Raw genomic sequence first — 55,547 nt, 5'->3', positions numbered from 1 at the left:
TCCGCGCTGATCATCTCGCGGGACAGCCGCCGGTAGGTGTCGTCCACCGTCTCGCCGGTCACGGGGTTGACCGAGCCCAGCCGCTCCCAGACGGCGTTCTGCCGGCGCTCCAGCACCATGCGCAGCCGGTCGGCCAGTGGAGGCGGCAGGGCGTTGCTCTCGTCCTCCAGCAGGCCCTCCAGGCGCCGCTGTGCCGCCCTGGACGCCTGCGCCTGGGCGTTCGCCTCAGCGAGCGTCTCGGCCTGCGTGTCGCGCCCAGGGAGCTTCAGCAGCCGGATCAGGGGCGGGAGTGTCAGACCCTGGACGACCAGCGTGCCGATGACCGTCGTGAAGGTCAGGAAGAGGACCAGGTTCCGTTCCGGGAACGCCTCGCCGCCCTCCATCGTGAGCGGGATCGAGAAGGCGATGGCCAGCGAGACGACCCCCCGCATCCCGGCCCAGGAGATGACGAACGCGCCCTTCCAGGTCGGGTTCGGCTCCCGTTCCCGGATCCGCGCCGACAGCAGCCGGGGCACGAACGTCCCGGGATACACCCAGGCGAACCGGGTGACGACGACCACGAGGAAGAGGGCGATCGCGTACCAGGCGGCGTCGACACCCTCGTACTCCCCAAGGCCCTCCAGGACGACCGGCAGTTGCAGTCCGATCAGGGCGAAGACCGCCGATTCGAGAACGAAGGCGACCATTTTCCAGACCGCCTCCTCCTGGAGACGGGTCGCGAAATCGACCTCCCACGCGCGGTGTCCCAGATAGAGCGCCACGACCACCACCGCGAGGACCCCGGAGGCGTGCACGGCTTCGGCGACCGCGTAGGCCGCGAACGGGATCAACAGGGACAGCGTGTTCTGGAGCAGCGCTTCCCTCAGGTGCGTGCGCAGCCAGTGGATCGGCATCATCAGGATCATCCCGATCCCGATGCCGCCGACCGCCGCGAGCAGGAACTCGCCGATCCCGCCCGCCCAGGTCGCGCCCTCCCCGACGGCCGCCGCGAGAGCGACGCGGTACGCGGTGATCGCGGTGGCGTCGTTCACCAGGGACTCGCCCTGGAGGATGGTGGTGACCCGCGACGGCAGCCCGACCCGGCGCGCGATGGCCGTGGCCGCGACGGCATCCGGCGGCGCCACGACCGCGCCGAGCACCAGCGCGGCGGTCAGCGGCAGCCCGGGCACGATCAGATAGGCCGCCCAGCCGACGACGAGGGTCGCGAAGAGCACGTACCCCACCGACAGCAGTGCCACGGGCCGCAGTTGCGCACGCAGATCGAGGTACGAACTGTCGACGGCCGCCGTGTACAGCAGCGGTGGCAGCATCAGCGGCAGGACGACATGCGGGTCGAGCGCGTAGTCGGGCACCCCGGGGACGTACGCGAACACCAGGCCGGCGGCGACCAGCAGCAACGGGGGCGGGACAGGGGTGCGGCGGCCCGCGGCGGCAATGGCGGCGCTGCCCGCGACCAGCAGGAGCAGTGGCATCACATGCATCGGTTTCGGCCCACTCTCGTTTCCACCCACCCTGGCATCCGCGCACTCCGGCTTTCCGCGCGGCCCACCGCACAGCCGTCGTAACCTGGCAATCATGAAACAGTGCACGCATGCCGACGCGCTGCCGCTCCCGGAACCCCAGCCGAAGAACGAGACCTGTCCGGAGTGCCTGGCGGCCGGAACCCACCCGGTGCAGTTGCGCCTGTGCCTGGAATGCGGCCACGTCGGCTGCTGCGACTCCTCGCCCATGCGCCACGCGACGGAACACCACAAGGAGACCGGTCACCCGGTGATGAGGACCTTCGAACCCGGCGAGAGCTGGCGCTGGTGCTTCGTCGACCATGTTCTCGTATGACCGCACGCCCGTGTGAGCAGGGGCATTGGTGACCGAGGGCGTACTCGTGTGACTCTGGATCCGGACGGTTCGACCGTCTGACGTCTGGGTACGTCAACCCGGCGCGCGCTCTTCCCAATTGGGCCCGCAGACCCCTAGCCACTGTGCGTATACACAGGTTTACTATGAGTGACGGCAAGGGGCTGGGGTCCTGGGGACAGGAAAGTCGAGAGCGCGGTAGCGTCACCGCAGAACACCCATCGCGTTACCCGGGGGGCGACCCTCGGCCCCCGAAAGAGCTTGTACCACCTTGGAGGTGAGGGTGTCCCAGTTCGCAGGCGAGCCCGCGACCCAGGACTTCGTGGAAGTCCGGCTGCCGGCCGCGGGTGCCTACCTGTCGGTGCTGCGTACGGCCACGGCCGGTCTCGCGGCCCGTTTGGACTTCACCCTCGACGAGATCGAGGACCTGCGCATCGCAGTGGACGAGGCCTGCGCGATCCTGCTTCAGCAGGCCGTGCCCGGCTCCGTACTCAGCTGTGTGTTCCGACTGATCGACGACTCCCTGGAGGTCACGGTCTCGGCCCCGACCACGGACGGTCACGCCCCCGCGCGCGACACCTTCGCCTGGACCGTCCTGTCCGCCCTCGCGGGCCAGGTCGACTCGACCGTCGCCGAGGACAAGACCGTGTCGATCAGTCTCCACAAGAAGCGCGGCGCGGGACCCGGGCCGGCGTGAGGAACGGGGACGGGCCGGTGCGTGACGAAGAGCGAGGCACGGCGGACGCCATTTCTGGCATCGCCGGTATCTCCGGCATCCCCGAGCAGGCCCGGCCGCATCCGGAGGACAACCCCCCGGAGGCCGGCTTCGTGGACGACGGGCAGCTGGATCGGGAAGGTGCCGTGCAGAGTGCGCCCCTGGAAGGGCCAAGTGAGCTCTCCCCTGTCCGAGCCGACGCTCGGACTCCGGGAGGGTCGACGGGCGGGACGATGAGCGAGCACGAACGAGACGACGCGCAGGGCGCACAGCAGACGGCACAACAGACGGCACAACAGACGGCGCAGCCGCCGGCTCAGGCCACACAGCACTCCGCGACGGACCGCAGCGGAGCGCGCGCCCTGTTCTACGAGCTGCGCGCGCTGCCGGACGGCAGCGCCGAGTACGCGGAGCTGCGCAACCGGCTGGTCCGTATGCATCTTCCGCTCGTCGAGCACCTCGCGCGCCGCTTCCGCAACCGCGGTGAGCCGTTGGACGACCTGACCCAGGTCGCGACGATCGGCCTGATCAAGTCGGTCGACCGTTTCGACCCGGACCGTGGCGTCGAGTTCTCGACGTACGCGACCCCGACGGTCGTCGGCGAGATCAAGCGGCACTTCCGTGACAAGGGGTGGGCGGTCCGCGTCCCGCGCAGGCTCCAGGAGCTGCGCCTCTCGCTCACCACGGCGACGGCGGAGCTCTCGCAACGGCACGGCCGTTCCCCCACGGTCCACGAGCTCGCCGAGAAACTGGGCATCTCGGAGGAGGAGGTCCTGGAGGGCCTGGAGTCGGCCAACGCCTACTCCACGCTGTCCCTGGACGTTCCCGACACGGACGACGAGTCCCCGGCGGTCGCGGACACACTGGGCTCGTACGACGAGGCCCTGGAGGGCGTCGAGTACCGCGAGTCGCTCAAGCCGCTCCTCGAGGATCTCCCGCCCCGCGAGAAGCGCATCCTGCTGCTGCGCTTCTTCGGCAACATGACGCAGTCGCAGATCGCGCAGGAGGTCGGCATCTCCCAGATGCACGTCTCCCGCCTGCTGGCCCGGACCCTGGCCCAGCTGCGCGAGAAGCTGCTGGTGGAGGAGTGAACCCCCCGACGAGTAACCGTGTGACCGAGTAACCCTTCGGGTTATTCGGTTTCGCTGCCGGGCCCCCGGATCCCGAGGGCCCGGGTCGTCTCCTGGTTCACCAGCAGCACCAGCGCGGCGACCGCCACGACACCCAGCACGATCCCGCCCGGAACGGCCATGCTGTCGGCCCGGAGCAGGTTGTAGGCGACGGGCAGCGCCATGATCTGCGTGATGACGGCCGGCCCCCGGCTCCAGCTCCGCCGCCCCAGCAGCCCGCGAGCGGCGAGCAGCGGCAGCAGTGCGAGCACGATGAGCGTGACACCGCCGGTGACGGCCTGCTGCCGGTCGTCCGGATCGCCGGTCAGCCCCAGGACGAGGATGTAGGCCCCGCCGGCCATCAGGGCGAGCCCCTCCAGGGCGGCGAGCACGGCCGCGAGGGTCAGCCGCAGGGGTCGCGGCTCCGTGGATCCAGGGGTTTCCGGGGCAGGGTTCTGCTGAGCGCTCACCGAAGAAGGGTAGCCCTGGACATCAGGGTGCTCGGCCCGCGCCCTTCAGGGGCGCGGGGCTGTGACATATTGCGGCTCCGCCGTGGGGCGCGACCAGCCACAACGCACCCGCAGCTTCATACGGCGCCCCGGCTCACGCCCCCTGCTTCTTACTGATCCCATACCTGCCCTGGGCCGAGTACCACCGGGTAGGTACCCTGCTTCGCATGCGTGCACTTCTCGTGGTCAATCCGGCGGCTACCACCACAAGCGCACGTACGCGCGATGTGCTGACCCATGCTCTCGCTAGCGAGATGAAGCTCGAGGCGGTCACCACCGAGTACCGGGGCCACGCGCGTGACCTCGCCCGGCAGGCGGCGGAGAGCAAGGACATCGAGCTGGTCGTCGCCCTCGGTGGCGACGGAACGGTCAACGAGGTCGTGAACGGCCTGCTGCACAACGGGCCCGACCCGGACCGGCTGCCCCGTCTCGCCGTGGTCCCCGGCGGCTCCACCAACGTCTTCGCCCGCGCCCTCGGCCTGCCCAACGACGCCGTGGAGGCCACCGGCGTCCTCCTGGACGCCCTGCGCGAGGACCGGGAGCGCACGGTGGGCCTCGGTGTCGCGAGAGGCACACCGGGCACCGAGGACGAGTCGGTGCCGGAGCGCTGGTTCACTTTCTGTGCCGGACTGGGGTTCGACGCCGGTGTGGTCGGCCGAGTGGAACAGCAGCGGGAACGCGGCCGTAAATCCACACATTCCCTTTACCTGCGGCAGGTCGCGCGTCAATTCCTGGGAGAGGCCAACCGCCGGCACGGCACGATCACCCTGGAACAGCCGGGCGTCGACCCGGTGACAGATCTGGTGCTGTCCATAGTCTGCAACACGTCCCCCTGGACGTATCTGGGTAATCGTCCGGTGTACGCGTCACCTAAGGCTTCGTTCGATACCGGGCTCGACGTACTCGGTCTCAGTCGCATGTCGACGGGCTCGGTCGCCCGGTATGGCACGCAGTTGCTCACTTCGTCCCCCGAGCGGGGACCCCATGGGAGGCATGTCACCTCCCTGCATGACCTGACGGACTTCACCTTGCATTCGAAGGTCCCCCTACCCCTCCAGATGGACGGCGACCACCTGGGACTGCGAACGAGCGTGGCGTTCACAGGCGTACGCCGTGCACTGCGTGTGATTGTGTGAGCGGAACGGGCTAAAGTCCTTCCACTCGAACGTTTAGGCCAGGGTCCACCCCATGGAAGTACGGCTGTGACCGAGCCGACACCGAGGAATCAAAAAAAACTTTCCGGTAGGGGTTGTATCCGTCGCTGAGGTTTGCGAGTCTCTACGTGGCGCTCGGGACGGCCCGCAACACCGGCCACCACAGAGAGCCAGAACCCCTCCTCACTACAAAGGCCCACATCAGTTCGTCTGATGGTGGACCCTTCACTTGTTGAGGGATTCGTGAAAGCGTTCACATTCACAAGCAACGTGCATGTAATACCAAGGAGAGGTAGCAGCCATGGACTGGCGTCACAACGCCGTTTGCCGCGAGGAAGACCCGGAACTCTTCTTCCCCATCGGCAACACCGGTCCTGCGCTGCTGCAGATCGAGGAAGCCAAGGCCGTCTGCCGCCGCTGCCCCGTAATGGAGCAGTGCTTGCAGTGGGCGCTTGAGTCCGGCCAGGACTCCGGCGTCTGGGGTGGTCTCAGCGAGGACGAGCGCCGTGCCATGAAGCGTCGCGCCGCCCGCAACCGGGCCCGCCAGGCAACCGCCTGACAACCCACCCCGTAACAGCCTGAGCTTGGCGGCGCGTACAGCGAGTACGCATCTCCCGCCCCCGAGCCGCAGCGCGCAGTGCCCCCGATGCGCATCACCATACAAGCATCTGAGCCCCGGACCATCCCATGGTCCGGGGCTCATCGCTGCGCTCGGGCCTCTTACCGCACTCGGGCTCATCCGCCGTGCGCGCGCTACTTGTTGGCGCGCACCGGGATGTCGAGGATCACCTGCGTACCGCGCTCGGGTGCCGCCACCATGTCGAACGTGCCGCCCAACTCCCCCTCCACCAGCGTCCGTACGATCTGCAGGCCCAGGTTGCCGGAGCGGTGCGGGTCGAATCCCTCGGGGAGACCGACGCCGTCGTCCTGGACGGTGACGAGGAGGCGGGACTCCTTGGTAGTGCCGCCGCGGACCGCCGAGACCTCGACCGAGCCGGTGTCGCCCGGTCCGAAGCCGTGCTCCAGAGCGTTCTGCAGGATCTCGGTCAGCACCATGGAGAGCGGGGTCGCGACCTCCGCGTCCAGAATGCCGAAGCGCCCGGTGCGCCGGCCGGTGACCGTGCCCGGTGAGATCTCGGAGACCATCGCGAGCACACGGTCGGCGATCTCGTCGAACTCCACACGCTCGTCCAGGTTCTGGGAGAGCGTCTCGTGCACGATCGCGATGGACCCGACCCGCCGTACGGCCTCCTCCAGGGCCTCGCGCCCGCGTTCCGAGTCGATGCGCCGGGCCTGGAGGCGCAACAGGGCGGCCACCGTCTGGAGGTTGTTCTTGACCCGGTGGTGGATCTCCCGGATGGTCGCGTCCTTGGTGATCAACTCGCGCTCGCGGCGGCGCAGTTCGGTGACGTCCCGGAGCAGGACGAGTGAACCGATGCGCGTCCCCTTGGGTTTGAGGGGAATGGCGCGGAACTGGATGACCCCGTCGACGGACTCGATCTCGAACTCGCGCGGCGCCCAGCCGCTGGCGACCTTGGAGAGCGCCTCGTCCACCGGGCCCCGGGACGGCGCAAGTTCGGAGGTGGTCACGCCCAGGTGGTGGCCGACGAGGTCGGAGGCGAGGCCGAGACGGTGGTACGCGGACAGCGCGTTGGGCGAGGCGTACTGGACGATGCCGTCGGCGTCGAGCCGGATCAGTCCGTCGCCGACCCGCGGCGAGGCGTCCATGTCGACCACCTGGTTCGAGAAGGGAAACGATCCGGCGGCGATCATCTGGGCCAGATCGGAGGCGCTCTGGAGATACGTCAGCTCCAGGCGGCTCGGGGTCCGGACGGTGAGGAGGTTGGTGTTGCGCGCGATGACCCCGAGGACGCGACCCTCCCGGCGCACGGGGATCGACTCGACGCGGACCGGGACCTCCTCGCGCCATTCCGGGTCGCCCTCGCGCACGATCCGGCCCTCGTCCAGGGCGGCGTCCAGCATGGGACGGCGACCACGGGGGACGAGGTGGCCGACCATGTCGTCCTGGTACGAGGTCGGGCCGGTGTTGGGCCGCATCTGGGCGACCGAGACATAGCGGGTGCCGTCGCTCGTGGGGACCCACAGGACGAGGTCGGCGAAGGAGAGGTCGGAGAGCAGCTGCCACTCCGACACCAGCAGGTGCAGCCACTCCAGGTCGGAGTCGCTCAGGGCGGTGTGCTGGCGTACGAGTTCGTTCATGGAGGGCACGGGTGCGAGCGTACCCGCCGGTTCGGACATGGCCGGAAACCGTGGCGGGCGGGGGCCTCGAACGGGCCCGGAAACACCCGCGGGCCGCGGCGCCTGAGAGGGACCCTCAGCCCTCCCGGCACCGCAGCCCGGAGCAGCAACGGCCGTGGGGTGTGCGGTCCCGGTCGGCCGATGGATGAGGAGCCGGCGCAGTCAGGGCAGAGAGCCCCGGTTCCTCGATCCGTCTTCCTGTGCGGGGAAGACGGAGGCTCTGGTCTTGTGTCTCTTCGTAGATCTCGCCGTACGTCTCTTCGCGTGCCCCTCTACGCATTGTGGACTAGACCACAGGTTGTGTCCATGCGTTGAAGAGTGTTTGTTGCTGTGCTTTCACGAGCAGACCGGGCACCTGAAGGCTGTCCGAAAGAACTAGTCGGACGCCACAAGCGTCCTCCATGCAGCCTAGCTCTGTTGGTTCCTGTGCGGGGGTGGATCGCCAGGCCAATTTCCGCCGTTACCACGGTCTGTTAGATTGGTCTAAACCACACGGTTCTCTCCAGATCGGCAGGCCCAGCGTGGAAGTTGTCATCGTTCCGGACGCCAAGGCGGGTGGCGAGCTCATCGCCGGGGCCATGGCACAGCTGCTCCGGCACAAGCCGACCGCCCTGCTCGGCGTGGCCACCGGCTCGACCCCGCTGCCCATCTACCAGGCGCTCGCGGCCCAGGTGAGTTCCGGTGCCGTGGAGGTGTCCCGGGCTCGGATAGCCCAGCTCGACGAGTACGTGGGGCTGCCGGCCGAGCATCCGGAGTCGTACCGTTCGGTGCTGCGGCGCGAGGTGCTGGAGCCGCTCGGGATCGGGATGGACGCGTTCATGGGGCCGGACGGGACCGCCGAGGACGTGCGGGGGGCGTGCGAGGCGTACGACAGGGCGCTGGCCGAGGCCGGCGGGGTCGACCTGCAGTTGCTGGGGATCGGGACCGACGGACACATCGGGTTCAACGAACCGTGCTCGTCGCTGCGCTCGCGGACCCGGATCAAGACGTTGACCGAGCAGACGCGGATCGACAACGCGCGGTTCTTCGACGGCGACATCGGTCAGGTGCCGCATCACGTCATCACGCAGGGCATCGGCACGATTCTTGAGGCGCGGCATCTGGTGCTGCTTGCGACTGGCGAGGGTAAGGCAGATGCCGTGGCGGCGACTGTGGAGGGGCCTGTTGCTGCGGTGTGCCCCGCGTCGGCGCTGCAGTTGCATCCGCATGCGACGGTGGTTGTTGACGAGGGGGCGGCTTCCAAGCTGAAGCTTGCGGACTATTTTCGGCACACTTTTGTCAATAAGCCTGACTGGCAGGGGATTTAAGGGATCTGCGCGTCTGCCGGGTTCGGTTCTCGGCTGGGTGCGGGTCCGTTGTGGCTTGTCGCGCAGTTCCCCGCGCCCCTAAAGTGGCGCGCCGGTCCTCCCTCTTTTGGAGGGGGACCGGCGCTTTTGTCGTTGTCTGGTTACTCCCCCGCGATGATCTCTGCTGCCGCCTGGCCGCAGACTCTGGCTGCTCCGTGGGTTGCCAGGTGGGCGGCGCCTCGGCGGGGGGACTGGGGGACGCCCATCTCGACGACGATCGTGTCGGGGCGGGCGGTGAGGAGGGTGTCGAGGGCCGCCGACATCCACGGGTGGCGGTGTTCGTCCCGGACCACGGCGACGATACGGCTCGGGCCCGCCTCGGTCAGGGCCGCCCGGGCCGCGGCCTCGCCGGTGAAGGTGCCGGTGCGGGTGCCGGGCAGCAGGCGTACCAGCTCGGCCGCCACACCCCACGGGGTCTCGTTGCCGACGGCGAAGTTCGCCACGGGGGTGAAGGCGGCCACGTACGGGGGCTCGCGGAGGGGTTCGAACGGGGCCGAGTCCGCCGGGTACGTCGTCTCCACGGCGCGTCGGGCGGCGAGAAGGCCGACGTCCGTGAGCCTCGGGGCGGAGGGCTCCTGCGGTGGTGCCGCCGTCCAGCGGGACAGGGTCCGGACTCGTTCCGCCGCGTCCGCGAGGCGTTCTTCCGGGAGTTCGCCGGTTCGGACGGCCTTGACCAGGGCGTCACGCAGGCGGCGTACCGTCTCGTCGTCTGCGAGGCCGCCGCCCACGCAGATGGCGTCGGCACCGGCGGCGATGGCGAGGACGCTGCCGTGTTCGATGCCGTAGGTGCCCGCGATGGCCTGCATCTCCATGCCGTCGGTGACGATCAGGCCGGTGTAGCCGAGTTCGCCGCGCAGGAGGTCCGTGAGGACCGGGTGGGAGAGGGTGGCCGGGCGGTCGGCGTCCAGGGACGGGATCAGGATGTGGGCGCTCATCACCGCCCTGGTGCCGGCGGCGATCGCGGCACGGAACGGGGACAGCTCGCGGTCGAGGACGACCGAGCGGCTCGCGTCGATGCGCGGGAGGGCGTGGTGGGAGTCGACCGACGTGTCGCCGTGACCCGGGAAGTGCTTCGTGCAGGCGGCGACGCCCGCCGTCTGGAGACCGGTGACGTAGGCCGCGGTGTGGCGGGCGACCAGCTCCGGGTCGGCCCCGAAGGAGCGGACGCCGATGACGGGGTTGGCGGGGTTGGAGTTGACGTCCGCCGACGGGGCCCAGTTGAGATTGACCCCGCAGGCACGGAGGCGGTGGCCGAGCTCGTACGCCACCTGTTCGGTCAGCCGGCTGTCGTCGACCGCGCCCAGGGCGTGGTTGCCGGGGAAGGAGGAGCCGGTGTGGACCTCCAGGCGGGTGACATCGCCGCCCTCCTCGTCGATCGCGACCAGGACGTCGTCGCGTTCGGCACGCAACTGGGCGGTGAGGGCGGCCAGCTGGGCGGGGGACGTGATGTTGCGGCCGAACAGGCCCACGGAGGCCAGGCCCTCGGCGAGGCGGCGCAGCAGCCAGTCGGGGGCCCTGGTGCCGATGAAGCCGGGCTGGAGAACCGTGAGCGCGTTGCGGGTGAGGCCGTCTTTTTCCGGATCAAACGCAGCGGGGCGGCGGGCGAGTGTCGTCATCGGGTGGGGTTATCCCTTCACGGCGCCCGCGGTCAGGCCCGCGGCCATCTTGCGCTGGACGAGGAGGAAGAGGACGACGATCGGCACGGCCATCATCGTGGAGCCGGCCATCATCGGGGCGTACTCGGTGCCGTGCTTGGTGGTGAAGTTGCCGAGCCAGACGGTGGCGGTCTGGTTCTTCTGGCTCATCAGCATCAGGGCGTAGAGGTACTCGTTCCAGGCCTGGATGAAGCCGTAGACCGAGGTGGCGACCAGGCCGGGGGCCAGGAGCGGGAAGACCACGCGGAGGAAGGCGGTGGTGCGGGAGCAGCCGTCGACCATCGCGGCCTCCTCCAGTTCCTTGGGGATGTTGACGATGAAGCCGCGCAGGGTCCACACCGTGAACGGAAGGATGAAGGTGAGGTAGGTGATGATCAGGCCGGACAGCCGGTCGTACTGGTCGAGGTCGTTGAGAAGCAGGAACACGGGGATGATCATCGCGACCAGGGGGACCATCTGCACGGCCAAAATGCCGACGATGACGACCTTTCGGCCGCGGAAGGCGAAGCGTGAGATGGCGAGGGCGGCCAGCATGCCCACGATGATGCCGATCACCACCACCGTCAGGGACACGATGAGGCTGCGGCCGACCGGGCCCCAGAAGTCGGCGATGTTCAGCGCGCGGCGGAAGTTGGCGAGGGTGAAGCCCGTCGGCAGCAGGCTCGGGTCGGGGTCGATCGCGTCCTTCGCCGGTTTGAACGCCGTGTTCAGCATCCAGTAGACGGGGAAGCCGGCCGTCAGGAAGACGAACAGGCCCAGCAGGTTCCAGCCGGCCTTCGACTTCCGGGGCTTCCCGGGCAGCACCGGGGCTGCCGCGCTCATACCGGTCACGCTGGTCGTGCTGGTCACGCTGCTCATTCGACGTCTCCGATCTTCAGCATCTGGCGCATGTAGACGGCGACGACACCGAGCAGCAGCACCACGGTGAGCAGGGCTATCGCCGAGCCCTGGGCATAGTCGTTGACGGCGAAGGCCCGGTCGTAGGAGTAGGTGGTCAGGAGCTGGAACTCGGCCTCCGGGTGGCCGTTCCGCATGACGAACACCTGGGGGAACACACCCATGTCCCAGATGACCGACAGGGTCGTGAGCATCACGATGATCGGCTTGAGGATGGGGAGGGTGACGTAACGGAAGACGCCCCAGGCGCCCGCGCCGTCCAGCCGGGCCGCCTCCTCCAGCTCCTTCGGGACCTGGGTCAGCCCCGCGCCGAGCGTGATGACCACGAACGGCACCGCGCCCCAGACGACGAGCAGCATGATGACGGCCAGGCCCTGCGGTCCGCTCGCGAACCAGTTGTGGCCGATCAGTTCGACGCCCGGCAGCCTGCTCAGCAGCGCGTTGACGATCCCGTAGTCGGAGTCGAACAGCCACTTGAAGACGGTGGTCGCCACGATGATCGGCATGCCCCAGCTGGCCACCAGGACGATGTTGATGAGCGTCTTCATCCAGCCGCTCACCCGCTGGAGCAGCAGCGCGATCAGCATGCCGCCGACCATGGTGAGGACCACGCAGCCGACGGCGAAGACGATGGTGCGTACGACGACGTCCCAGAACTCGCTGTCGCCGAGCACCTTGCCGAAGTTGTCGAAGCCCACCGACTCGGCCGGCTGGAAACCCCACAGCTGGGACTGCCCGAACTTCTGGAAGGACAGGGTGACCAGACGTACGAGGGGATAGCCGAGGACCAGCGCGAGGATCAGCAGACAGGGCGCGAGCAGGGCCCACGGAATTGCGGCGGTGGCCTTCGGGGTCCGCCTCGCGGGTGGCGGTGCGTCCTTGCCGGTCGGCGGTGACGGCTGCGCGTGCCGCGTCGACGGCGGCAGCTTGGCAGGTGTGGTCGTATCGGCGGTCGTATCGGCGGCACTCATCCGCGCGCTCCTCAGCGGTCCCTCAGGTCGTACGGTCGTTGCGGTCGTCCGGGTCTCGTAGGTCCTGAAGGACCTGCAGGACCTGCAAGTCCTTCGGGTGCGGGCGAGCGGGGCCCGCCCCGTGACAGGGCCCCGCCTCGGCTCGCTACTTGACGTTGATGACCTTGTCGATCGCCGTGTCCGCTTCCTTCGCGGCGTCCTCGACCGACTTCTTGCCGGTGCCGATGCTCTGCAGCATCGTCTGCAGGATCTGGGCCTTCTCGACCTGGCCCCAGCCCGGTGCCATCGGCACGAACCAGTTGGACTCGGCCGCCGTGGCCGGGACCGCCGTCGCCGGGTCGCTCTTGAGGGTGGCGAGGTCGGTCTTGTTGTTGGGCAGGTTGCCCTTGGCGATCAGGCCCTTCTGGCCGCTCGCTCCGGTGTAGGCGTTGATCCACTCGGCGGCGACCGTCTGCGCCTTCGACTTCACCGGGACGGCGAGGTCCGAACCGCCAAGGAAGACCGGCATGTTCTTGCCGGACGGGCCGGGCATCACGAAGTTCTCCAGGTTGCCCTTGAGCTTGCCGGTCTTGTCGTTCTCCGGCGCCTCCGCGGACCCGCCCTCCCAGGCGGCGGCGAAGATCATGCTCGTCTTGCCCTGACCGTAGACGATGTAGCGGTCGGACTCGTCCTTGGTCTTGTCGCCGTGCATGTACTTGTCGATGACGTTCTTGAACTCGGTGAGGCCCTTGACGGACTCCGGGGAAGACAGGCTCGCCTTCCACTGGCCGCCCGACTCCTCGGCGATCGAGCCGCCGGCGTCGTACACGAAGGACATGGCGGCGTACCAGTCGCGGGTGGGCTGGTACCAGGCGTTGTACTTGCCGCCCTCCTTCTTCTGGATCTTGTCCAGGTCGGAGGTCAGCTCGGCGTACGTCTTCGGCACGGACTTGACGCCGACCGAAGCCGCCACGTCCTTACGCCAGTTGGCGACGCGGCCACCGGCGTAGTAGGGGACGCCGTACGTCTTGCCGTCGTAGGTGACGGAGGCCTTGAGGCCGTCCAGCCAGGCGGTGGAGTTGTCGAACTTCGCCGGGTCGAGGGGTGCGAAGGCGCCCTTGACCATGTAACCGAGCATCTCGGTGTTGCCCATCTCGACAACGTCGGGGGCCTTGTCGGTGGCGAGGACGGCGTCGAGCTTGGCGTTCTTGTCGGGCCAGCCGTAGTACTCGTGGTTGATCTTGATGCCGGGGTGCTTCTTGGTCAGCGTGGCGTCGGCGGCCTTCACCAGCCCGGGCCAGTTGTTCTGCGCGTCCACGGTCAGCCAGACGGTCAGCTCCTTGGCGTCGGCGCCGGAGTTGTCCGAGCTTCCGCTGTCACTGTCCCCGCATGCCGCGATGGAGACCATCATGCCCGCGATACCGATCGCGGCTATCAGCTTGCGCTTCACGCCAACCTCCTCTGGGAGCTGGACCAATGGTGTAGACCAGTAGGCGGAGCTTGGCTCAGACCAAACAACGTGTCAAGGGTGCGGGAACGCCTTTGACCAGCCGTTATGCGACCTACATATGCAGGAACCTTTAAGTAAGAAAGTGGCGGAAATACCCTGCACATCCATCCGCCACCGGGTAGACCACTTCGGGGGAGGGTGCGGATGCGGGCTTGGGAAGGGCTTTTCGTGCGGTGGACTAGACCAGCAGGGGGCGTGAAGGTATACAGAGGGGATCACGGAGCGCGCGAGGGTCGGTGGGGTCCGTAGAGACCATTCACAGGTCAATCGCGGCGCCGACCGTGCCACGATGTGCACTTGGACCGGCGGGATGCCGGCCGTAGCGGTACCAGGAGCCGGGAAGGCGGAGCATGAGCACCGACGTGAGCAGTGCGGAGAACGAGGGTGGGGCTACCGTCCGTACCGCGCGCGTGCCCAAGTACTACCGTCTGAAGAAGCATCTGCTCGACATGACGGAGACCCAGGCGCCCGGCACCCCGGTCCCACCGGAGCGCACGCTGGCGGCGGAGTTCGACACCTCCCGCACCACCGTCCGCCAGGCCCTCCAGGAACTGGTCGTCGAGGGCCGGCTCGAACGCATCCAGGGCAAGGGCACCTTCGTCGCCAAGCCGAAGGTCTCCCAGGCGCTGCAACTCACCTCGTACACCGAGGACATGCGCGCCCAGGGCCTCGAACCCACCTCGCAGCTCCTCGACATCGGCTACATCACCGCCGACGACGCCCTCGCCGAGCTGCTCGACATCACGGCGGGCGGGCGCGTCCTGCGCATCGAGCGGCTGCGGATGGCGAACGGCGAGCCGATGGCGATAGAGACCACCCACCTCTCCGCGAAGCGTTTCCCCGCCCTGCGCAGGTCACTCGCGAAGTACACGTCCCTCTACACGGCCCTCGCCGAGGTGTACGACGTCCACCTCGCGGAGGCCGAGGAGACCATCGAGACCTCGCTGGCCACCCCGCGCGAGGCCGGTCTGCTCGGCACCGACGTGGGCCTGCCGATGCTGATGCTGTCCCGGCACTCGCTGGACAAGGACGGCCAGCCGGTGGAGTGGGTGCGGTCTGTCTACCGGGGGGACCGGTACAAGTTCGTCGCGCGGCTCAAGCGGCCGATCGACTGACCCCCTGACTGCGGGGTTACATAAGACGGAACCGTCCTCTAGATTCCTGCGCGTTGCACAAGTGATCATAGAGAACTGATCACGGGAATCGGTGAGGGGACGGAGTCCTGACATGCCTGAAGCGCCTGAAGTGAGACAACCGGTCACGGAACAACCGGTGGTGACTCCGATCCGCGTCGTCATCGGGCTCTGCCTCTTCGCACCATTCGTCGCGATGCTGTGGGTGGGCTCGTACGCGAAGGTCGATCCGGCCTTCATCGGCATCCCGTTCTTCTACTGGTACCAGATGCTGTGGGTGTTCGTCTCCACCGCGCTGACGATGACCGCGTACCAGCTCTGGCAGCGTGACCAGCGCGCCCGCAAGGCCGCTTCCAAGGACGGGGGTGCGTCCGCGTGAACGACGGCGTGAACGGTGTGGCACTCACCGTCTTCATCATCTTCTTCCTGGCCGTCACGGTCGTCGGCTTCATGGCCACGCGCTGGCGCAAGGCCGAGAACGAGAACAGCCTCGACGAATGGGGCCTGGGCGGCCGGTCGTTCGGCACCTGGGTCACCTGGTTCCTGCTCGGCGGAGACCTCTACACGGCGTACACCTTCGTGGCCGTACCGGCGGCGATCTACGCGGCGGGCGCGGCCGGCTTCTTCGCGGTGCCGTACACGATTCTGGTGTACCCCCTGATCTTCACGTTCCTGCCCCGCCTGTGGTCGGTCTCCCACAAGCACGGATACGTCACGACCTCGGACTTCGTCCGCGGTCGCTTCGGCTCGAAGGGCCTGTCGCTGGCGGTGGCGGTCACCGGCATCCTCGCGACCATGCCGTACATCGCACTCCAACTGGTCGGCATCCAGGCGGTCCTCGACGTGATGGGCGTCGGCGGCGGCGAGAACACGAACTGGTTCGTGAAGGACCTGCCACTGCTGATCGCCTTCGGCGTGCTGGCGGCCTACACGTACTCCTCCGGCCTGCGGGCCCCCGCCCTGATCGCGTTCGTGAAGGACACGCTGATCTACATCGTCATCGCGGTGGCGATCATCTACATCCCGATCAAGCTGGGCGGCTTCGACGAGATCTTCGGCGCGGCGAGCGAGAAGTACACCGCCGCCAAGGCGGGCGCGCTGATCCCGGCCGAGGCCGGCCAGTGGACCTACGCCACGCTGGCGCTGGGTTCCGCCCTCGCGCTGTTCATGTACCCGCACTCGATCACGGCGACGCTGTCCTCCAGGAGCCGTGAGGTGATCCGCCGCAACACCACGATCCTGCCGCTGTACTCCCTGATGCTCGGGCTGCTCGCCCTGCTGGGCTTCATGGCGATCGCGGCCGGGGTCAAGGTCACCAACCCCCAGTTGGCGATCCCGCAGCTCTTCGAGGACATGTTCCCGTCCTGGTTCGCGGGTGTGGCCTTCGCGGCGATCGGCATCGGGGCGCTGGTCCCGGCGGCCATCATGTCCATCGCGGCGGCGAACCTCTTCACCCGCAACATCTACAAGGACTTCCTCAAGCCCGACGCGACACCGGCGCAGGAGACCAAGGTCTCCAAGCTGGTCTCGCTGCTGGTGAAGGTGGGCGCGCTGATCTTCGTCCTGACCATGGACAAGACGGTCGCCATCAACTTCCAGCTGCTGGGCGGCATCTGGATCCTGCAGACCTTCCCGTCCCTCGTCGGCGGCCTGTTCACCCGCTGGTTCCACCGCTGGGCCCTGCTGGCCGGCTGGGCGGTCGGCATGCTGTACGGCACGCTGGCAGCGTACGGGGTCGCGTCCCCGACGCAGAAGCACTTCGGCGGCAGCGCGAAGGAGATCCCGGGGATCGGTGAGATCGGCTACATCGGCCTGACGGCGTTCGTCCTGAACGTCGTCGTGACGGTGGTCCTCACCTTCGTGCTGAAGGCGCTGAAGGCCCCGGACGGCGTGGACGAGACGAAGTCGTCGGACTACACGGCGGACTCGGGGGATCCGGGCGTGGCGCAGCTGCCGCCGGCGACGGCAGGCGCCTCCCACTGAGGGCTCCGCCGGGTCCGCGGTTCTTCGTCTGCGGGCCCGGTGGGGGCTTGTCGCGCCCGCGCGGCGGAGCCGCACATCGATACAGCCCCGCGCCCCTTAAGTGCGCCCAACTCACCGTTCGACACAACATGTGGGGGTGCTTCCGGGGCCCGACACAAGATGTATGCTCATGCTCGCTGTCGCCGCAGGGGAATCCGGTGCGAATCCGGAACTGTCCCGCAACGGTGTACTCGTGCACGTTTGTGCGCGTGTCCAGTCCGAGGACCTGTCGACAGCGCGCCCGGCCGACCGGTCCGGGCGCCCGACGTCCGGGCCTCGTGGAGTGGGCCGGTGGACGCGCGCGTACCCGTAAGGCGTCCGTGTGCCCCGCTGCCCTCCGCAAGGCCCCGTGCCGAGCGAGGGAGAGCCCCCACGTGACCATCGCGCCAGCCGAACCGGCTTCAGCGACCCGAGTGGCCCCGGTGGAGACGGACGGTCCCGGTACCGCGCTACTGCGGATACTGACCGAGCTGACCGCCGACCTTCCCGACGCCGACCCCGGCCGGGTCGCCGCCGCCGCGCTGCGCGGCCGGTCCGCGCGGGCCGACGTGTCGGAGCTGCGCGAGCTGGCCACCGAGGCCGCGGCCCGCGTCATCTCCGAGGACCCCGCCTACTCCCGGCTGGCCGCCCGGCTGCTGACCGTCACCATCGCCGCGGAAGCCGCCTCGCAGGGCGTCACGTCCTTCTCCGAGTCGGTCGCGGTCGGCCACCGGGAGGGCCTGATCGCCGACCGCACGGCCGAGTTCGTACGGCTGCACACTGACCGTCTGAACACCCTGATCGACGTCGAGGGCGACGACCGCTTCGGTTACTTCGGGCTGCGCACCCTCCACAGCCGGTACCTCCTGCGCCACCCGATCACGCGCCGGGTCATCGAGACGCCCCAGCACTTCATGCTGCGCGTGGCGAGCGGTCTCGCCGAGGACGACACGTCTCGGGCGCTGGACGAAGTCGCCGCGCTCTACCGGCTGATGAGCCGCCTCGACTACCTGCCCTCCTCCCCCACCCTCTTCAACTCCGGTACCCGGCACCCCCAGATGTCGTCCTGCTACCTCCTCGACTCGCCCGTCGACGAGCTGGACTCCATCTACGACCGCTACCACCAGGTCGCCCGCCTCTCGAAGCACGCCGGTGGCATCGGGCTGTCGTACTCCCGGATCCGCAGCCGCGGTTCGCTGATCCGCGGCACCAACGGGCACTCCAACGGCATCGTGCCGTTCCTGAAGACGCTGGACGCCTCCGTCGCCGCCGTGAACCAGGGCGGCCGGCGCAAGGGTGCCGCCGCGGTGTACCTGGAGACCTGGCACTCCGACATCGAGGAGTTCCTGGAGCTGCGCGACAACACGGGTGAGGACGCCCGCCGTACGCACAACCTGAACCTCGCGCACTGGATCCCGGACGAGTTCATGCGCCGGGTGAACGCGGACGCGCTCTGGTCGCTCTTCTCCCCCTCCGACGTGCCCGAACTGGTCGACCTGTGGGGCGACGAGTTCGACGCCGCCTACCGCTTGGCCGAAGAGGCCGGGCTCGCCCGCAAGACCATCCCGGCCCGCGATCTGTACGGCCGCATGATGCGTACGCTCGCGCAGACCGGCCAAGGCTGGATGACCTTCAAGGACGCCGCCAACCGCACCGCCAACCAGACGGCCGAGCCGGGCAGTGTCGTCCACTCCTCGAACCTGTGCACCGAGATCCTGGAGGTCACGGACGACGGAGAGACCGCGGTCTGCAACCTGGGCTCGGTGAACCTGGGTGCCTTTGTCGACACCGTCGTCGGTGACATCGACTGGGAGCGGCTGGACGAGACGGTCCGTACCGCCGTCACCTTCCTCGACCGGGTCGTCGACATCAACTTCTACCCGACCGAGCAGGCGGGCCGCTCGAACGCGCGGTGGCGCCCGGTCGGCCTGGGCGCGATGGGCCTCCAGGACGTCTTCTTCAAGCTGCGCGTCCCCTTCGACTCGCCCGAGGCGAAGGCCCTCTCCACGCGCATCGCCGAGCGGATCATGCTCGCCGCGTACGAGGCTTCCGCCGACCTCGCCGAGCGGGGCGGCCCGCTGCCGGCCTGGGAGAAGACCCGTACGGCCCGTGGTGTGCTCCACCCCGACCACTACGACGTCGAGCTGACCTGGCCCGAGCGCTGGTCGGCGCTGCGGGAACGTATCGCCGCGACAGGGATGCGCAACTCCCTGCTCCTGGCGATCGCGCCCACCGCCACCATCGCCTCGATCGCCGGCGTGTACGAGTGCATCGAGCCGCAGGTCTCCAACCTGTTCAAGCGCGAGACGCTGTCCGGCGAGTTCCTCCAGGTCAACTCGTATCTGGTGAAGGAGCTGAAGGACCTCGGCGTGTGGGACGCCCGCACCCGGGAGGCGCTGCGCGAGTCGAACGGCTCGGTGCAGGACTTCGCCTGGATCCCGGCCGACGTACGCGCCCTCTACCGCACGGCGTGGGAGATCCCACAGCGCGGGCTGATCGACATGGCCGCCGCCCGGACGCCGTTCCTGGACCAGTCGCAGTCCCTGAACCTGTTCCTGGAGACGCCGACCATCGGCAAGCTCTCCTCGATGTACGCGTACGCCTGGAAGTCGGGCCTGAAGACGACGTACTACCTGCGCTCCCGTCCGGCGACCCGCATCGCCCGCGCCGCGCAGGCTCAGCCGGAGAAGACCGTCCCCGTCCAGCAGGCCGCCGACCCCGACGCCGTCGCCTGCTCCCTGGAAAACCCCGAGTCCTGCGAGGCCTGCCAGTAATGAGTTCCACCCACTCCGAGAAGAATTTGCTCGACCCGGGCTTCGAGCTGACTCTCCGCCCCATGCGCTACCCGGACTTCTACGAGCGCTACCGGGACGCCATCAAGAACACCTGGACCGTCGAGGAGGTCGACCTCCACTCGGACGTCTCCGACCTGGCGAAGCTGTCCGAGGGTGAGCAGCACATGATCGGTCGGCTGGTCGCGTTCTTCGCGACGGGCGACTCGATCGTCTCGAACAACCTGGTGCTCACGCTCTACAAGCACATCAACTCCCCGGAGGCGCGGCTGTATCTGAGCCGCCAGTTGTTCGAGGAGGCCGTGCACGTCCAGTTCTATCTGACGCTCCTCGACACCTACCTCCCCGACCCGGCGGACAGGGCGGCTGCCTTCGACGCGGTGGAGAACATCCCGTCGATCCGCGAGAAGGCCGAGTTCTGCTTCCGGTGGATCAACGAGGTGGAGAAGCTCGACCGGCTGGAGACCAAGGCCGACCGCCGCCGCTTCCTCCTCAACCTGATCTGCTTCGCCGCGTGCATCGAGGGCCTGTTCTTCTACGGGGCCTTCGCGTACGTCTACTGGTTCCGCAGCCGGGGTCTCCTGCACGGCCTGGCCACCGGCACGAACTGGGTGTTCCGGGACGAGACCATGCACATGAGCTTCGCGTTCGAGGTGGTCGACACCGTCCGCAAGGAGGAGCCTGAGCTGTTCGACGACCAGCTTCAGCAGCAGGTGACCGACATGATGCGGGAGGCGGTCGAGGCGGAACTCCAGTTCGGCCGGGACCTGTGCGGTGAGGGTCTGCCGGGCATGAACACCGAGTCGATGCGGCAGTACCTGGAGTGTGTCGCCGACCAGCGGCTGGCCCGCCTGGGCTTCGCGCCGGTGTACGGCTCCGAGAACCCCTTCTCCTTCATGGAGTTGCAGGGCGTCCAGGAGCTGACCAACTTCTTCGAGCGCCGCCCGTCGGCCTACCAGGTGGCCGTGGAGGGCACGGTCGACCTCGACGAGGATTTCTGACGGTCCGTCACTGATGGGGCCGGGCTTACCGAACGGTAAGCCCGGCCCCATCAACTACGAGGCCTCGTCCATGGATCGTCCATCCACCGTCCATGGACCTCCTATGGAGCGGCAAAGTTCTTCCGGCGCATCTGTTCCGGTCTTGTCGGCCCCGGCTACTTTCTGGCCATCCTGTCATGCGCACAACGGCATCACGGAACGTCCAAAGTGTCATGCCCCTGACGATAACGCGCACTGCTGCCGCTACGCGCGTCACAGGCCTGCCATCAGCGTCGAGAACCCCACTCCAGCGACGGAGGCAGTACCCCATGCGTAAGTCACCCACCGGTAAGCCCAGACGGAGCCTGCGAAGACTGCTGGTCGCGGCCACCCCCGCCCTGGCCCTCAGCCTCGCCGGGCTCGTCGCGGCGCCGGCGCACGCGGCGCCCGTAGCGCACGCAGCCGCGAGCAACTCCCGGGTCACCCAGAACTCCAAGGCCCTCACCTCCCCGGACCGGCAGACGTTCCACTCGACCGGCAAGGCCGGCCAGAAGGTGCCGACCACGCATCTCTGCGCCACCGCCGAGCCCGGTCACGTGTCCTGTTTCGCCCAGCGCCGGACCGACATCAAGCAGCGGCTGGCCGCAGCAGCCGCTGCCGCCGCGCCGTCCGGGCTCAGCCCGGCCAACCTGCACAGCGCCTACAACCTCCCGTCAACGGGCGGCTCCGGCCTGACCGTTGCCATCGTCGACGCGTACAACGACCCCAACGCCGAGGCGGACCTGGCCACTTACCGTTCGACGTACGGCCTGTCCGCCTGCACCAAGGCCAGCGGCTGCTTCAAGCAGGTCAGCCAGACCGGTTCGACGACCTCGCTGCCGACCAACGACACGGGTTGGGCCGGCGAGGAGGCGCTCGACCTCGACATGGTCAGCGCCGTCTGCCCCAACTGCAGCATCATCCTCGTCGAGGCCAGCTCCGCCACCGACTCCGACCTCGGCACCGCCGAGAACGAGGCCGTGGCGCTCGGCGCGAAGTTCGTGTCCAACAGCTGGGGCGGCGACGAGGCGTCCTCCCAGACGACCGAGGACACCTCCTACTTCAAGCACCCCGGTGTCGCGATCACGGTCAGCTCGGGTGACAGCGCGTACGGCGCCGAGTACCCGGCAACCTCCCAGTACGTGACCGCCGTCGGCGGCACCGCCCTCTCCACGTCCTCCAACTCCCGCGGCTGGACCGAGTCCGTGTGGAAGACCAGCAGCACGGAGGGGACCGGCTCCGGCTGCTCGGCGTACGATCCCAAGCCGAGCTGGCAGACCGACACCGGGTGCACCAAGCGCATGGAGGCGGACGTCTCCGCCGTCGCCGACCCCGCCACCGGTGTGGCCGTCTACGACACCTACGGCGGCTCCGGCTGGGCCGTCTACGGTGGCACGAGCGCCTCGGCGCCGATCATCGCGGGCGTGTACGCGCTGGCCGGCACCCCGGGTTCCAGTGACTACCCGGCGAAGTACCCCTACAGCCACACGAGCAACCTGTACGACGTCACCAGCGGCAACAACGGCTCCTGCACCACCTCGTACTTCTGCACCGCGGCCACCGGCTACGACGGTCCGACCGGCTGGGGCACCCCCAACGGCACCACCGCCTTCACCTCGGGAACCAGCACCGGCAACACGGTGACCGTCACCAACCCGGGCAGTAGGTCGACCACGACCGGCAGTGCGGTCAGCCTGCAGATCAGCGCGACCGACAGTGCGTCGGCGACCCTCACCTACAGCGCGAGCGGCCTGCCGACCGGGCTGTCGATCAGCGGCTCGACCGGCCTGATCTCCGGTACGGCGTCCACCGCGGGCACGTACCAGGTCACCGTGACCGCGAGCGACAGCACCGGCGCCTCCGGCTCCGCCTCCTTCAGCTGGACCGTCGGGTCGAGCAGCAGCACCTGCACCTCGGCCCAGCTGCTCGGCAACCCCGGCTTCGAGTCGGGCAACACCACCTGGACCGCCTCCACCAGCGTCATCGGCAACTCCACCAGTGAGGCGGCGCACGCCGGCTCGTACTACGCCTGGCTGGACGGTTACGGCTCCGCGCACACCGACACGCTGTCCCAGTCGGTGACCGTGCCCAGCGGCTGCAAGGCCACCTTCACCTTCTACCTGCACGTCGACACCAAGGAGACCTCCACGAGCACCGCCTACGACAAGCTGACGGTCACCGCCGGCTCGACCACCCTGGCGACGTACTCGAACATCAACGCCGCCTCGGGCTACGCCCAGAAGTCCTTCGACCTGTCCTCGTACGCGGGCACCACCGTCACCCTGAAGTTCAGCGGTGTCGAGGACTCCTCGCTCCAGACCAGCTTCGTTCTCGACGACACCGCCGTCACGACCAGCTGACCACCGCCCCACACCGGAGCCCCGGCCGCCGCCTTCGCGGCCGGGGCTCCGGTGTGGGATCAGCTGTGGGACCAGGTGTGGGATCCGGACGTGCGGGTGACACGTCGGAGAGAAGAGGAGGCCCACCCATGTACCGAAAGATCCGCCGCCGCACGACCCCCGTCCGCGCCCTCGTGGCACTCACACTCGCACTCGGCGTCGCAGGCTGCGCCGACCGGACCGACAGCGGCAAGGAAGGCGGCAACAACGTGTCGTCCGCCCCCTCCCCCACTCCCACCTCCACCACGAACCCGACGAGCCCGACGCCGAGTTCCGCGGGCTGTAAGGCAGTGACGACGCTCGGCGCCCGCGACAGCGGCCTCACGGTGTGTCTGGCGGTGGGCGACACGGTCCGTGTCAGCCTGGACGGAACCTCCGAGCGGCCCTGGAAACCGGTCACCCTGAGCGGTCCCGGTCTGGCGGCCACCAACAGCGGGGTCGTCCTGCTACCCGGCGACGCGAGCGCCGCCTTCAAGGCCGTATCGGCAGGCAGGACCCGGCTGGAGTCCACGCGGCCACTGTGCGCCGCCCGGACCGGCCAGGTCTCGTGCCGGGGGATTCAGGAGTGGGGGGTCACCGTGGTGGTGAAGTAGCGCTGCCGCCGTGCGGGGAGCGCCGTGGGGCCGATTCGCTCGACCTCCCGACGAGACCGCTGGGCCTCGCGGAGCTGGCGGTCGATGCGCCGGTCGCGCGCCAGGCCGATCAGGGCCGGGAGAGCGAGGGTCACGAAGACCGCGACGACGACGAGGATTCCGACGATGTTGTCCGTTGCTGTGTTCATGGACATTAGTCTCGTGCCGAATGCTCCTGACCGTCAGTGGCAGGACTGCCGCACACCCTCGATTTCCTGCCAATGCCGAGGCACACTGGAGGCATGCTCGAAAACGTGGCCGTGGTTCTGCTCGACGGAGTGCATCCCTTCGAACTCGGCGTCGTCTGCGAGGTCTTCGGCCTCGACCGCAGCGACGAGGGTCTGCCGGTGTACGACTTCGCCGTCGCCTCGGCCGAGGGCCCGACGCTGAGCACCCACGCGGGCTTCTCGGTGAGTACGGAACACGGGCTGGAGCGTCTTGAGACGGCCGACCTGATCGCCGTACCGGCCGGGCAGACCTATACGGACCGGGAGTATCCGCCGGAGCTGCTGGACGCGCTTCGGCGGGCCGTGGAGCGCGGGGCCAGGGTGCTCAGCGTCTGTTCCGGGGTTTTCGTGCTCGCCGCCGCGGGCCTGCTGGACGGCCGGCGGTGCGCGGTGCACTGGCGGCACGCCGACGAGCTGGCCCGGCGTTATCCGCAGGTCCAGGTCGAGCCGGACGTGCTGTACGTCGACGCGGGGCCGGTGATCACCTCCGCCGGTACGGCCGCCGGGATCGATGCCTGCCTGCACCTCGTCCGCGAGGAGCACGGGCCCGAGGTCGCCAACGCCATCGCCCGCCGGATGGTCGTACCGCCGCACCGGGACGGCGGGCAGGCCCAGTACATCGAGCGGCCCCTGCCACGGTCGCGGTGCGACACCGTCGGGGAGGTGCTGGTGTGGATGGAGCGCCATCTCGACGAGGAGGTGACCGTCGAGCAGCTCGCCGAGCGCGCCCATATGTCGCCCCGCACCTTCGCCCGCCGCTTCCAGCAGGAGACCGGCACCACGCCCTACCGCTGGATCCTGCGGCAACGCGTGCTGCTGGCCCAGCAGTTGCTGGAGGCGACGGACGAGACGATGGACGCGATCGCCTGGCGCACCGGGTTCGGCAACTCGGCGGCACTGCGCCACCAGTTCGTACGGTCGCTGGGGACCACCCCCCAGGCCTACCGGCGTACGTTCAAGGGCCCGGAGGCCGCCTGAACGTACGCCTGTTCCACCACCAGGGCCCGTTCAGCGGGGCGTCGCCCGCAGCAGCATCCGGTCCGGGTGCAGGGTGATGCCCACGCGGACCGCGTCGCGTGATCCTGGCACCCGTTCGAAGCGCCACTTCCTGGCCACCTCGGCCGTGAGAATGGTCAGCATGGCCATCGAGAAATGGTCACTCGGACACTTGCGGTTGCCCACGCCGAACGGGGTCATCGCGTACTTGGGCAGGTCCTTGACACGTTCCGGAAGCCAGCGGTCGGGGTCGAACTCGGTGTTCCGCTCGTACGAACGCGGATCGCGCTGTATCGCGTACGGGCTGTACACGAGATCGGCACCGGCCGGAATCCGATAGCCGCCCAGCTCGGTCTCGGCCACCGCCCGCCGTGTCAATATCCATACGGGCGGCTGCAAACGCATCGTCTCGACGACGACATTGTTCGTGTAGGCCAGCTCGCGGACGTCCGCGAATGCGACCGCGCGGTCGCCCCCGACCGATTCGGCCTCCTCTGCCACCTTGTCGGCATGTTCCGGCTGTTCGGCGAGGATCTGGAGCAGGGACATGATCGTGGAGGCGACGGTTTCGGCGCCCGGGGTCACTATGGCGATGACCTGGTCGTGGATCTCCTGTTCGCCTATGGGGTCGCCATTCTCGTTCTTCGCCGTCAGCAACGCTGTCAGCAAATCGTTCGGATTTTGACCGGATGCCCGGCGCTCGGCCACGATCTCGTCGACGACAAGATGCATATCGGCCAGTGCCCGGTTGAATTTGAGGTTGGCCGGCAGCGGAAGCCGGTAGAGCGGTCCCGCCGGGATCACCATGCGCCGGTACATCCCCAGGAACACCGTGGCGAGCGCGACGCACAGGCGTTCGGCCCGCTCGTCCATGTAGTCGCCGCGCAGCAGACAGCGGGCCGCGATGCGGACGGCGATCCGGAAGGACTCCGCCGTGCAGTCGATGACCTCGCCGGGCTGCCAGCGCCGGGCGAACGCCTGTGCCTCCTCCGCCATGATCGGCCCGTACTCGGGGAGGACGTCCAGCCTGAACGCGGGCTGGATGGTGCGCCGTTGACGCCGGTGGGTGGGCCCGTTGGCCGTGGCCACGCCCTCCTTGCCGAGCAGCCCCTCGAGGGACTCCCACAGCGGGCCGCCGATGATGTAGTCGGGGTTCAGCGCGAGTTCCCCGACCAGTTCCGGCGCGGTGGCGGCGTACACCGTCTTGGGGCCGAGTTTCAGCCGTACGACGTCGCCGTGGTCGCGGAGCCGGGCGAAGTAGCCCAGCGGGTCGCGGACCAGCTGCCAGCCGTGGCCGAGAAGCGGGACACCGCCGCCCGCGAAGGGCGGATCGGGCAGGTCCCTGGCGTGGGGGGACACGGGACGTACTGATTCGACGGTCATTTCTCACCTGCCGCTTCGTTGTTGACGTACGGGGGTGTGGAGCGGTCGTCCCAGTTGTCGACCATGTAGCGGCCGGACTCGTGGTGGAACCAGTAGACGGAACTGAACCAGTTCCGCATATTGCCGAGACAGACGATCACGGCGGTGCTGATTTGCTTTCCCCGCACACTGCCGTCGTCGAGCGACTCGGCGAACCTGCGCACTTCCTGTTCTTTCGAGAGGAATTCCAGAACCGCCCTCTCGACCCGCCCCCTGACTTCCGTGACGGCCTCTTCGAGTGTCAGCCCGTCGTGCCGTATGAGACTGATCCCGAGATTGTGCACCTCATCCCCCGCGAGTTCCTTCGGGAGAGAGCAGAGGTCGTTGTACCAGGCGGCGAATTCCTGGCTCAGCAGCGCCGCCCGATGGAATGCAGGGTGTTTCCTCACCACACTCGGGAGTTCGCATCCCGCGCTGGGTTCCAGGAGATCGGTCCAGATCCAGTGCGCGAAGGTGAGTCGCCGGAGTTCGAGGTATTCCTCGACTTTCGGCACGGTTCCGTTTGTGCGGTTTCGGAATTCGCGGTCGTACGCGTCGATCACCTCGTGGAAGTGCCGCGCGAAGCGGGCGTTCCACCTCCCGCCCAGGAACGAGTACAGGCGCAGGACACTGTCCGCGAACCCCGCGACCAGCGGGTCCCGGTGGTACAGATACATCCCGGGTGCGTCCAGCGCGGCATGGAGACGACCCTTGAGATGCCGCCAGGCGGCGGGCCGGCCGTGCACGATGTCGCGGTCGTGGCGGTCGTCCCAGACGAAGAACCAGGCACTGAAGTCCGCAATCGCCTGGAGTACGTCGTCAGGGGCGCCGAGGTAGTACCCGGCCATGAGGTCGGTGTAGCAAAGTCCGTCGGCATATTCTGCGACCTTGTCCGCCGACATGAGGCGTTTTTCCAGCAGCCAGCCCCTGGTCTTCTCCTGCAGTTGGGGCCAATACGGATGCAGTTGCCGGGGAAACGCCGCCTCGATCACAGGTAAGGCCAGTGATGGTGGGATCGCTACCGCTGGTGTCGCCGGTGAGGTGCTGTGTGGGAAAGCAGGCACGAACAAACCCCTCTCAGCCGCGAGTTGGCGCAACACCCCTCCCGCTGTGCCAGGCGTGCGCCGTTGCGTATCCCCGCAGTTCCCATTCAGCCCTACAACTGACCGTTCTGGGAACGGATTTGCTTCCTTCACTACCCCAAGCTGCCGAGATTCGCCTCTTGCCTGACTGGTTCTGGATCACTACAGGCGCACTTGAGTCCACGTTTCGATCGAACGTGCGACGGACATGCGAACGGCTCCTGCTCAGGGCATCATCCTGAGCAGGAGCCGTTCGCGTTCACGTCCGCCTCAGACGTTGTCAGAAGTTGTCAGTCGTTCGCGACCACGGGGTACCGGGGCTCGTTCTCGGCCATCTGCCGCAGCGCGTCCTTGCGCTCACGCTTGGAGAGCCGGTCGATGTACAGGTAGCCGTACAGGTGATCGGTCTCGTGCTGCAAACAGCGCGCGAAGTAGCCGGTGCCGCGCACCTTGATCGGGTTGCCCTTCTCGTCCTGTCCGGTCACCTCGGCGTAGTCGGGCCGGGCGAGCGGCGCGTACGCGGTGGGCACCGAGAGGCAGCCCTCGTTGCTGTCGTCCAGCCGGCGCCGGTCGGCCGGCAGCTCGACGAGGATCGGGTTGCAGATGACACCGGTGTGCCGGGCGCCGTCGTCGTCGGGGCAGTCGTAGATGAAGACCTTCAGGTCGACGCCCACCTGGTTGGCGGCCAGGCCCACGCCCTCGGCGGTGCGCTGGCTGGCGAACATGTCCGCCACCAGCTGGTCCAGCTCCGCGCCGAACTCGGTGACGTCCTGGCACTCCTTGTGCAGCACCGGGTTGCCGACGACCGTGATGGGCCGCGAGGTCCCGCGCTCACGCCAGGCCGCCTCGCGCTCCTCGCCGTCCTCGGTGTCGATGACGAAGCCCTCGTCGTCCACGGGAAGCACGCCCACGTGCTGCTGATCGGTGTCCTGCTGCGCCATGACCGACGATGCCTTCCTCAAACAAACGGGGGGAGAGTTGCTGATACAGGGTACGGGCAACGCCCTTTGGGGGCCGCCCCACAGAGGCGCCCCTCAGGGGCACGGGGAACTGCCCGATCAGCCACAAGGGACCCGCACCCGGCAACGAGCCCTAACAGACCTCTTCGAGATCCCGCCAGTCACGAGTCTCCGGACTGTCGGCAACCCACCCGTCCAGCAACCCCCGTACGAGAGTTGCCGGGGCAGCGATGCCACATTCCCGCTCCGGCGCCCACAGCTGCCCGTCCGTACGGTGCCCCAGCGGCCCGGGATGCCCCGGCTCACTGTGATCGTGCGGATCGAGATGCTCGCCGTCGCCCTCGTCGGACGGCATCCGGGACTCCGAGCACATCCGGCACAGCAGCCGAACGGACGACGACCAGTCCTCGGCGGCGAACCCCGCGTCGGACGCCAGCCGCTCCAGGGCGTCCCTGTCCTCCTCCGCGGCGGCCTCCAGGAGGACCACCCAGGTGGGCACGGGCGAGGGCGCCCACAGCTCGATCTCGTCGAACACGGGGTAGGAGTGCCCGGCCACGGTGGTCCGCTCGCCATGGGGCACGCCGTCGTGCAGTACGACCTCGCCCCAGCGCCGACCGGAGGACGGCAGCGGAATCGACAGCACCTCGATCCGGGCGGGGTCGAGCCTCCTCCCCCACACGACCTCGGCCTCGCCCTCCGGCGACAGCCGTACGGCCGCGCTGCCCAGGTCCATCCCGACGGGCTCACCGGCGGCTGTGGCACCCCCGGGCACCCGCAGCCCGTACGCCTGCCAGGCCCGCCGGGCCAGCGGCCAGTCCTGGAGGGCGGTGGCCGCGATGCCCACGTTCCACCAGTCGGGGGCCCCGGTCTCCCGGTCGAGCAGCGCGACGGCGCGGAGACCGGCCGCGCGGGCCTGCTCCCAGTCGTGCCGGAACTTGTGCAGCAGGGCCAGGTTGAACCAGGATTCGGATAGCCAGGGCTCAAGATCGGCGGCACGTGTCAGCAACGCGCCCGCGTCCTCGTACCGCCCGTCACCGATCAGCGTGAACGCGCGGTCGGTGGCCTGCCGCCATGAGGCGGAGGGCCGGTGCCGCCCCTTGCCGAAGATCCTCACGATTCCCGCCTGCCAGTGCCGTGGAATGGGCCGGCTTCTGCCCCCGTACAGCCTCTCCCTCGCATCCAACCACGGACCGCTGGAGGGGCGCTCATTACCCATGGGTTACCCAACCGAGGGCAGCGTAAGACCGTCCACCCCTCTCCCACCACCATCTTCAACCGATACGCTCCCGGACGACTCCGCCATTCCTGGCGAGTACCCGGGCGAGGGATTCCACCACCTCGGGCTGATAGTCCCGGCCCGTGCCGAGCCGCAGCTCCTCCAGCGCCCGCAGCGGACCGCCCACTCCCGCGTCGCGCACCTTCTCCTCGTACGCGTTGACGGCCCGCACGATGCGCGCGGAGACCGGCTGTTCCCGGTACGGATCGGCCTGCCGCTCCACGACCACGGCGACCGCCGCGGCCACCCCCGTCTGCCGTACGACGGCCCCGCCGAGCAGCGCGATCCGGCGCTGCTCCTCCAGGGGGAGTACGGCCGTGGCCCCGGCCGGTACCGGGTCGACGAGGCTGAGCTGCCCGATGTCGTGCATGAGGGCCGCGTACTCCAGCACGGTCAGCTCCGGCTCGGACAGACCCAGCTCCCGTCCCACCGCCCGGCTCAGCACCGCGACGCGACGGGCGTGCCCGGCCGGGGTGTACCCGGCGATCTCGGTGGCGCGGGCCAGCGAGGCGATCGTCTGCCGATAGGTGGCCCTTACGGCCGCGTACCGCCGGAAGGCGAGCTGTGTGAGGAGCAGCGGCAGCGAGAAGACGGGCAGCGCCCAGAGCCCGACGACGGCGACGGCGAGCGCCATGACCACCCCGGTGGCGCACACGGCGGTCCCGATCCCCAGCGTGGCCCGCAGCTCGTCCCGCAGCAGCGGACCGAAGGGCCAGCCGGTGCGCGAGTGGGCGAGCGCGGCGGCGAGTACGGCGTCGCAGAGCGCGGTGAGCACCAGCAGTGCGACGAGCAGCAGGACGTAGGCGGGGCCACCCCAGGCCTCGAACACGCCCTGGTTGTAGAGGGGTTGGAAGCAGATGGCGGCGAACCCGGCGGTGAGCACCCGGCGGGCGAGATGGTCGGCGGTCGGCCCGTGCCCGCGCGCGACGTGCGGCACGGAGCCGACGAGGGTGGCCGCGACGACGACGGCGACGACCTGGAGGGCGCCATGGTGCGTGGCCCGCCCGGCGTCCTCGCCGAGCAGCGCGTACGACAGCGCCCCGGCGGCGGCGAGCGGCGCCGCCTCCCGCGACTCGGGCCCGCTCCACCGGGTCAGCTCCCCGAGCGCGACGAGCACCCCGAAGGAGACCGCGACGGCACGCCCGTCGAGGCCGGACCAGAGGGTGTGGGCGAGGGAGAGGAGGGTGAGGAGACCGGCGGTGACGTGGACGAGGGTTCTCACGTCACCCCACCCCACCCTCGCTACGAACCTGCCCGGGAAGGGGAAGCGGAAGGGGGCCGGAGCCGGGGCAGGGTCCGAGATCGGAGCCGGATCGGGAATCGGGGCCGGAGCCGGGGTGCGTTGGTGTCCGACTGGAAACTGGCGGAGTGGGTGGGTAATCACGACGGGACTGGACCCCGTCAGCTGTGACCGCCGGATGCCACCCACCCCGCCGGCCAAGCGCCCGCGCCAACGCCCCCACCATCACCGGATCGAACTGCGTCCCCGCGCACCTCTCCAGTTCCGCCAGAGCAACCCGCACCGGCCGGGCCCGGCTGTACGACCGGGTCGACGTCATCGCGTCGAACGCGTCCGCGACGGCGACCACGCGCGCGAACTCCGGAATCTGGCTGCCGACGAGCCCGTAGGGGTACCCGCTCCCGTCCAGCCGCTCGTGATGGTGCAGGATCGCCGACCGGGCCTCCCCGAGGAAGCCGATCCCCCGGACCATCTCGTGCCCGTACTCCGGGTGCAGCTCGATCACCCGCCGCTCCTCCGGGGTCAGCGGCCCGTCCTTCCGCAGCAGCCGGGTGGGGACGCCCAGCTTGCCCACGTCGTGCAGGATTCCGGCGAACCGCAGGACTTCCACCCGCTCGTCGTCCATGCCCAGTTCCCGCGCGATCATCATCGACGCCTGTCCGACCCGCTCGCTGTGCCCGCGCGTGTACCCGTCCTTGATGTCGACGGCCTGCACGAGCGCCCTGATCGTCGCCTGGTGCGCCGCCCGCTCCCGGTGGTACTGCGCGAACACCCACCACGACACCCACATCGGCAGCAGTACGAGCAGCGCGGCGACGGGACCGTACGGGCCGCGCCACAGGACGGCCATCATCAGCCCGGCGAGCCCGTGCACCCCGACCGGCACCAGGGACCGTACGAACAGCCCGCGCCAGGCCAGCCGCACCGGCACCCGTTCGGCGAGCGCCAGGATGCCTCCGTCGAGGAGGGCCAGGACCAGGCAGAACGCGACCACGGCCACCCCGGCACTGACCAGGGCGTACGGAAAGGAGAAGGAGGAGGAGAGGGAGGAGGAGACGACCGCGTCCGGCCCGCCGAGGGACCAGTGGACCTGTGAAGCCGTCCAGGCTCCGATCCCGAGCTGGCCGGCCCGCCAGAGCCGGCGCGGCCAGGGCGTCCGCTCGCCGCCCCGCACCAGCAACGCGCCCGGCAGCGGCACCAGGGCGGCAGCCGCGGGCGGCAGCAGGAAGGCCGCGGCGAGCAGGACGGGCGTGTGCCACCGAGGCGGGCCGCCGGTGCCCCCGGGACCGGCGGCGCCCGGACCCTCGTACCCCCGGCCTCCGCCGAACCGGCCGACCGCGAGTTGCTCGCACGCGGCGCACAGCGCGGTGAACAGCGCCACGGCGCCCCAGGGAGCGTGCGCGAACCGGACGGGCGCCGCGCACAGAACGGCCCCCACGGCGACGGCGATGACGTAGACACGCGCCCACGGCGTGATCGACCGCATGGCGCTCCCTCCCCCGTGTCCCGGACCGGGGCCGGCCGGGCTGACGTTCGGCACAAGCCTGTTCAGGCTCCGGGACATGGAGGATAGGGCGGCCGAAGGCGGCCGTACGGAGGCATTGGCCGAATCTCAGGCCTCAGGGGCCGCAGATTAGCCCGATAGGGTGAGCCGCCGCCGTATCGGCCCAGTACGTCGGTTCAGAACGTCGGTTCGGTACACCCGCTCAGTACGCCACATCCGCCGCCAGCACCTTGGTCAACTCCTCGATCGTGGCCGGGGATTCACGCTGGAACGCGGCGATGTCCAGCCCGTCGTCGCCCATGACGGTCAGCAGCGCGCGTTCGCCGACGGCCAGCACGATGACGTGCCCGGAGCCGCACCGGGCGACCACCTCGCGCAGGGCGCCGATCTTCGCCTGCTCGGCGATACGGCGGCTCACCCCGAGCGTCGCGGCGGCGAGCGCCGCAACCGACTCGGGGTGCACGGTGTCCGCGTCGGCCACGACGAGAAGGCCGTCCACGGTGGACAGAACGCTCTCCGAGACTCCCATCACCCGGTCCCGTAACGAGATCAGAATGTCGGTGAGCTGGGAGGACTGGGGAGATCGGGGCGGCTGGGGATTGTCGCTGAGAGGGCTCGGAGGGCTCAGGGGACCCATGGGACGTACTCCTTGCGGTCAGTCGGGCTCAGGAAGAGCACCCAACGCATGGCGGACCCGCCGCAGCGTCTCGACAGAGGGTTGGTCGGCGGCCAGTTCTTCGGCCGAGGGGCCCAGCAGGGCAGGATTCGCCGCACCCCGTACGGGAAGAGGCTTCCGTACGGGCAGAGGGGGCGTGCTCACACCCGGGTCGTCGTGGTCCGCGTCTCCCTTGTCGCGTCCCTCGTCGCGTCCCTCATCGCGTCCCTTGTCGCTTCCGTCAGCCCTTCGGTCGGTGCCTGGGTCAGCACTTCGGTCGGTGCTTGGGTCATCTCTTCCATCGTCCGCACTCACTTCCCCCCTTTCTCTCCGCCACGGGGCATACGCCTCGGCAGCGGCTCGGTTCTCGACGGCACCGGCGGCAGGCCGGCGGCCGACGTACGGCCAGGGGTGACACGCGGCGCCGTGCTGGGCCGGCCGCCGGGGACAGTCGGGGTCTCCCACCGGAGGAACCCGAGTGCCTGCATGCGGATCAGGTCCAGCATCACGGCGTACAGCCCGCGTCCCAGCGCGAAGGCGATGTCCCGGGCCGTACGGCGTCCGTTGACCTGGTTCAGAATGTCCTCGTGCCGACTGGACAGCGGCCCCTCCACGACCCCCACTCCGGGTATGGGGCGCACCCGGGCCAGTTCGCCCGGAGGTCCCCAGAGGCGGATGAGCAGCGCGATGCGCCGCGTCGTCTCGTCGGTCAACTGCCGTGGCTCCACGCCCGGTCGGGCGAGGAGTGCCGGCTCCGGGTCGCTCAGCTCCCACTTGCCCGGCGCGCCCAGCGACAGGGCGAAGGCCGCGTCGAACACGGCGGCCGTGCAGACGACTTCAAGCTCGGCGGCACCCACCAGCCCGTCGGCGACCAGGCGTTCACCCAGCAGGTCCGCGTCACGCTGTGCGGCGCACGCGGCGAGCCAGTCCTCGTCGCCGATCCGGCCCGAGGTCAGCAGGGCCGTGGTGGTGGTCGGCGCGCCCGGTGTCTCGACCGCGCCCACCAGGCCGGCACGCAGGTGGAACGTGCCGCCCGGGGTACCCGCGACCCGTACCGTGCCGCTGAACCCCTCCTCGCGCAGCCCCAGCAGCAGTGCGGGCAGATTGCGGGCGGCGGACGCGTTCATGCACTCACCCGCACTCTCGTGCGGGTCGTACGAGTGGGTGCGGCTGCGGTACCGGTCGGGCCCGTCATGCCAGCACCTCGTCGGCCAGGTCGCCCATGCTGCGCGCGGCGAGTGCGAGGTTGGCCCGCTCCCGGTCGAGTCCGGCCGTCAGCAGCAGCGGGTCTCCGGCCGGGCGACCCACCGTGACCAGGACCTGGTGGCGTCGTAGGCTGGTCGTGACGACGCTCTCCAACTCGCCCTCGGCGCCCGCCCGGCCCAGCCGTTCGGCGACGAGAGCGGCGAACTCGGAACTCTCCGGGCCGTCCCCTGCCTCGGCGGTGTCTCCCGCCACTCCGTAGGTGAGGCCGGTGACGGCGTCGACGAGGGCGACACCGGTGACGCCGGGGGAGTCGAGGAACCGGGCCAGCGAAGCCTCAATTGCCGTCGACATTTCGCCATTCCCCCTTCGCGTACGACCGCTGCACAGTACTTTGAGCGCAACTTTCGTAACGCACACCAAAGTTGATGTTTTACGACCCGCAGGTCGTTCGAGTTCGATCGTAGTTGCACGGACTGCGACCGGTCAGCATCACTGAGGAATTGGGGCACCAGAATGAACATCGAGACAGCGCTCAAGGAAGCCATGACCGTGGACGGGGCGCTCGGCGTGGCGCTCGTCGACTACGACAGCGGTATGTCGCTCGGCACACTGGGCGGCGGCCCGGGCCTGGACCTGGAGCTCGCGGCGGCGGGCAACACCGAGGTCGTACGGGCGAAGATGCGCACGCTGGCCTCACTGGACATGAACGACAGCATCGAGGACATCCTCATCACACTGGGCAGGCAGTACCACCTGATCCGCCCGCTGGCCAGCAGCAAGGGCGCGCTCTTCCTGTACATCGCGCTCGACCGGCAGCGCAGCAACCTTGCGCTGGCCCGCCACAGCCTGAAGAGGATCGAGAACGGCCTGGACGTCTGAGGTCCCACCTCTGAGGGCCCAGGCAAACAGGGGTACAAGCAGGAGAACGACGATCGGCCCCGCCAAGGCGGGGCCGACGGCGTCCGGCGGTGTCAGCCTTCGGCAGTCACGTCGTGGTCGGGCACGACCTGCCCGGAGCGGATCATGTCGAGCCGCCCCATGACCTTGGCGCGCAGGTCGGTCGGCACGTCGTCCTGACCGCAGCAGCGCTTGACCAGCTTCTTCACGGCCTGTTCGAGCCCGTACTTCTCCAGGCAGGGAGAGCACTCCTCGAAGTGGACCTCGAACTTGTTGCAGTCCGAGTCCGGCATCTCCCGGTCGAGGAACTCGTAGAGATGATCGAGTACTTCACTGCAGTCCGTCTCGTGCGGCTCTCCGCAGCTCATGAGCCCGAGCCTTTCGCTTCGTTCGACTCTCCGGCACCGGCCGGGACCAGGCCACGGTCACGGGCGTAGTCCTCCAGCATGCCGCGCAGCTGACGGCGACCGCGGTGCAGCCGGGACATCACCGTGCCGATGGGTGTCCCCATGATGTCCGCGATCTCCTTGTACGCAAAGCCCTCTACGTCCGCGAGATACACAGCGATCCGGAATTCCTCCGGGATCGCCTGCAGCGCTTCCTTGACGTCCGAGTCGGGCAGGTGATCGAGCGCCTGCGACTCGGCGGAGCGCAGACCGGTCGACATGTGCGACTCGGCACGCGCGAGCTGCCAGTCCTCGATCTCCTCGGCGGCACTGCGCTGGGGCTCGCGCTGCTTCTTGCGGTACGAGTTGATGAACGTGTTCGTGAGAATCCGGTACAGCCACGCCTTGAGGTTGGTGCCCTCACGGAACTGGTGGAAGGACGCGTACGCCTTGGCGTACGTCTCCTGCACCAGGTCCTCGGCGTCGGCCGGGTTGCGTGTCATGCGCAGCGCGGCGGAGTACATCTGGTCGAGGAATTCGAGCGCGTCCCGCTCGAAGCGCGCACTGCGCTCGGCGGTCGACTCACTCCTGCCCGGACCCTCGGGCTGCTCCGCCTGGCCGTGTTCGGTCCCTGCGTCGGTCCCAGTGACCGGACCCACCTCCTCCAACGACGTGGCGAGACCGAAACCGATCCCACTCGAATCGGAGGATAGACGAACATCGTGTCCGCCCGCCGCCCGAATAGGGGCGGTCTTCGACGCGTGCAGCACCGTCCAGTCCAGGTCAGCGCTGCTGCGGCGATTCGGGCAGATGGTCGAACCCATGCGGCGGACTTCCTCTCGTACGAACGGTCACCCCACGCTCGTGGTGTCTGATCCGCACAACAGTGGGCCGCCGCCCGGCATTCCCGGCCCTCACCCGAGTGACGCGGTCCACTCCACGACCCGCCCGGTGATCACCGCCAACGCCTCCTCCTGCCCCATGGGTGCCCGTTTCGGCACGGCGAAACCATGATCGCCGTACGGAACCTCCACCAACTCGTGCTCCCCCGGCGGGAACTCGGCCGGTTTCCCGAACGGATCGTTGCCGCCCTGGACCACGAGGACAGGGACCCCGGCCCCGAGCAGTTCGGCGGCCCGCGACTTCTCGGGCCTGCCGGGAGGGTGCAGCGGGAAGGAGAGCGCGAGCACGGCCACAGCGCCCAGTTCCCCGGCCGTACGACAGGCCACGCGTGCCCCGGCACTGCGCCCGCCCGCGATCACCGGCAGCCCGGGCCTCGCGAGCGCGGGCCAGATTCCCCGCCACCCCACGTCCAGCGTCCTCGGCGCGGGCGCCACCTTCTTCCCGGCCACCCGCCAGGGCTGCTCGACGAGCGCCACGGTGACACCGTGCGCGGGCAGCTCCCCGGCGAGTTCCTGGAGATCCCGCGCCTCGATGCCCCCGCCGGCGCCATGACCGACGGCGAGGACGAGCCGGGCCTTCGCGGCCGGACGCCAGGTGATGCGGGCGGTGCCCGCGTCGGTCTCGACGGTCTCGACGGTCTCGGTATGTGTGTCAGATGGGCTCACGTCAGAAGAGTGTGCCCTCCTCGGGCCCCTCCAGCTCGGTCAGCAGCTCCGGTCCGTTGTTGCGGACGTTGCTCACGGCCGTGGAGACGGGGAACGCGCGCAGCAGGCCGGACGGTGGCGGCGCGAGCAGCCCGCGCAGGTCGTCCACGTCGGTGCGGGCCGGGTCGAGCCAGGCGTCCCAGTGGTCCGGGGTGAGCATCAGGGGCATCCGGGGGTGGATGTCGGCCAGGGCGCGCGGGCCGTTGTCGGGGGTGCCGGCGAGCGGGGAGGTCTCGGCCTCGGTGGTGATGACCGAGCAGGTCACCCACCAGGCCAGCGGGTGCTCGTCGGGCAGGGTCCGGTCCCGCCAGAACTCGTACAGGCCCGCCATCGCGAAGACCGACCCGTCGGCGGGCGTCACGAAGTACGGCTGCTTCCGCGGCCGCTTCTTCTTCCCCTCGACCTCCAGCTCGCGCTCGCCGGTCGCCGTGACCCACTCGTAGTAGCCGTCGGCCGGCAGGATGCAGCGCCGGGTGGTGAAGGCACGTCGGAACGAGGGCTTCTCGTGGACCGTCTCCGCGCGCGCGTTGATCATCCGGGCGCTGCCCTCGGGCGTCTTGGCCCAGGACGGGACGAGCCCCCATTTCAGCTTCCGCAGCTGCCGAACCGGATCCGGATCCTCGGCGTCCTTGAGAGGACGGTCGAGGACCGCATAGACCTCTTTGGTCGGGGCCACGTTGAAGTCAGGGGCGAGTGTCTCCTCGGGCTCCCACTTGTCGACCTCAAAGATTCCTGCGAGATCCTCGGGCGCACGACTCGCTGCATACCTACCGCACATACGTGCCACACTGCCAGATTCGAAGCGACGCTAGGGAGCCTCCGCCCACAATGGACAGCACCGCAACCACCTCGCTGGCCGGCCTCTGGGACGAGATATTCGGCAGCCAGCCCGACCCCGACCTGTGGGTGGTGATCGCGACCATGGCGGCCGCGCTCGCCGTGATCGTCCCGCATCCGCTGTGGCGCCTCTCCCGCAACGCGATCACCATCGCGCACGAGGGCGGTCACGGTCTGGTCGCGCTGCTGACCGGCCGCACCCTCACCGGCATCCGCCTGCACTCCGACACCAGCGGCCTCACGGTCAGCCGGGGCAAGCCGCACGGCCTGGGCATGATCCTGACGGCCGCCTTCGGCTACACCGCTCCCCCGCTGCTCGGCCTCGGCGGCGCCGCGCTCCTCGCCGCCGGCCACATCACGGCCCTCCTGTGGCTGGCCACGGCACTGCTGCTGGCGATGCTGGTGATGATCCGCAACGCGTACGGCGCCCTCACCGTGTTCGTCTCCGGCGGCACCTTCGTGGCGGTGTCCTGGCTCGCCGGCCCCCAGATCCAGGCGGCGTTCGCCTACGCGGTGGTGTGGTTCCTGCTCCTGGGCGGAGTCCGCCCGGCCTTCGAACTCCAGGCCAAGCGCCGAAGGGGCGGGGCCGGCGACTCGGACGCGGACCAGCTGTCGAGGCTCACGCACGTACCGGCGGGCCTGTGGCTGTTCCTGTTCCACGCGGTGAGCCTGTGCTCGCTGGTGGGCGGGGGGCGCTGGCTGCTGGAGGTGTGACGGGTTCCGTTCTCAGCGGACGTTCAGGGGCGCCCCTTTTAGGGGCGCGGGGCTGTGTCGTTGTGCGGCTCCGCCGCGTGGGCGCGACCAGCCACAACGCACCTGCAGCCGACAAACGACCCACGTTCCCCAGCCAATCCCAGTACACGGAACCCCCACTAAAGTGGGCCCCATGGCCCCGAACCCCGCAGCCCCCGTCCTCTGGCCCGCCCCGCACGCGAGCGGAGCCGTCGACGCGACGGTCCACGTGCCCGGGTCCAAGTCCGTCACCAACCGCGCCCTCGTCCTCGCCGCCCTCGCCTCGGAGCCCGGCTGGCTGCGCCGCCCCCTCCGGTCCCGGGACACCCTGCTGATGGCCGGCGCCCTGCGGACGATGGGCGTCGGCATCGAGGAGACGGTGTCATCGAGTTCGTCCGTCGCGGGGGCCCCCGACGGTTCCGGCTCCGGCGAGGCCTGGCGCGTGATCCCCTCCGGCCTGCACGGGCCCGCCACGGTCGACGTCGGCAACGCCGGCACGGTGATGCGCTTCCTGCCGCCGGTCGCCGCCCTCGCCGACGGCCCGATCCGCTTCGACGGCGACCCGCGTTCGTACGAGCGTCCGCTCCACGGCGTGATCGACGGCCTGCGCGCCCTCGGCGCCCGCATCGACGACGACGGCCGCGGCACGCTCCCCCTGACGGTGCACGGCGGCGGCGCCCTGGACGGCGGCCCGGTGTCGATCGACGCGTCCTCGTCGTCGCAGTTCGTGAGCGCCCTGCTTCTCTCCGCCCCGCGCTTCAACCAGGGGGTGGAGGTCCGCCACACCGGCGCGACCCTGCCCTCGCTCCCGCACATCCGGATGACCGTCGACATGCTGCGCGCGGTCGGCGCCCAGGTGGACACCCCGGAGTCGGGCGGCGAACCGAACGTCTGGCGGGTCACCCCGGGCGCCCTGCTCGGCCGTGACCTCACCATCGAGCCGGACCTCTCCAACGCCCAGCCCTTCCTGGCGGCGGCCCTGGTGACCGGCGGCAAGGTGACGATCCCCGACTGGCCGGCCCGCACCACCCAGCCCGGCGACCGGCTCCGCGAGATCTTCACGGAGATGGGCGGCTCCTGCGAACTCACCGAGTACGGGCTGGAGTTCACCGGCTCCGGGTCGATCCACGGCATCGACGTGGACCTGAGCGAGGTCGGCGAGCTGACCCCGGGCATCGCGGCGGTGGCGGCCCTCGCGGACTCCCCCTCCACCCTCACCGGGGTGGCCCATCTGCGCCTCCACGAGACGGACCGCCTGGCGGCCCTGACCAAGGAGATCAACGAACTCGGCGGCGACGTGACCGAGACGGCCGACGGCCTGCACATCCGCCCGCGCCCTCTGCACGGCGGCACCTTCCACACGTACGAGGACCACCGCATGGCGACGGCCGGAGCGATCATCGGTCTGGCGGTGGAAGGCGTACGGATCGAGAACGTGGCGACGACGGCGAAGACCCTCCCGGACTTCACCGATCTGTGGGCCGGAATGCTCGGGAACTGACGGGCGGACCAGAATCATGCGGCGCTACAACAAGAACACCGACGAGGACGACATCCGCTCCCGCCCGAACCCCAAGGGCAACCGACCCCGTACGAACATCCGCCCGAAGCACGAGGACGCGGCCGACGGCATGGTCCTCACCGTCGACCGGGGCCGGCTGACCGTCCTGGTCGACGACCGGATCGTCATGGCGATGAAGGCCCGCGAACTGGGCCGCAAGGCCGCGGTGGTCGGCGACCACGTGGCCGTCATCGGCGACCTCTCCGGCAAGAAGGACACCCTGGCCCGTATCGTCCGCATCGCGGAGCGCACCTCGCTCCTGCGCCGCACGGCGGACGACGACGACCCCTACGAGCGGGTGGTCGTGGCGAACGCCGACCAACTCGCCATCGTGACGGCCCTGGCGGATCCCGAACCCCGCCCCCGCCTGATCGACCGCTGCCTGGTGGCGGCGTACGCCGGCGGTCTGACCCCGCTCCTGGTCCTGACCAAGTCGGACCTGTCCCCGCCGGACAAGCTCCTGGAGCTGTACGGCGCCCTGGACATCCCTTACGTCGTCACGAGCCGCCAGGAGTTGGAGAGCGGGGCCGCCGTGGCCCGCGTGCGCGAGCAACTGGACGGCAAGATCACGGCGTTCGTGGGCCACTCGGGCGTCGGCAAGACGACCCTGGTCAACGCTCTGGTGCCGAACGACCAACGGCGCTCCACGGGAGTCGTCAACGCGGTGACGGGCCGGGGCCGCCACACCACCACCTCCGCGCTGGCCCTCCCCCTCTCGGGCGACGCGGGCTGGGTGGTCGACACCCCGGGCGTACGTTCGTTCGGGCTGCACCATGTCGACCCGTCCCTCGTGATCCACGCCTTCCCGGACCTGGAACCGGGCACGGAGGGCTGCCCGCGCGCGTGCAGTCACGACGAGCCCGACTGCGCGCTGGACGAGTGGGTGGAGAAGGGTCACGCCGATCCGGCGCGGCTCTACTCCCTGCGCCGGCTGCTGTCGACAAGGGAGCGGACGGAAGGCGACTGACCTCCGCGTTGTTTGGCCGGGGCGACGGCCGGTAAGTGCATAATCGCACCGAGCCGGATCCGAGCACGACGTAACAGACGCATCAGGCACAGCAGACATAGCGGTCGACGTGGCACACGGGAGGACAAGACATGGCGTGGCTGCTGGTCGTTGTGGCGGGGCTCCTGGAAGTCGGCTTCGCCGTCTGCCTGAAGCTGTCCCACGGCTTCACCCGCCTGTGGCCGACGGTCGCGTTCTGCGTCTTCGCCCTCGGCAGCTTCGGCCTGCTGACCCTCTCCCTGAAGAAGCTCGACGTGGGCCCGGCATACGCGGTGTGGACCGGCATCGGCGCCGCGGGCACCGCGATCTACGGAATGATCTTCCTCGACGACCTGGTGTCCGTCCTGAAGATCGTCTCGATCACCCTGGTCATCGTCGGCGTGATCGGCCTCCAACTGTCGGGCTCGTCGCACTAGCCGCCCTCGCCCTGGACGGGACGCCCCCACACCGTCAGTTCCACACGGCGGCGTCCGAGGGCTGCAACACACTCCGTACGAGGTCGGCGACACCCCCCTCCCCCGGGGGCGCGGCGACACAGGACAGGGCGAGCCGGACGGCCAGTTCGCAGGTACGGGACATCTCGGCCACGTCCGGTTTGGCCGCGCCGGCGCCGGACAGCACGGTCACGGCACGGTCCCGGACGAGCGCCACGAAGTCGCCGGGCGAGGGCAGCGGCCCGTCGGCCCGTCGCTGCGCGGGCACCGCGGCGGAGGACGGCACGGCGGACAACGTCGGCGAGGGCAGCCGTTCGCTCCAGCAGCCGGTCAGCAGGGCCCGTACGAGGACGTTGTCGCGGGCGGCCGACGCGGTCCACTCGGCGGCCTCGGTGAGCCGCTCCCGCGCACCGGCACCGGGGTCGGCGGGCCCGGTCAACGCCCGCTCGACGCCCGCGAGGTAGGCATCGGCCTCTCTGCGCACCAGGGCCCGGGCGAGCCCCTCCTTGCTGCCGAACTCGTTGTACAGCGTCTGCCGGGACACTCCGGCCGCCGCCGCGACGTCGACCATGCGCACCGTGGACCACGGACGACGCGCGAGCGCCGTGTAAGCGGCATCCAGCAAGGAATCCCGCGCTGCAGGCATCATCCGCCTCCCAGGGGCGAGCGGCTCCGGGCCCCAGGTTTGACGCGCACGGAGTCACTGTCAAGGGTTCGCGACAGCGCCCGGGGGCGCGTATCGACATTCGCGCCCCGCCCGGAGCCGACAGCGTCGGCGATGCCGACGGAGCCGGACACCTGCGGGCGATCGCGCCCACTGCCCCCTGTAGCCCGGCGACGGCAGCGAAAGATACGGTTCGCCTATGCCCGACTATCTCGATGACCTGCGCCTTGCCCACGTCCTCGCGGACGCTGCCGACGCCACGACGATGGCCCGGTTCAAGGCACTCGACCTCAAGGTCGAGACCAAGCCGGACATGACACCGGTCAGCGAGGCGGACAAATCGACCGAGGAACTGATCCGGGGCCAGTTGCAGCGCGCCCGCCCGCGCGACGCGATCCTCGGCGAGGAGTACGGCATCGAGGGCACGGGCCCCCGCCGCTGGGTGATCGACCCGATCGACGGCACCAAGAACTACGTCCGCGGGGTACCCGTCTGGGCCACGCTGATCTCCCTGATGGAGGCGGGCGAGGGCGGCTTCCATCCGGTGGTGGGCCTGGTCTCCGCTCCCGCCCTGGGCCGCCGCTGGTGGGCGGCGAAGGGCCACAGCGCGTTCACCGGCCGCAGCCTCTCCTCGTCGTCCCGGCTGCGCGTCTCGAACGTCTCGAAGATGACGGACGCGTCGTTCGCGTACTCGTCGCTCTCCGGCTGGGAGGACCGCGGTGCGCTGGGCGGCTTCCTCGACCTGACCCGCGAGGTGTGGCGCACGCGCGCGTACGGCGACTTCTGGCCGTACATGCTGGTCGCCGAGGGCGCGATCGACATCTGTGCGGAGCCGGAGCTGTCCCTGTGGGACATGGCGGCCAACGCGATCATCGTCACGGAGGCGGGCGGCACGTTCACCGGCCTCGACGGCCGCCCGGGCCCGCACAGCGGAGACGCGGCGGCGTCGAACGGCCACCTGCACGACGAGATGCTGGGCTACCTGAACCAGCGCTACTGACGCTATTTGCGCCCTGACCTGCGCGTTTCCTCCATCCTCAACCCCCCTGGGCCGTCGTGGGGCCGTCATCGGCCTTCGGGCCGTCCTCGAACGCGCGGTTCACCGCTTCCCGCGTGCGCTTCTCGCTGCTCGGCATCAGGTGCGTGTACGTCCGCAGCGTGAAACCGGGGTCGTGGTGTCCCAGGTACTCCGACAGAGCCTTGATGCTCTCCCCCGCGTCCAGCAGAACGGACGCGTAAAAGTGCCTCAGCGCGTGCATGCCGTTCTCCCTGCCGCGCGGGATACCCACCTTGTCGAGAGCGGGTCGCCATGCCTTTTCGTTGAAGACAAAGCGCTTCACCGCGCGTCCCTCGGCATTGGGGAAGAGAAGGGACGCCGTGACCGGTGAGCCGTCCACCGACCGCCACGGCAGCGTCACTGCCAAGGGCGACTGGTGCGCGATATGAGCCTCAAGCGCGCGAGCAACGCTCTCCGGCAGGGGGACGGTACGAGCCTTGCCGCCCTTGGGAAGCGCGAACACCTGCTTCGCGGCAATGAGTTTGACCTGACGAACGATGTGAACGACTCCTTCGGCGAAGTCCACATCGTCAACGGCCAGGCCGAGCACTTCGCCCTGCCGCATGCCGCACCCGCCGGCCAAGTCCACCATGGCCCGGTACCGCTCCGGCAGTTCAGAGCGCACGGCTAGCACGCGCTCAGGCGCCCACGGCAGGATCCGGCGAGGTTCGAGCTTGGGCGCCTTCACAGACGCCGAACGGCACGGGTTGTGCGGGATCAGGCGATCGTCTACGGCAGCCGCCAACATCGCATTGAGGTTCGCGAAGATGACCCGCTGATAGGCGGGGGCCAATCCCCTGTCTTCGAGTTTCCGCAACCACTCACGAATGTGGATCGGCCTCAGCGAGTCGAGTGAACGGCTACCCAGGTACGGCAGGACGTGCAGGCGGATGCGCGTCTCGGTGCTCACGTACGTGCTGGGATCCATCGTGAGGGACGCCAACCACCGTTCGGCGTGCTGCCGCACGGTGAGGCGACCGGCCCGAGGGTCGATGTACTGCCCGCGCGTCATGTCCGCCTCGATCCCGGACAGCCATTTCTCAGCGAGCCGCTTCTGTCCATCGGGAAAGCTCTTGGACTTCTCGGTGCCGTCCGGCCCGATGTACCGGGCCCGGTAGCGCAGGCCACTTCCGTGGCGGTCGCTCTTGACGCGGAGGGTCTTGCCGGCGGCGGTGGTTTCGGTCTTGTACCAGCGGTCTTGGATGTGGCCAGCCATGCGACGGTGGTCCCTTCTGGGCATGGGGAAGGGAGGGCCACGGGGTGGCCCTCCCTGGGGTGTTGAGCTGTGTGGCGCGTGCTGGGGTCAGGCGGCGGCCTGGTCGGCGGTCTTGCGTTCGGTGACGTAGGCGTGGACGTCGGTGGGGTCGTAGCGGATGTGCTTGCCGATGCGGAATCCGGGCGGTCCGGTGTGCTTCTTGCGCCACTGGTAGACGGTCTCTTTGGGCACCTCGAAGATCTCGGCGATGTCGTCGGGGGTGAGGTAGCGGTCGGGGAGTCCGGCGCGGAGGGTGGCGCGCGGGTCTGGATGTTCACGTGCGGTGCTCATGGGGTGTCCTCCGTGCGAGGGAGTCCGTGTGTGTCCGAGGTGGGAATTTCTGCGTCACCCGCGTCATCTGCGTCATGCGTGCCCCTGACCTGCGGTTTTGGGGTGACGCGGAGAGTTGGGCGTGCGTCATCGGTGACGCAGGCTGTCCGTCACCGATGACGCAGGTGACGCGGGATGACGCAGAGACTTGCCGTCTGCGTCACCCCTGTCTGCGCAGGTCACCCACCGTTTTGTGGGGTCGGGTGACGCAGGTGACGCAGCGTTCCCCTACTTAGGAAAAAAAGAGGGGCTTCCTGTGGTGGGGCGGTGCCCCACAGAGAGTGAAGAAGGAGCCGCTTCGCGGCACGTCTTTAGGGCGCCGCGCGGCGGCGAACAGCAAGAGGAGCACGCCCCGGGCTGGTGCTCCTCTTGCTTGTGCACGTAGGGGGCGCCGGTCAGAACGCCCGTTCCTGCTCGTGCGAGGGCGGGGCGAGCCGGGTCATTTCAATGTAGCGGCCCTCTTTGGTGCGGCCGGAGTCGATGATCACGCCCCGGGCGGCGAGGGTGGGCTGAAGACGCTTGAGACGGTCGGAGAGGACTTTGCCCGTGGTCGGCCACCCCTTGGGCAGCGCACGCAGTTCCTCGCCGCTGTAGACGTGACTGAGGCAGTGCAGCCACTGGGTGGACGTCATCCGCGCTTCCGCGCCCGCCTCCAGGGTCGCCGCGTGCTCAATGACGGTCTGCGCCAACAGGTCGCCCTCGATGACGTCGTCGTTCAGGTCGTCGAGGCAGGCCCGGTAGGCGCTGAGTGCTCCCAGGCCGGTGGCTGCGTCGAGTTGTGCGCACAGGTGGGCGAAGTCCGCCATCCGCAGGTCCGTGGGAGTCTCCGCAGCAACGGCGCGGACCTTGACCGTGAGGTCGAGCAGCGAGCCGAGGATGACGGGCAGTACCTGCGCATACTCCGTCCACAGCTCATCCTCGGTACGCCGCACCCGGGGCCGTTCGAGACGCAGGGGAAGCAACCGATCGGCGAGGTCGGGCCGGATGAGTCCCACGTCGATGCCGGTCAGCAGGAGGGGACGGCGGTAGCCGACGCGGAACACGTCCCCGTCGGTGAACAGGGCCCGCTTCACGCTTTCGGCGCCGGTGACGATGCAGCACATCGCGTCAGACAGGTCGGGGGTCATGTGGGACAGGTTGTCCAGCGCGGTGACCCATCCCGCCGCCACCGCCGCGATCAGGTTCTCCTCGTCCTTCGGAGCGCGGCGCAGGTCGCCGGTCATGCCCTCGATGATCCGCACGAGCATCCGTCCGCCTGTGGACTTGCCGGCGCCCTGGGGGCCGGTGAGGAACGGGGCGGGGACGGGAACGGACGGGCCGAGGCAGCCGATCAGCCACGCGATGGCCAGGCATTCGGTTTCCGCGGTGGCGAAGTTGCACAGCCTCATCAGAAGGTCGATGCCCTTGCCTTCGGTGTCCTTGACGGGCAGGGGCAGTTCGCCGGTGAGCTGGGTACGTCGCCAGCAGACTTCGCGGGGGTCGGGGGTGAGGATGTCCCATCCGGTGGGGTGGATGCGGACGGACTGTCCGTCATCGCGGCCCAGGTCCAGCCACGTCGCCCCGTCGAAGCCGGGGGCAACACGGATATGGACGGGCTGTACGTCCTCGGTCAGTGCGAGTGCTTCGATCAAGTCCAACGCCTCCTTGAGCGCGCTGCCGTTGAATACGCCGATCCCGTCGCGGAAGAGGCCGACCATGAGTTCCTGGCGGTGGCTGCCCGTGGTGCCCTGGGAGCGGATGGGGCGGGCGACGGGGTGGGCGTTCTTCTGTGCGTAGACGGTTCCGTCGGCGGTGCGGAAGTACCGGAAGTGCGTTTGCGCGTAGTCGGTGATGACCTTGCGGGCCGGGTCCTTTTCGTCCTCAGACATCGCTACAGCCCCAATGCGGTGTGGGCGTTGGCCCACGCGTCGGTGCAGTGCCGGACGGTTTCGCCCTTGGCCTGCGCGGCGGTGAACAGCCGCGCGGTGTGGGTGTCGGTGAGGCAGCCGCACCGGCCGTGCGTGGACAGCACTGCGAGGAACGTCCGATAGACCGTCGCGTGCACCGCACTGGACGCCTCGGTGATGCGCTGCTCCGCCATGGCGATCCCACGATCCAGATAGGCAGGCGTGCGGTGAGGGCACGCCCCGCCCCCGGTCAACGCGGGTACGCGGATGGTCGCCGGCCGGACCGCGGTGGGTGCCTTCACGGCCAGCGCGCGCACGATCGCAGGCAGCGCCGTTATGGTGCCGGTACCGGCACCGAGCCAACGGGCGTAGGCCATCGTCGACTTGATGTCCACGCCGGGCCGTACCGCGTTGGCGCCCTGCATGACGCCCTGGTAGAGCCAATGCTCACCCCTCGTGGTGCGCACGATCCGGGTAGCGGGCAGGGTGTCGCGGGCCCATGCGATGGCTGCCGTGTTGTCGAGGTCGACGACGGTGAGGCCGGCGCCACCCGGGTGGTAGGCCACCGCAACCGCTTCCCGCCAGACCCGCGCCCACGCAGGCGAGTTGAGGACGTTCGGGTCGGTGGTGGCGGCGGCCCAGCCGTGACAGGGCGCCGGGCAGGTGCAGGGGCCGGGGGTCTTCATGTTCGGCCGTCCGCCGCACGCGTTCTTCGTGCAGGTGCGGCAGTTGCCGAATGGCACCTTCCCCGCCCGCAGCGGCAGCGGCGGCACACCGGCCGCCGCCAGACCGAGGGCGGTCCGTAGGGGTGCGGGTACTCGCCGAATGTCAGTGGTTTGGGTCATGCTGGTTGTCTCCAGTTCCTCGATGGTGACTGGCTGGACAAGGGCGGCCCCGCTTCTTTGGCGAGAGTGGGGGGCCGCCCTTGGCGTAGCTAGGTGTTCTTGGAGCGGGCGAGGCGCAGGGTGATGCCGCCGAGTCCGATGGGTCCGGCGGCGCCGGCGATGACGGTGAAGGTGTGGGCCGCGGCGTCGAGCAGGAAGCAGATGGCGGCGACGAGTCCCCAGCCGCCGGCGACGACCGCGCCGGCGATCGCGAACGGGACGACAATGCGCCGCCACGGGATGCCCGGCGGGGTCGGGGTGACGACGTAGACGACGGGCTGTCCGGTCGCTTGTGCCTGTTGGTAGAGGTCGGCGGGTATGTGCGGGGCCATGTGGCCGGGCGGGGTGTGCTGGCTCATTTCAGGCTCCTTCGGGGTGTGCCGCGGGCCCGCGCCGACAGGTGGCGCGGGCCCGTGCGGATGGATGCCGGCTTGTCGCGTTGCTTGTCGCCTCTCTTGTCGCCTCTCTTGTCGTGCGGCTTGTCGCTTGTCTTGTCTTGTCGCTTGTCATCTCCCAGGTCACAAGCCGTTTCGGGGACTCCAGACCCCGTCAGGCGGCATGTGGTGTGGTGGGGGTGACAAGCGACAAGGGGTCAGTTGTCGGATGTGTGGGTGCGGTGGACGTAGCGGGCTTTGGTGCCCTCACCGATACGGACGGCGGTGCCGTCCTGCATCCATGTTTTGAGCCATCCGACGACCGTCTGACGGGTCGTGCCGTACGCGTCCGCCAGGGCGCGGGCGATCGCGGATGCTCCGGTCCCTTCGGTGCCAGCGGCGAGCAGCGCGGCGAGCGCGGCCTGTTGTGCGGGGCTGTCCTGCTCGCCCCGCAGCGCCGACAGATTCAGCCCGGCCGGCCGGTCCGCCCCGTCGTCCTCACCGGTGGTGCGCGGGTCGGACGCGGTGGCGAACTGTGCGTCGATCTCCTCCCGGAACCGGCGCGCCAACTCCTCCTCAGGCGACTCCGGTTGGGCACTGTTCAGCGCGGACAGGCGCAGCGTTCCCGCCCCGTCCGGCGAGCCGTCGCCGGCGGCGGGGTCCGTTGCGGTCTGGTTGCGCATCCAGGTGGTGCGGTCGGTGTCCCAGCGTCGTGCGTAGGCGGGGCCGGCTGCTTTGGCGGACACGTCGTCGAGCATCGGGTGACGGTCGGAGGTGGCGGCGGTGATCTCCCGGATCTGGTTGGGGAGGATCCGCCACGCCTTGAACAACGCGGCCGATGATTCCGGGGTGCCCATGAACCCGGCGCCCTTGTGCGGGGCCTGGTCCACACGCAGGCCGCGGGCGCCGGGGAACATCTTGGAAAGGTCCATGCCCTCGGTCTCGCCCCCGGTGAGGGCGACACGCACCTTGGCTTCGCGGCGGATCATCAGGTTGCTCAGCACCGACCCGGTCGCACCGAGGGCGGTGAGTACGGTGCGTACGCCCATGGCGCGGGCGATCCGGATGACCTCCAGGATCTTTTCCGCGAGCTTGCGGATCTCCCGGTCGCTGCTGGCCAGAATCTCCGCACCCTCATCGATCACGATCATGATCTGAGGAATCCGCGAACTGATCGGCAGGAGATCCGTGTTGGCCTTGGACAGCACGTCCTGGTAGCCCATCTTGCGCTGCTTGGCCACGCGCACGGCCGCGTCCAGCATGGTCAGGGCCTCGTCGAACGTGCCGGCGAGCCAGTCGATACCGGGCCGCACGGGCTTACCTTCCGGAGTGTCGATCTCGCCGTTGAGTGCGGGCAGCACCCACGGCAGACCAGCGGATCCGGCGTTGAGGTCGATCACCCAGGTCAGGACGTCGTCGGCACGGGCGAACCCGGCGAGGATCGCGTGCACCATGTTCGTCTTGCCCGAACCGGTCGGGCCGACGATCAGAGCGCACTGCTCGCGCAGGTAGGCGAGGATCTGTGAGGCGTTGGTGCGGTAGCCCCACGGGATCCCGGTGAGGACCGAGAGGGTGCTGTAGTCGGCGGGGTAGGTGCGTTCCTCTTCCAGGACGTTGACGGTGGTCACGTCGATGATGACGCGGCCCTGGTCGATGCCGGGTGAGGCGGTGGCGGTGCAGCCGTGCGGCAGCCGGGCATCCGCGGACAGCCGCGGCGACTCGGACGCAATCCGGTTCCAGGTCGCGCCGCCGGCGGGGAGTTCGGCATCGATAGAGAACCCGGCCCCGGTGTCCCACATCTCGACACCCAGCACCCGCACGGTGATCGAGCACACGCGCTGGATCCGGTCGACCCATTCGGCGGCGATCGCACGGCGTTCCGCGGACAACTCCGCCGAGACCTGCCGCTGCTCGACCGCGAACGCCTCGTCTTCCCGCGCCTCCTCATAGAGCGCGGCTGATCGTGCGGCGGCGCCGATGCCCACGCCGATGGTGGCCAGCGAGCCGAGCGCAGCCCACGTGAGCGGACCGTTCGTCATGGCCCAGGTGGTCCAGCCGGCCCCCACGAGCCAGGAGGCGGCGCGGGTGGCCAGGGTGCGGCCGGCGTTGCGGACGCGCAGGCCGACGACGGTGTGTCCCAGGGCGCCCGCGGCACCGACCGCGATGGCCCAGCCGGGCGGCATGGCGGTGGCGGCGCCGGCGGTGGCGATGGCGAAGGCTCCGGTGGTCGCGGACAGGGCGCCGGTCACAGGTCCGTGACCGGCAGCCCAGTCCAGCACCGGGCCACTGCCCTGCTGTTTGGCGGTGGCAGTGCTCATGGTTAGACGTTCCAGCCCTTCTCGGCCTCGGGTCCGTTGCGGGGGTCTTCATGGCGGGCGATGTCCTGCTCATGGACCTGCCTAAACAGCGGGCCCATGTCCTCAGCGACCGCGACCGCGCTCATCACGGCGCCGAAGATGTCGTTGAAGCCGTCCGCGACTTCCTTCTCCAGCGGAAACTCCGAGTCGGAACGCTCGGCAAGGATCTTCATCACGTTCGCCACGCTGGTCAGCGCGGCGGGCAGTCCTTCGACCATGGCGAGGATCTCCATGGCGTTGTCGGGGTCGTACTGGTGGGCGGCCTGCTCCATCTCGGAAGCGGCCTCTTCGAACCGGAATCCGGACACGTGCTCTCCCTCATTGACCTCGGGAACTGTGCTGGTCGGAACCTTCACCGCAGGACGCTCGACACCGTCCGCGATGCCCTGCGTGCCGTCCTGCGTCGCCTCCGCATCGGCGGCGGCCTCCTGCTCGCGCAACGCCTCGCACGTTGCTTCGTCGCGGTCCGCGCGCTGCTCGCCGGCGGTCTGCAGCATCCGGCGCAGCAGGCGCCGGCCGGGGTGGATGAGCCAGGACAGGTTGAACTTCCGCCCGATCGGGCTGGTCAGAAACCCGAGCAGACCAACCGGCAACGCCAGCAGCGCAGCCAGCAGACGGCGACCGTGGAAGCGGGCCGCGGAACGACGCAGAGCCTGACGCGCCGCCCGCCGGGCCGGACCCTTACGGACCTGCCCACGCTGCGCCGCGATCGTCCCGCCCGTCTTGGCATCACGGCGGGCGCGCTGCCGGGCGACCGCACGGTCGCGGGCGGCACGCGCCTTACGGACGGCACCGCCCATCACGCGGCCTGCCAGACCAGGGCGCTTGCCCGACCGGGACTTGCCGGCGGCGGCTTTGGCGTTGCGCCGGGCATCGGCGACCGCGCGGCGCGCGCTGGTGGTCTGCACCCGCTGCCCACCACGCGAGCCGGCCGCAGCCCGCTGCGAGGCCCGCAACGCCTTGACCTGCCCTACCCGCCCCGCAGCACCACCCGCACCCTTGCCTACCGCGGGCTTGGACAGGCTGTGACCGCCCTTGCCCTGCGCCTTTCGGCTGGTTACCGCGCCACTGCGACCAGCGGCGGGGCCGGTGCTACGGCGGTGCTGGCCGGGCACCTTGCCCGAGCGACCACTAGAGCGGCCGGCGCGAGAGCCTGCCGAGCGGCTCCCGGAGCCTGCGCGTGTGCTCGAACCGGAGCTCCGCAGCCCAGCGGTGCGAGCAGCCGCGCGGCCGGCGGCGCGGGCCGCGGACCGGCGAGTCTCACGGCGGGAGTTGGGCTTGCGGTTGCTGTTTCGGGTGCGGGTGGCGGCGACCGTGCCGAGTACGACCATGCCGGTAGCGGCCACCACCGCGGCGATCGGCCCGCCCACCAGGGACGCGGCGGCGAGCGCACCCACGGTGCTGTTCGCCCCGGACAGGGCGAGCGGGACGACGGGCCACCCACCCGGCGTGTGGTCCACCTCCTTCTCACCCTTGGCCGGGGTGGGCGGGGTGTCCGGGGGCGCGGGTGGTGGGGTCGGGGCAGCCGGTAGGACTACTACCGGCTCTGTGCTGAGTTCCGTCATGCTGTGAGCACTCCTCTAGTGGAGTAGGGCCCGGCCGGTTGCTGTGGAGGCTTGTGGCCGGGCCTGCCGAATCAAGGGGGAAAGTCCGCAGCTCAGTGGCTGCGGTGCGGGTGACGGGCGGCGATCTCCTGCCACCGCCGGGTCTCCGCACGGTCCGTGTGGGTGAGGCTGACGCGGAAGTCGCAGCCGGTGACCGTGCAGCGGTGCGTGGTCGTCGACCAGGCACCGATCACGCGGAACAGCAGGCTGGAGAACGTGGCCACGCAGGACAGGCAGCAGGCCAGCAGCAGCGAGAGCGGCACGCCGTAACCGGACAGCCGCACACCGATCACGATGGCCAGCGCCGCACTGACAGCAGCGGCGCCCGCGGTGAGCGCGTGGTGACGTGTGATGTTCACTCGAACTCCCATGTTTGGGTGGGGTGTTCAGGCAGCGCACTGTTCGTCGTCGGGGTAGGCGCAGGTCACGCACACGCCGAGCGAGAGCGGGATGACGTATCCGGCGTCCGTGCCGCACTGCGGGCACGTCCGCCGTGCGCGGTTGGCGCACTCCAGCGCCCGCCACTTCGCCGGCGTCATCGGGCGTACCGGCTTGGCCTGGTCGAGGCGGTAGAAGTAGGCGACCAGCGGGCCGCGCCGGAAGCGCGGACGCAGCGCCTGAGCCGCCACCGGCTGACCACCCGGACGCAGACCACGCGCCCGAAGTTGGCGGTAGGTGGCGTAGCCGTCCGGGACGCACCGCCACGGAAACGTCGGGACGCCGTAGCGGGCGCCGGTCGGATCGAAACACTTCGCGTAGCCGATCGACATGACCGTCCCCCGCTCAGCCGGCGATCGCGGTCGGGAAGTCCGTCAGGTAGGTCTCACGTGCCTTGACCCGGCCGCGGGCGGTGCGGGCCGTCGACTCCGACGCACCCAGCCCCGCGGCCGTCATCGCCTGCGTCATCCGCGCGGTGCTCGGCTGGGTGAAGTCGCTCCCGTACAGGGCCCGTACCAACTGATCGACCCGGTTCGGGTAGACGACCGGCGTGCACAGGTCGACGGGCGTCGACGCTGCGGTGACGGGCGTCGCCTCCACCGTGACGGGCGTCGGAGCCTGCTCGGTCTCCGGTGCGGATGCCGGGAGTTCGGGCACCGATGCGGTCCCGGCCACGATCTCCGCAGGGGATATGGCCGGGGGGCGGTCGACGCTCACGTTGACGGGCGTCGAGGGTGCTTCGACGCCCGGCGGCGGCGGGTTGACGCCCGTCGACGCGCGGCTTGCGAGGTAGGCGTGGACCTGCCGCATCAACGCGCCGAACGCCAACAGCGCAGCCACCGGAGGAACGGCCGCCACAACGTAGTTGAGGGCGTTGGCATCCTGCCCGACGCCTGCCACGTTCAGCGCGATGGACGCGCCGTCACCTGCCGCGACCAGCCCGATCGCCCACCCGTCGACCCGGTGGGCGAGCGAGGCACGCAGGATCAGCAACTCCCCGATCACGATGAACAAATCCACCGTCGCCGGCCACGCCCAGGAGCGGGCGACGGCTTCCGCCATGCCGTGCGCGGCGGCGACTTCCTGCAAGTGCTCGTAGGAGAGCCAGAACGCCACCGCCGTCAGCAGCACCGTCAGCACACTCGCCAGAGCAGTGATTGCACGCTCCACACCGACCGGCGTCAACGCTCCTTCGACGCCCGTCGACGGCGCTTCGACGCGGACCGTGGCGGCACTCATGCCGCACCCGCTTCCGCCACCGCCGGAACGAGCACGTCGCCGTAGCCGACCAGCTCCAGCACGGCGCCCGCGAAGTCGGCGGTCGTCTTGAGCACGCGCGTCCGGCCGGCGCTCTGCTCGCGGTAGACCACCGTGGCCGGGTCGACCCCCAGCGCGGACCGCCACGCCTCGAACTCGGACAGGTCGTCGTGGAAGCGCAGTCGCAGCCGGTCCGGGAAGTACGTGGATACGTCCACGTCCGGCGCGGGCAGGTGACCGAAGTCGACGGCCAGCAGGCGCAGGGCGCGCAGCGCCACGGCCATGCCGTCGAGCGTCAGGTTCTCGCTCATGCGGCCACCGCCGTACGGCTGGAGTGGCTGCGCACCGACCGGCGCACCGACGTCCGACGCGGCCGGCGGGCAGCAGCCCGCGCATCCTTCAACGGGCTCGTACGCAGCAACGTCTCCGCGTACGCAGCAGCCTCCACGTCCGTCTCCCGCAGCTCCGCGAGGACCTCGTGGGCCACGTCCAGCCGCGCCGCCCGCTCGTTCACGGACTCCTTGGCGGGGCCGGTGAACAACTCCAGGTCGATACCGAACGCCAACTCCGCGAACTCCGACGCGGTAACAGCTTCATGACCAGCAACGATGAACTTCATGGGTCGTGTCTCCTCAGTGGGTGGAACGGCCCGAAGCGGCGCCCGGGGGGGCAACCCGGGCGCCGCGCGCCGTTTGATGTGGTGGGTTGGTCAGTTCGTGCGGCCGTGGGCCTCGTTCAGGTCCGCCACCGCGTCCTTGCACTCGCCGGACGTGATGCGGTCGTAGACCTCCTGACCGGCCTGGACGGCTTCCGGGGAGGTCAGGTCGGTGGTGGGCTCCTGCGACTTCATGCCGAACATTGCGATCTCCTGAGGTGTCGTAGGTGTGGGCCCACCGAACGGAACGGCGGACCGAGTGCCCCTACCTGCTTTGCTGCGTACGCCCGTCGTGGCCGGGCAGGGGCTGAGCGATCTCTTTCGGGGATGCGGCTGCCGGATTAAGGAACAGCTCACCAGGGCCCCGTTGTAGGCAGAGACCTAGACCTCTCGGTCTGCCATCCGGACTGCCAAGGGATCGCCCGCCGCGAAGCGGACGACTGTCCGGTGCCCCTCCCCCCGTCCACTGCGGGGCTCCTGGTCGTGCTTGCACACGGTGAATCGGGAGCGATTCCGTCTTCTGGTGCGCACCAGAAGGAAAGCATCTGGTGCGCACCAGAGTCAATGACTCTGCCGATTTGAGCGGTGATTGTCCGCCCCGGTGCATCTCCAGAAGACCCCGCCGGGTAGGGGTGCCGGTAGCCAACAGCGCTTCACAGCAGGCCTGTTAAGAAGCCTGTTAAGGCCTGTTGACCTGCGGCGATATGAGGCATGCTGGAAAGGTCAGTGAGCGGACCCAACGTCGGGCGGTGGCCTGTGAGTTCAGGACTTAAGAACGCGCGGACGGCGCGTGGCTGGTCTCAGGAACGACTGGTTCGCGAGATCGAGCAGTACGCCCGACAGCAC

Annotated in this window: 56 protein-coding genes and 1 riboswitch (1 of these 57 only partly in view); of the genes, 20 read left to right on the top strand and 36 right to left on the bottom strand. The window is 69.4% G+C overall.

What is annotated here, in order from left to right; genetic code table 11:
* Positions 1-1,481, bottom strand: partial view of a Na+/H+ antiporter gene (locus tag G3I56_RS13900; protein ID WP_164409261.1) — the 5' portion only. The gene continues 115 nt to the left of window position 1, outside the view; only the first 1,481 of its 1,596 coding nucleotides appear in the window; it begins with the start codon at positions 1,479-1,481; its stop codon lies off the left edge, out of view.
* A 94-nt stretch (positions 1,482-1,575) separates the two neighbouring features.
* Here G3I56_RS13900 and G3I56_RS13895 point away from each other — a divergent pair, with 94 nt between their 5' ends.
* The 3 genes from G3I56_RS13895 (at position 1,576) to G3I56_RS13885 (ending at position 3,660) form a co-directional block, all read left to right on the top strand.
* The gene (locus tag G3I56_RS13895) at positions 1,576-1,836 is read left to right on the top strand and encodes a UBP-type zinc finger domain-containing protein (protein WP_164322494.1); all 261 of its coding nucleotides are present in this window, start codon (positions 1,576-1,578) and stop codon (positions 1,834-1,836) included.
* 301 nt (positions 1,837-2,137) lie between these two features.
* Complete coding sequence (locus G3I56_RS13890) at positions 2,138-2,551, top strand: hypothetical protein (protein WP_006380964.1); 414 nt, start codon at positions 2,138-2,140, stop codon at positions 2,549-2,551.
* A gap of 17 nt (positions 2,552-2,568) precedes the next feature.
* Positions 2,569-3,660, top strand: coding sequence for an RNA polymerase sigma factor SigF (locus G3I56_RS13885; protein ID WP_343239941.1), 1,092 nt, complete (start codon positions 2,569-2,571; stop codon positions 3,658-3,660).
* A gap of 41 nt (positions 3,661-3,701) precedes the next feature.
* On the opposite strand, the gene G3I56_RS13880 is transcribed toward G3I56_RS13885, so the two are convergent.
* Positions 3,702-4,148, bottom strand: a complete 447-nt coding sequence (locus G3I56_RS13880) for a hypothetical protein (protein ID WP_164409259.1) — start codon at positions 4,146-4,148, stop codon at positions 3,702-3,704.
* Positions 4,149-4,354: 206 nt separating this feature from the next.
* Here G3I56_RS13880 and G3I56_RS13875 point away from each other — a divergent pair, with 206 nt between their 5' ends.
* Both G3I56_RS13875 and G3I56_RS13870 read left to right on the top strand, forming a co-directional pair.
* A complete protein-coding gene (locus G3I56_RS13875; protein WP_164409258.1) occupies positions 4,355-5,323 on the top strand; it encodes a diacylglycerol kinase family protein in 969 nt (322 codons plus the stop codon).
* A gap of 319 nt (positions 5,324-5,642) precedes the next feature.
* The gene (locus tag G3I56_RS13870) at positions 5,643-5,900 is read left to right on the top strand and encodes a WhiB family transcriptional regulator (RefSeq protein ID WP_006380970.1); all 258 of its coding nucleotides are present in this window, start codon (positions 5,643-5,645) and stop codon (positions 5,898-5,900) included.
* Between the two features lie 194 nt (positions 5,901-6,094).
* Here G3I56_RS13870 and G3I56_RS13865 read toward each other — a convergent pair whose 3' ends face one another.
* The gene (locus tag G3I56_RS13865; RefSeq protein ID WP_164322578.1) at positions 6,095-7,561 is read right to left on the bottom strand and encodes a PAS domain-containing sensor histidine kinase; all 1,467 of its coding nucleotides are present in this window, start codon (positions 7,559-7,561) and stop codon (positions 6,095-6,097) included.
* Between the two features lie 560 nt (positions 7,562-8,121).
* On the opposite strand from G3I56_RS13865, the gene nagB reads away from it, so the two are divergent.
* Entirely contained in the window at positions 8,122-8,907 is a 786-nt protein-coding gene (gene nagB / locus G3I56_RS13860) for a glucosamine-6-phosphate deaminase (RefSeq protein ID WP_164409257.1), read from the top strand.
* A gap of 140 nt (positions 8,908-9,047) precedes the next feature.
* Here nagB and G3I56_RS13855 read toward each other — a convergent pair whose 3' ends face one another.
* The 4 genes from G3I56_RS13855 to G3I56_RS13840 all read right to left on the bottom strand — a co-directional run bounded on the left by G3I56_RS13855 (position 9,048) and on the right by G3I56_RS13840 (position 13,898).
* A complete protein-coding gene (locus G3I56_RS13855; protein WP_164409256.1) occupies positions 9,048-10,562 on the bottom strand; it encodes a glycoside hydrolase family 3 protein in 1,515 nt (504 codons plus the stop codon).
* Between the two features lie 9 nt (positions 10,563-10,571).
* Positions 10,572-11,423 carry a carbohydrate ABC transporter permease gene (locus G3I56_RS13850; protein WP_164409442.1) on the bottom strand — a complete coding sequence of 284 codons (852 nt, stop codon included), beginning with the start codon at positions 11,421-11,423 and terminating at the stop codon, positions 10,572-10,574.
* Positions 11,424-11,455: 32 nt separating this feature from the next.
* On the bottom strand, positions 11,456-12,469 hold the full coding sequence (locus tag G3I56_RS13845; RefSeq protein WP_164409255.1) for a sugar ABC transporter permease: 1,014 nt from the start codon (positions 12,467-12,469) through the stop codon (positions 11,456-11,458).
* A 145-nt stretch (positions 12,470-12,614) separates the two neighbouring features.
* A complete protein-coding gene (locus tag G3I56_RS13840; RefSeq protein WP_164409254.1) occupies positions 12,615-13,898 on the bottom strand; it encodes an extracellular solute-binding protein in 1,284 nt (427 codons plus the stop codon).
* Positions 13,899-14,308: 410 nt separating this feature from the next.
* Here G3I56_RS13840 and G3I56_RS13835 point away from each other — a divergent pair, with 410 nt between their 5' ends.
* The 7 genes from G3I56_RS13835 (at position 14,309) to G3I56_RS13805 (ending at position 23,895) form a co-directional block, all read left to right on the top strand.
* Positions 14,309-15,073, top strand: a complete 765-nt coding sequence (locus G3I56_RS13835) for a GntR family transcriptional regulator (protein WP_164409253.1) — start codon at positions 14,309-14,311, stop codon at positions 15,071-15,073.
* Positions 15,074-15,185: 112 nt separating this feature from the next.
* Positions 15,186-15,470, top strand: a complete 285-nt coding sequence (locus G3I56_RS13830; RefSeq protein ID WP_164409252.1) for a DUF3311 domain-containing protein — start codon at positions 15,186-15,188, stop codon at positions 15,468-15,470.
* A complete protein-coding gene (locus tag G3I56_RS13825; protein WP_164409251.1) occupies positions 15,467-17,074 on the top strand; it encodes a sodium:solute symporter family protein in 1,608 nt (535 codons plus the stop codon). The genes G3I56_RS13830 and G3I56_RS13825 overlap by 4 nt, the downstream gene beginning before the upstream one ends.
* A gap of 188 nt (positions 17,075-17,262) precedes the next feature.
* Positions 17,263-17,340: riboswitch (cobalamin riboswitch) on the top strand.
* A gap of 147 nt (positions 17,341-17,487) precedes the next feature.
* The gene (locus G3I56_RS13820; protein WP_164409250.1) at positions 17,488-19,866 is read left to right on the top strand and encodes a ribonucleoside-diphosphate reductase subunit alpha; all 2,379 of its coding nucleotides are present in this window, start codon (positions 17,488-17,490) and stop codon (positions 19,864-19,866) included.
* Complete coding sequence (locus G3I56_RS13815; protein ID WP_164409249.1) at positions 19,866-20,885, top strand: ribonucleotide-diphosphate reductase subunit beta; 1,020 nt, start codon at positions 19,866-19,868, stop codon at positions 20,883-20,885. The genes G3I56_RS13820 and G3I56_RS13815 overlap by 1 nt, the downstream gene beginning before the upstream one ends.
* Before the next feature lie 308 nt (positions 20,886-21,193).
* Positions 21,194-23,263 (top strand): putative Ig domain-containing protein, encoded by a 2,070-nt coding sequence (locus G3I56_RS13810; RefSeq protein WP_164409248.1) that lies wholly within the window; start codon positions 21,194-21,196, stop codon positions 23,261-23,263.
* A gap of 128 nt (positions 23,264-23,391) precedes the next feature.
* The gene (locus G3I56_RS13805; RefSeq protein WP_164409247.1) at positions 23,392-23,895 is read left to right on the top strand and encodes a hypothetical protein; all 504 of its coding nucleotides are present in this window, start codon (positions 23,392-23,394) and stop codon (positions 23,893-23,895) included.
* Here G3I56_RS13805 and G3I56_RS13800 read toward each other — a convergent pair.
* A complete protein-coding gene (locus tag G3I56_RS13800) occupies positions 23,862-24,083 on the bottom strand; it encodes a hypothetical protein (protein WP_164409178.1) in 222 nt (73 codons plus the stop codon). The two genes, G3I56_RS13805 and G3I56_RS13800, sit on opposite strands and share 34 nt — an antisense overlap.
* Before the next feature lie 93 nt (positions 24,084-24,176).
* Here G3I56_RS13800 and G3I56_RS13795 point away from each other — a divergent pair, with 93 nt between their 5' ends.
* Positions 24,177-25,139, top strand: a complete 963-nt coding sequence (locus tag G3I56_RS13795) for a helix-turn-helix domain-containing protein (protein ID WP_164409246.1) — start codon at positions 24,177-24,179, stop codon at positions 25,137-25,139.
* A 30-nt stretch (positions 25,140-25,169) separates the two neighbouring features.
* On the opposite strand, the gene G3I56_RS13790 is transcribed toward G3I56_RS13795, so the two are convergent.
* From G3I56_RS13790 to G3I56_RS13750, 10 genes are all read right to left on the bottom strand, one after another.
* Entirely contained in the window at positions 25,170-26,540 is a 1,371-nt protein-coding gene (locus G3I56_RS13790; protein ID WP_164409245.1) for a cytochrome P450, read from the bottom strand.
* Positions 26,537-27,622 (bottom strand): epi-isozizaene synthase, encoded by a 1,086-nt coding sequence (gene cyc1, locus G3I56_RS13785; RefSeq protein ID WP_164409441.1) that lies wholly within the window; start codon positions 27,620-27,622, stop codon positions 26,537-26,539. The genes G3I56_RS13790 and cyc1 overlap by 4 nt, the downstream gene beginning before the upstream one ends.
* 308 nt (positions 27,623-27,930) lie before the next feature.
* Positions 27,931-28,581: a peptide deformylase gene (gene def / locus G3I56_RS13780; protein WP_164409244.1), complete on the bottom strand. Its 651-nt coding sequence runs from the start codon at positions 28,579-28,581 to the stop codon at positions 27,931-27,933.
* A 151-nt stretch (positions 28,582-28,732) separates the two neighbouring features.
* On the bottom strand, positions 28,733-29,713 hold the full coding sequence (locus G3I56_RS13775) for a hypothetical protein (protein ID WP_164409243.1): 981 nt from the start codon (positions 29,711-29,713) through the stop codon (positions 28,733-28,735).
* Positions 29,714-29,870: 157 nt separating this feature from the next.
* Positions 29,871-31,097, bottom strand: coding sequence for an HD domain-containing protein (locus tag G3I56_RS13770; RefSeq protein ID WP_164409242.1), 1,227 nt, complete (start codon positions 31,095-31,097; stop codon positions 29,871-29,873).
* Between the two features lies 1 nt (position 31,098).
* The gene (locus G3I56_RS13765) at positions 31,099-32,601 is read right to left on the bottom strand and encodes an HD-GYP domain-containing protein (protein ID WP_164409241.1); all 1,503 of its coding nucleotides are present in this window, start codon (positions 32,599-32,601) and stop codon (positions 31,099-31,101) included.
* 220 nt (positions 32,602-32,821) lie between these two features.
* The gene (locus G3I56_RS13760; RefSeq protein ID WP_239134883.1) at positions 32,822-33,256 is read right to left on the bottom strand and encodes a roadblock/LC7 domain-containing protein; all 435 of its coding nucleotides are present in this window, start codon (positions 33,254-33,256) and stop codon (positions 32,822-32,824) included.
* Positions 33,257-33,435: 179 nt separating this feature from the next.
* Positions 33,436-33,567, bottom strand: a complete 132-nt coding sequence (locus G3I56_RS44705) for a hypothetical protein (protein ID WP_275406710.1) — start codon at positions 33,565-33,567, stop codon at positions 33,436-33,438.
* 18 nt (positions 33,568-33,585) lie between these two features.
* Positions 33,586-34,401, bottom strand: coding sequence for a hypothetical protein (locus tag G3I56_RS13755; protein ID WP_164409240.1), 816 nt, complete (start codon positions 34,399-34,401; stop codon positions 33,586-33,588).
* A gap of 64 nt (positions 34,402-34,465) precedes the next feature.
* A complete protein-coding gene (locus G3I56_RS13750) occupies positions 34,466-34,831 on the bottom strand; it encodes a hypothetical protein (RefSeq protein ID WP_239134882.1) in 366 nt (121 codons plus the stop codon).
* 162 nt (positions 34,832-34,993) lie between these two features.
* Between G3I56_RS13750 and G3I56_RS13745 the strand changes: the two genes are divergently transcribed.
* On the top strand, positions 34,994-35,359 hold the full coding sequence (locus tag G3I56_RS13745) for a hypothetical protein (protein ID WP_164409239.1): 366 nt from the start codon (positions 34,994-34,996) through the stop codon (positions 35,357-35,359).
* A 92-nt stretch (positions 35,360-35,451) separates the two neighbouring features.
* Here the strand turns inward: G3I56_RS13745 and rsrA are convergent, their stop codons facing one another.
* The 4 genes from rsrA to G3I56_RS13725 form a co-directional block, all read right to left on the bottom strand.
* Positions 35,452-35,745: a mycothiol system anti-sigma-R factor gene (gene rsrA / locus G3I56_RS13740; protein WP_164409238.1), complete on the bottom strand. Its 294-nt coding sequence runs from the start codon at positions 35,743-35,745 to the stop codon at positions 35,452-35,454.
* A complete protein-coding gene (sigR, locus tag G3I56_RS13735) occupies positions 35,742-36,422 on the bottom strand; it encodes an RNA polymerase sigma factor SigR (protein WP_055524911.1) in 681 nt (226 codons plus the stop codon). The genes rsrA and sigR overlap by 4 nt, the downstream gene beginning before the upstream one ends.
* A gap of 255 nt (positions 36,423-36,677) precedes the next feature.
* The gene (locus G3I56_RS13730; RefSeq protein ID WP_164409236.1) at positions 36,678-37,331 is read right to left on the bottom strand and encodes an alpha/beta family hydrolase; all 654 of its coding nucleotides are present in this window, start codon (positions 37,329-37,331) and stop codon (positions 36,678-36,680) included.
* 1 nt (position 37,332) lies between these two features.
* Positions 37,333-38,148, bottom strand: a complete 816-nt coding sequence (locus tag G3I56_RS13725; RefSeq protein ID WP_164409235.1) for an SOS response-associated peptidase — start codon at positions 38,146-38,148, stop codon at positions 37,333-37,335.
* A gap of 50 nt (positions 38,149-38,198) precedes the next feature.
* Here G3I56_RS13725 and G3I56_RS13720 point away from each other — a divergent pair, with 50 nt between their 5' ends.
* The 4 genes from G3I56_RS13720 (at position 38,199) to G3I56_RS13705 (ending at position 41,922) form a co-directional block, all read left to right on the top strand.
* A complete protein-coding gene (locus G3I56_RS13720; RefSeq protein ID WP_164409234.1) occupies positions 38,199-38,921 on the top strand; it encodes a M50 family metallopeptidase in 723 nt (240 codons plus the stop codon).
* Between the two features lie 172 nt (positions 38,922-39,093).
* Entirely contained in the window at positions 39,094-40,440 is a 1,347-nt protein-coding gene (gene aroA, locus G3I56_RS13715; RefSeq protein WP_164409233.1) for a 3-phosphoshikimate 1-carboxyvinyltransferase, read from the top strand.
* A gap of 16 nt (positions 40,441-40,456) precedes the next feature.
* The gene (gene rsgA, locus G3I56_RS13710) at positions 40,457-41,467 is read left to right on the top strand and encodes a ribosome small subunit-dependent GTPase A (RefSeq protein ID WP_164409232.1); all 1,011 of its coding nucleotides are present in this window, start codon (positions 40,457-40,459) and stop codon (positions 41,465-41,467) included.
* 131 nt (positions 41,468-41,598) lie between these two features.
* The gene (locus tag G3I56_RS13705) at positions 41,599-41,922 is read left to right on the top strand and encodes a multidrug efflux SMR transporter (RefSeq protein WP_164409231.1); all 324 of its coding nucleotides are present in this window, start codon (positions 41,599-41,601) and stop codon (positions 41,920-41,922) included.
* A gap of 34 nt (positions 41,923-41,956) precedes the next feature.
* On the opposite strand, the gene G3I56_RS13700 is transcribed toward G3I56_RS13705, so the two are convergent.
* Positions 41,957-42,586 carry a TetR/AcrR family transcriptional regulator gene (locus G3I56_RS13700; RefSeq protein ID WP_164409438.1) on the bottom strand — a complete coding sequence of 210 codons (630 nt, stop codon included), beginning with the start codon at positions 42,584-42,586 and terminating at the stop codon, positions 41,957-41,959.
* 217 nt (positions 42,587-42,803) lie between these two features.
* Here G3I56_RS13700 and hisN point away from each other — a divergent pair, with 217 nt between their 5' ends.
* Positions 42,804-43,604, top strand: a complete 801-nt coding sequence (gene hisN, locus G3I56_RS13695) for a histidinol-phosphatase (protein WP_164409230.1) — start codon at positions 42,804-42,806, stop codon at positions 43,602-43,604.
* Between the two features lie 37 nt (positions 43,605-43,641).
* Here hisN and G3I56_RS13690 read toward each other — a convergent pair whose 3' ends face one another.
* The 13 genes from G3I56_RS13690 to G3I56_RS43210 all read right to left on the bottom strand — a co-directional run bounded on the left by G3I56_RS13690 (position 43,642) and on the right by G3I56_RS43210 (position 54,905).
* Positions 43,642-44,877: a site-specific integrase gene (locus G3I56_RS13690; RefSeq protein ID WP_164409229.1), complete on the bottom strand. Its 1,236-nt coding sequence runs from the start codon at positions 44,875-44,877 to the stop codon at positions 43,642-43,644.
* Positions 44,878-44,964: 87 nt separating this feature from the next.
* On the bottom strand, positions 44,965-45,207 hold the full coding sequence (locus G3I56_RS13685) for a helix-turn-helix domain-containing protein (RefSeq protein ID WP_164409228.1): 243 nt from the start codon (positions 45,205-45,207) through the stop codon (positions 44,965-44,967).
* A 434-nt stretch (positions 45,208-45,641) separates the two neighbouring features.
* Positions 45,642-47,114, bottom strand: a complete 1,473-nt coding sequence (locus G3I56_RS13680) for an ATP-binding protein (RefSeq protein ID WP_164409227.1) — start codon at positions 47,112-47,114, stop codon at positions 45,642-45,644.
* A gap of 2 nt (positions 47,115-47,116) precedes the next feature.
* Positions 47,117-47,977: a DNA primase gene (locus tag G3I56_RS13675; protein WP_164409226.1), complete on the bottom strand. Its 861-nt coding sequence runs from the start codon at positions 47,975-47,977 to the stop codon at positions 47,117-47,119.
* An 89-nt stretch (positions 47,978-48,066) separates the two neighbouring features.
* Positions 48,067-48,375, bottom strand: a complete 309-nt coding sequence (locus G3I56_RS13670; RefSeq protein WP_164409225.1) for a hypothetical protein — start codon at positions 48,373-48,375, stop codon at positions 48,067-48,069.
* 233 nt (positions 48,376-48,608) lie between these two features.
* Positions 48,609-50,708: a hypothetical protein gene (locus G3I56_RS13665; protein ID WP_164409224.1), complete on the bottom strand. Its 2,100-nt coding sequence runs from the start codon at positions 50,706-50,708 to the stop codon at positions 48,609-48,611.
* Between the two features lie 2 nt (positions 50,709-50,710).
* Positions 50,711-52,312, bottom strand: coding sequence for a hypothetical protein (locus tag G3I56_RS13660; protein ID WP_164409223.1), 1,602 nt, complete (start codon positions 52,310-52,312; stop codon positions 50,711-50,713).
* A gap of 92 nt (positions 52,313-52,404) precedes the next feature.
* On the bottom strand, positions 52,405-52,710 hold the full coding sequence (locus tag G3I56_RS13655) for a hypothetical protein (RefSeq protein ID WP_164409222.1): 306 nt from the start codon (positions 52,708-52,710) through the stop codon (positions 52,405-52,407).
* 27 nt (positions 52,711-52,737) lie between these two features.
* Positions 52,738-53,121: an RRQRL motif-containing zinc-binding protein gene (locus tag G3I56_RS13650; RefSeq protein WP_164409221.1), complete on the bottom strand. Its 384-nt coding sequence runs from the start codon at positions 53,119-53,121 to the stop codon at positions 52,738-52,740.
* A 13-nt stretch (positions 53,122-53,134) separates the two neighbouring features.
* On the bottom strand, positions 53,135-54,028 hold the full coding sequence (locus G3I56_RS13645; protein ID WP_164409220.1) for a DUF2637 domain-containing protein: 894 nt from the start codon (positions 54,026-54,028) through the stop codon (positions 53,135-53,137).
* A complete protein-coding gene (locus G3I56_RS13640; protein ID WP_164409219.1) occupies positions 54,025-54,357 on the bottom strand; it encodes a hypothetical protein in 333 nt (110 codons plus the stop codon). The genes G3I56_RS13645 and G3I56_RS13640 overlap by 4 nt, the downstream gene beginning before the upstream one ends.
* Complete coding sequence (locus tag G3I56_RS13635) at positions 54,354-54,665, bottom strand: hypothetical protein (protein ID WP_164409218.1); 312 nt, start codon at positions 54,663-54,665, stop codon at positions 54,354-54,356. The genes G3I56_RS13640 and G3I56_RS13635 overlap by 4 nt, the downstream gene beginning before the upstream one ends.
* A 90-nt stretch (positions 54,666-54,755) precedes the next feature.
* Positions 54,756-54,905 carry a hypothetical protein gene (locus G3I56_RS43210; RefSeq protein WP_203689827.1) on the bottom strand — a complete coding sequence of 50 codons (150 nt, stop codon included), beginning with the start codon at positions 54,903-54,905 and terminating at the stop codon, positions 54,756-54,758.
* Positions 54,906-55,547: the final 642 nt, after the last annotated feature.

It is taken from the genome of Streptomyces sp. SID12488, assembly GCF_010548275.1.
Classification (GTDB): Bacteria; Actinomycetota; Actinomycetes; order Streptomycetales; family Streptomycetaceae; genus Streptomyces.
The sequence above is the reverse complement of the archived record's forward strand: the minus strand, read 5'-3'. Positions and strand labels throughout refer to the sequence as shown.

Excerpts from the sequence above, each read along its gene's own strand:
- G3I56_RS13765 (WP_164409241.1), bottom strand. The coding sequence starts at position 32,601 with ATGCGGTCGATCACGCCGTGGGCGCGTGTCTACGTCATCGCCGTCGCC.
- G3I56_RS13670 (WP_164409225.1), bottom strand. The coding sequence starts at position 48,375 with ATGAGCCAGCACACCCCGCCCGGCCACATGGCCCCGCACATACCCGCC.
- G3I56_RS43210 (WP_203689827.1), bottom strand. The coding sequence starts at position 54,905 with ATGTTCGGCATGAAGTCGCAGGAGCCCACCACCGACCTGACCTCCCCG.
- G3I56_RS13865 (WP_164322578.1), bottom strand. The coding sequence starts at position 7,561 with ATGAACGAACTCGTACGCCAGCACACCGCCCTGAGCGACTCCGACCTG.
- G3I56_RS13650 (WP_164409221.1), bottom strand. The coding sequence starts at position 53,121 with ATGTCGATCGGCTACGCGAAGTGTTTCGATCCGACCGGCGCCCGCTAC.
- G3I56_RS13870 (WP_006380970.1), top strand. The coding sequence starts at position 5,643 with ATGGACTGGCGTCACAACGCCGTTTGCCGCGAGGAAGACCCGGAACTC.
- G3I56_RS13875 (WP_164409258.1), top strand. The coding sequence starts at position 4,355 with ATGCGTGCACTTCTCGTGGTCAATCCGGCGGCTACCACCACAAGCGCA.
- G3I56_RS13750 (WP_239134882.1), bottom strand. The coding sequence starts at position 34,831 with ATGTCGACGGCAATTGAGGCTTCGCTGGCCCGGTTCCTCGACTCCCCC.
- rsgA (WP_164409232.1), top strand. The coding sequence starts at position 40,457 with ATGCGGCGCTACAACAAGAACACCGACGAGGACGACATCCGCTCCCGC.
- hisN (WP_164409230.1), top strand. The coding sequence starts at position 42,804 with ATGCCCGACTATCTCGATGACCTGCGCCTTGCCCACGTCCTCGCGGAC.
- G3I56_RS13680 (WP_164409227.1), bottom strand. The coding sequence starts at position 47,114 with ATGTCTGAGGACGAAAAGGACCCGGCCCGCAAGGTCATCACCGACTAC.
- G3I56_RS13815 (WP_164409249.1), top strand. The coding sequence starts at position 19,866 with ATGAGTTCCACCCACTCCGAGAAGAATTTGCTCGACCCGGGCTTCGAG.
- G3I56_RS13635 (WP_164409218.1), bottom strand. The coding sequence starts at position 54,665 with ATGAAGTTCATCGTTGCTGGTCATGAAGCTGTTACCGCGTCGGAGTTC.
- G3I56_RS13760 (WP_239134883.1), bottom strand. The coding sequence starts at position 33,256 with ATGGGTCCCCTGAGCCCTCCGAGCCCTCTCAGCGACAATCCCCAGCCG.
- G3I56_RS13665 (WP_164409224.1), bottom strand. The coding sequence starts at position 50,708 with ATGAGCACTGCCACCGCCAAACAGCAGGGCAGTGGCCCGGTGCTGGAC.
- G3I56_RS13835 (WP_164409253.1), top strand. The coding sequence starts at position 14,309 with ATGAGCACCGACGTGAGCAGTGCGGAGAACGAGGGTGGGGCTACCGTC.
- G3I56_RS13745 (WP_164409239.1), top strand. The coding sequence starts at position 34,994 with ATGAACATCGAGACAGCGCTCAAGGAAGCCATGACCGTGGACGGGGCG.
- G3I56_RS13640 (WP_164409219.1), bottom strand. The coding sequence starts at position 54,357 with ATGAGCGAGAACCTGACGCTCGACGGCATGGCCGTGGCGCTGCGCGCC.
- G3I56_RS13690 (WP_164409229.1), bottom strand. The coding sequence starts at position 44,877 with ATGGCTGGCCACATCCAAGACCGCTGGTACAAGACCGAAACCACCGCC.
- G3I56_RS13790 (WP_164409245.1), bottom strand. The coding sequence starts at position 26,540 with ATGACCGTCGAATCAGTACGTCCCGTGTCCCCCCACGCCAGGGACCTG.
- G3I56_RS13645 (WP_164409220.1), bottom strand. The coding sequence starts at position 54,028 with ATGAGTGCCGCCACGGTCCGCGTCGAAGCGCCGTCGACGGGCGTCGAA.
- G3I56_RS13895 (WP_164322494.1), top strand. The coding sequence starts at position 1,576 with ATGAAACAGTGCACGCATGCCGACGCGCTGCCGCTCCCGGAACCCCAG.
- rsrA (WP_164409238.1), bottom strand. The coding sequence starts at position 35,745 with ATGAGCTGCGGAGAGCCGCACGAGACGGACTGCAGTGAAGTACTCGAT.
- aroA (WP_164409233.1), top strand. The coding sequence starts at position 39,094 with ATGGCCCCGAACCCCGCAGCCCCCGTCCTCTGGCCCGCCCCGCACGCG.
- G3I56_RS13675 (WP_164409226.1), bottom strand. The coding sequence starts at position 47,977 with ATGACCCAAACCACTGACATTCGGCGAGTACCCGCACCCCTACGGACC.
- G3I56_RS13810 (WP_164409248.1), top strand. The coding sequence starts at position 21,194 with ATGCGTAAGTCACCCACCGGTAAGCCCAGACGGAGCCTGCGAAGACTG.
- G3I56_RS13830 (WP_164409252.1), top strand. The coding sequence starts at position 15,186 with ATGCCTGAAGCGCCTGAAGTGAGACAACCGGTCACGGAACAACCGGTG.
- G3I56_RS13850 (WP_164409442.1), bottom strand. The coding sequence starts at position 11,423 with ATGAGCGCGGCAGCCCCGGTGCTGCCCGGGAAGCCCCGGAAGTCGAAG.
- G3I56_RS13855 (WP_164409256.1), bottom strand. The coding sequence starts at position 10,562 with ATGACGACACTCGCCCGCCGCCCCGCTGCGTTTGATCCGGAAAAAGAC.
- G3I56_RS13720 (WP_164409234.1), top strand. The coding sequence starts at position 38,199 with ATGGACAGCACCGCAACCACCTCGCTGGCCGGCCTCTGGGACGAGATA.
- G3I56_RS13700 (WP_164409438.1), bottom strand. The coding sequence starts at position 42,586 with ATGCCTGCAGCGCGGGATTCCTTGCTGGATGCCGCTTACACGGCGCTC.
- G3I56_RS13805 (WP_164409247.1), top strand. The coding sequence starts at position 23,392 with ATGTACCGAAAGATCCGCCGCCGCACGACCCCCGTCCGCGCCCTCGTG.
- def (WP_164409244.1), bottom strand. The coding sequence starts at position 28,581 with ATGGCGCAGCAGGACACCGATCAGCAGCACGTGGGCGTGCTTCCCGTG.
- G3I56_RS13685 (WP_164409228.1), bottom strand. The coding sequence starts at position 45,207 with ATGAGCACCGCACGTGAACATCCAGACCCGCGCGCCACCCTCCGCGCC.
- G3I56_RS13725 (WP_164409235.1), bottom strand. The coding sequence starts at position 38,148 with ATGTGCGGTAGGTATGCAGCGAGTCGTGCGCCCGAGGATCTCGCAGGA.
- G3I56_RS13845 (WP_164409255.1), bottom strand. The coding sequence starts at position 12,469 with ATGAGTGCCGCCGATACGACCGCCGATACGACCACACCTGCCAAGCTG.
- G3I56_RS44705 (WP_275406710.1), bottom strand. The coding sequence starts at position 33,567 with ATGACCCAAGCACCGACCGAAGTGCTGACCCAGGCACCGACCGAAGGG.
- G3I56_RS13795 (WP_164409246.1), top strand. The coding sequence starts at position 24,177 with ATGCTCGAAAACGTGGCCGTGGTTCTGCTCGACGGAGTGCATCCCTTC.
- G3I56_RS13755 (WP_164409240.1), bottom strand. The coding sequence starts at position 34,401 with ATGAACGCGTCCGCCGCCCGCAATCTGCCCGCACTGCTGCTGGGGCTG.
- G3I56_RS13800 (WP_164409178.1), bottom strand. The coding sequence starts at position 24,083 with ATGAACACAGCAACGGACAACATCGTCGGAATCCTCGTCGTCGTCGCG.
- G3I56_RS13705 (WP_164409231.1), top strand. The coding sequence starts at position 41,599 with ATGGCGTGGCTGCTGGTCGTTGTGGCGGGGCTCCTGGAAGTCGGCTTC.
- G3I56_RS13660 (WP_164409223.1), bottom strand. The coding sequence starts at position 52,312 with ATGACGGAACTCAGCACAGAGCCGGTAGTAGTCCTACCGGCTGCCCCG.